58 protein-coding genes and 1 rRNA gene are annotated in these 53,620 nt (G+C 36.0%); 51 read left to right on the top strand and 8 right to left on the bottom strand.

Annotated features, from left to right (window positions below; genetic code table 11):
• The first annotated feature begins 157 nt into the window (after positions 1 to 157).
• From ACFO5Y_RS06565 to atpC, 26 genes are all read left to right on the top strand, one after another.
• Positions 158 to 688 carry a GNAT family N-acetyltransferase gene (locus tag ACFO5Y_RS06565; RefSeq protein WP_197104799.1) on the top strand — a complete coding sequence of 177 codons (531 nt, stop codon included), beginning with the start codon at positions 158 to 160 and terminating at the stop codon, positions 686 to 688.
• A gap of 76 nt (positions 689 to 764) precedes the next feature.
• Positions 765 to 2,105 (top strand): NADP-specific glutamate dehydrogenase, encoded by a 1,341-nt coding sequence (gene gdhA, locus ACFO5Y_RS06560; RefSeq protein WP_197104798.1) that lies wholly within the window; start codon positions 765 to 767, stop codon positions 2,103 to 2,105.
• A 497-nt stretch (positions 2,106 to 2,602) separates the two neighbouring features.
• A complete protein-coding gene (fabT, locus tag ACFO5Y_RS06555; protein WP_197104797.1) occupies positions 2,603 to 3,055 on the top strand; it encodes a fatty acid biosynthesis transcriptional regulator FabT in 453 nt (150 codons plus the stop codon).
• Between the two features lie 14 nt (positions 3,056 to 3,069).
• On the top strand, positions 3,070 to 4,014 hold the full coding sequence (locus ACFO5Y_RS06550) for a beta-ketoacyl-ACP synthase 3 (RefSeq protein WP_197104796.1): 945 nt from the start codon (positions 3,070 to 3,072) through the stop codon (positions 4,012 to 4,014).
• 21 nt (positions 4,015 to 4,035) lie between these two features.
• Entirely contained in the window at positions 4,036 to 4,257 is a 222-nt protein-coding gene (locus ACFO5Y_RS06545; protein WP_138404065.1) for an acyl carrier protein, read from the top strand.
• A gap of 29 nt (positions 4,258 to 4,286) precedes the next feature.
• Positions 4,287 to 5,246 (top strand): enoyl-[acyl-carrier-protein] reductase FabK, encoded by a 960-nt coding sequence (gene fabK / locus ACFO5Y_RS06540; RefSeq protein ID WP_197104795.1) that lies wholly within the window; start codon positions 4,287 to 4,289, stop codon positions 5,244 to 5,246.
• 16 nt (positions 5,247 to 5,262) lie between these two features.
• The gene (locus ACFO5Y_RS06535) at positions 5,263 to 6,213 is read left to right on the top strand and encodes an ACP S-malonyltransferase (RefSeq protein WP_197104794.1); all 951 of its coding nucleotides are present in this window, start codon (positions 5,263 to 5,265) and stop codon (positions 6,211 to 6,213) included.
• Positions 6,213 to 6,935 (top strand): 3-oxoacyl-[acyl-carrier-protein] reductase, encoded by a 723-nt coding sequence (gene fabG / locus ACFO5Y_RS06530; RefSeq protein ID WP_197104793.1) that lies wholly within the window; start codon positions 6,213 to 6,215, stop codon positions 6,933 to 6,935. Before ACFO5Y_RS06535 ends, fabG begins: the two co-directional genes overlap by 1 nt.
• Positions 6,936 to 6,945: 10 nt before the next feature.
• Positions 6,946 to 8,181, top strand: a complete 1,236-nt coding sequence (gene fabF, locus ACFO5Y_RS06525) for a beta-ketoacyl-ACP synthase II (RefSeq protein WP_197104792.1) — start codon at positions 6,946 to 6,948, stop codon at positions 8,179 to 8,181.
• 2 nt (positions 8,182 to 8,183) lie between these two features.
• Positions 8,184 to 8,660, top strand: a complete 477-nt coding sequence (accB, locus tag ACFO5Y_RS06520; protein WP_138404060.1) for an acetyl-CoA carboxylase biotin carboxyl carrier protein — start codon at positions 8,184 to 8,186, stop codon at positions 8,658 to 8,660.
• Positions 8,661 to 8,670: 10 nt separating this feature from the next.
• A complete protein-coding gene (fabZ, locus tag ACFO5Y_RS06515; protein WP_138404059.1) occupies positions 8,671 to 9,105 on the top strand; it encodes a 3-hydroxyacyl-ACP dehydratase FabZ in 435 nt (144 codons plus the stop codon).
• A gap of 1 nt (position 9,106) precedes the next feature.
• Positions 9,107 to 10,486, top strand: a complete 1,380-nt coding sequence (locus ACFO5Y_RS06510) for an acetyl-CoA carboxylase biotin carboxylase subunit (RefSeq protein WP_197104791.1) — start codon at positions 9,107 to 9,109, stop codon at positions 10,484 to 10,486.
• 11 nt (positions 10,487 to 10,497) lie between these two features.
• Positions 10,498 to 11,361: an acetyl-CoA carboxylase, carboxyltransferase subunit beta gene (gene accD / locus ACFO5Y_RS06505; protein ID WP_197104790.1), complete on the top strand. Its 864-nt coding sequence runs from the start codon at positions 10,498 to 10,500 to the stop codon at positions 11,359 to 11,361.
• A gap of 2 nt (positions 11,362 to 11,363) precedes the next feature.
• Positions 11,364 to 12,146, top strand: coding sequence for a carboxyltransferase subunit alpha (accA, locus tag ACFO5Y_RS06500; RefSeq protein ID WP_197104789.1), 783 nt, complete (start codon positions 11,364 to 11,366; stop codon positions 12,144 to 12,146).
• A gap of 564 nt (positions 12,147 to 12,710) precedes the next feature.
• Positions 12,711 to 13,820: a pyruvate dehydrogenase (acetyl-transferring) E1 component subunit alpha gene (pdhA, locus tag ACFO5Y_RS06495; RefSeq protein WP_197104788.1), complete on the top strand. Its 1,110-nt coding sequence runs from the start codon at positions 12,711 to 12,713 to the stop codon at positions 13,818 to 13,820.
• A gap of 2 nt (positions 13,821 to 13,822) precedes the next feature.
• Positions 13,823 to 14,800, top strand: a complete 978-nt coding sequence (locus ACFO5Y_RS06490; RefSeq protein WP_197104787.1) for an alpha-ketoacid dehydrogenase subunit beta — start codon at positions 13,823 to 13,825, stop codon at positions 14,798 to 14,800.
• A gap of 81 nt (positions 14,801 to 14,881) precedes the next feature.
• Positions 14,882 to 16,537, top strand: coding sequence for a 2-oxo acid dehydrogenase subunit E2 (locus ACFO5Y_RS06485; RefSeq protein ID WP_197104786.1), 1,656 nt, complete (start codon positions 14,882 to 14,884; stop codon positions 16,535 to 16,537).
• Between the two features lie 13 nt (positions 16,538 to 16,550).
• Positions 16,551 to 17,957: a dihydrolipoyl dehydrogenase gene (lpdA, locus tag ACFO5Y_RS06480; RefSeq protein ID WP_209494355.1), complete on the top strand. Its 1,407-nt coding sequence runs from the start codon at positions 16,551 to 16,553 to the stop codon at positions 17,955 to 17,957.
• 474 nt (positions 17,958 to 18,431) lie between these two features.
• Positions 18,432 to 19,148: a F0F1 ATP synthase subunit A gene (gene atpB, locus ACFO5Y_RS06475; RefSeq protein WP_197104784.1), complete on the top strand. Its 717-nt coding sequence runs from the start codon at positions 18,432 to 18,434 to the stop codon at positions 19,146 to 19,148.
• A 30-nt stretch (positions 19,149 to 19,178) separates the two neighbouring features.
• Positions 19,179 to 19,391 carry an ATP synthase F0 subunit C gene (atpE, locus tag ACFO5Y_RS06470; RefSeq protein WP_138404050.1) on the top strand — a complete coding sequence of 71 codons (213 nt, stop codon included), beginning with the start codon at positions 19,179 to 19,181 and terminating at the stop codon, positions 19,389 to 19,391.
• Between the two features lie 30 nt (positions 19,392 to 19,421).
• Entirely contained in the window at positions 19,422 to 19,934 is a 513-nt protein-coding gene (atpF, locus tag ACFO5Y_RS06465) for a F0F1 ATP synthase subunit B (protein ID WP_138404049.1), read from the top strand.
• The gene (locus ACFO5Y_RS06460) at positions 19,921 to 20,277 is read left to right on the top strand and encodes a F0F1 ATP synthase subunit delta (RefSeq protein ID WP_197104783.1); all 357 of its coding nucleotides are present in this window, start codon (positions 19,921 to 19,923) and stop codon (positions 20,275 to 20,277) included. Before atpF ends, ACFO5Y_RS06460 begins: the two co-directional genes overlap by 14 nt.
• An 11-nt stretch (positions 20,278 to 20,288) precedes the next feature.
• The gene (gene atpA / locus ACFO5Y_RS06455) at positions 20,289 to 21,800 is read left to right on the top strand and encodes a F0F1 ATP synthase subunit alpha (protein WP_197104782.1); all 1,512 of its coding nucleotides are present in this window, start codon (positions 20,289 to 20,291) and stop codon (positions 21,798 to 21,800) included.
• A gap of 15 nt (positions 21,801 to 21,815) precedes the next feature.
• A complete protein-coding gene (gene atpG / locus ACFO5Y_RS06450) occupies positions 21,816 to 22,721 on the top strand; it encodes an ATP synthase F1 subunit gamma (RefSeq protein ID WP_197104781.1) in 906 nt (301 codons plus the stop codon).
• 20 nt (positions 22,722 to 22,741) lie between these two features.
• Positions 22,742 to 24,196 (top strand): F0F1 ATP synthase subunit beta, encoded by a 1,455-nt coding sequence (atpD, locus tag ACFO5Y_RS06445; protein ID WP_138404045.1) that lies wholly within the window; start codon positions 22,742 to 22,744, stop codon positions 24,194 to 24,196.
• Between the two features lie 32 nt (positions 24,197 to 24,228).
• A complete protein-coding gene (atpC, locus tag ACFO5Y_RS06440) occupies positions 24,229 to 24,663 on the top strand; it encodes an ATP synthase F1 subunit epsilon (protein WP_197104780.1) in 435 nt (144 codons plus the stop codon).
• 48 nt (positions 24,664 to 24,711) lie between these two features.
• Here atpC and ACFO5Y_RS06435 read toward each other — a convergent pair whose 3' ends face one another.
• On the bottom strand, positions 24,712 to 25,059 hold the full coding sequence (locus ACFO5Y_RS06435) for a hypothetical protein (RefSeq protein ID WP_138404043.1): 348 nt from the start codon (positions 25,057 to 25,059) through the stop codon (positions 24,712 to 24,714).
• Positions 25,060 to 25,148: 89 nt separating this feature from the next.
• On the opposite strand from ACFO5Y_RS06435, the gene ACFO5Y_RS06430 reads away from it, so the two are divergent.
• Positions 25,149 to 25,643 (top strand): cupin domain-containing protein, encoded by a 495-nt coding sequence (locus ACFO5Y_RS06430; protein ID WP_197104779.1) that lies wholly within the window; start codon positions 25,149 to 25,151, stop codon positions 25,641 to 25,643.
• Positions 25,644 to 25,699: 56 nt separating this feature from the next.
• On the opposite strand, the gene ACFO5Y_RS06425 is transcribed toward ACFO5Y_RS06430, so the two are convergent.
• Genes ACFO5Y_RS06425 through ACFO5Y_RS06415 form a run of 3 tightly spaced genes read right to left on the bottom strand, consistent with a single transcriptional unit; the run spans position 25,700 to position 27,907 of the window.
• A complete protein-coding gene (locus tag ACFO5Y_RS06425; RefSeq protein ID WP_197104778.1) occupies positions 25,700 to 26,809 on the bottom strand; it encodes an alpha-hydroxy-acid oxidizing protein in 1,110 nt (369 codons plus the stop codon).
• A 22-nt stretch (positions 26,810 to 26,831) separates the two neighbouring features.
• Positions 26,832 to 27,536 (bottom strand): LrgB family protein, encoded by a 705-nt coding sequence (locus tag ACFO5Y_RS06420; protein ID WP_197104777.1) that lies wholly within the window; start codon positions 27,534 to 27,536, stop codon positions 26,832 to 26,834.
• The gene (locus ACFO5Y_RS06415; RefSeq protein WP_197104776.1) at positions 27,533 to 27,907 is read right to left on the bottom strand and encodes a CidA/LrgA family protein; all 375 of its coding nucleotides are present in this window, start codon (positions 27,905 to 27,907) and stop codon (positions 27,533 to 27,535) included. The genes ACFO5Y_RS06420 and ACFO5Y_RS06415 overlap by 4 nt, the downstream gene beginning before the upstream one ends.
• A 157-nt stretch (positions 27,908 to 28,064) precedes the next feature.
• Here ACFO5Y_RS06415 and ACFO5Y_RS06410 point away from each other — a divergent pair, with 157 nt between their 5' ends.
• The 15 genes from ACFO5Y_RS06410 (at position 28,065) to ACFO5Y_RS06340 (ending at position 42,545) form a co-directional block, all read left to right on the top strand.
• The gene (locus tag ACFO5Y_RS06410; protein WP_197104775.1) at positions 28,065 to 28,958 is read left to right on the top strand and encodes a LysR family transcriptional regulator; all 894 of its coding nucleotides are present in this window, start codon (positions 28,065 to 28,067) and stop codon (positions 28,956 to 28,958) included.
• 40 nt (positions 28,959 to 28,998) lie between these two features.
• Positions 28,999 to 29,313: a UPF0223 family protein gene (locus ACFO5Y_RS06405; RefSeq protein ID WP_197104774.1), complete on the top strand. Its 315-nt coding sequence runs from the start codon at positions 28,999 to 29,001 to the stop codon at positions 29,311 to 29,313.
• Positions 29,314 to 30,087, top strand: coding sequence for an inositol monophosphatase family protein (locus tag ACFO5Y_RS06400; RefSeq protein WP_197104773.1), 774 nt, complete (start codon positions 29,314 to 29,316; stop codon positions 30,085 to 30,087).
• A gap of 19 nt (positions 30,088 to 30,106) precedes the next feature.
• Positions 30,107 to 31,939, top strand: a complete 1,833-nt coding sequence (gene typA, locus ACFO5Y_RS06395; RefSeq protein ID WP_138404035.1) for a translational GTPase TypA — start codon at positions 30,107 to 30,109, stop codon at positions 31,937 to 31,939.
• Positions 31,940 to 32,042: 103 nt separating this feature from the next.
• Positions 32,043 to 32,645 carry a superoxide dismutase gene (locus ACFO5Y_RS06390; protein ID WP_197104772.1) on the top strand — a complete coding sequence of 201 codons (603 nt, stop codon included), beginning with the start codon at positions 32,043 to 32,045 and terminating at the stop codon, positions 32,643 to 32,645.
• A 228-nt stretch (positions 32,646 to 32,873) separates the two neighbouring features.
• Complete coding sequence (locus ACFO5Y_RS06385) at positions 32,874 to 34,136, top strand: FtsW/RodA/SpoVE family cell cycle protein (RefSeq protein ID WP_197104771.1); 1,263 nt, start codon at positions 32,874 to 32,876, stop codon at positions 34,134 to 34,136.
• Between the two features lies 1 nt (position 34,137).
• The gene (locus tag ACFO5Y_RS06380) at positions 34,138 to 34,494 is read left to right on the top strand and encodes a YlbG family protein (RefSeq protein WP_197104770.1); all 357 of its coding nucleotides are present in this window, start codon (positions 34,138 to 34,140) and stop codon (positions 34,492 to 34,494) included.
• 13 nt (positions 34,495 to 34,507) lie between these two features.
• On the top strand, positions 34,508 to 35,080 hold the full coding sequence (gene rsmD / locus ACFO5Y_RS06375; protein WP_197104769.1) for a 16S rRNA (guanine(966)-N(2))-methyltransferase RsmD: 573 nt from the start codon (positions 34,508 to 34,510) through the stop codon (positions 35,078 to 35,080).
• On the top strand, positions 35,073 to 35,570 hold the full coding sequence (gene coaD, locus ACFO5Y_RS06370; protein WP_231606907.1) for a pantetheine-phosphate adenylyltransferase: 498 nt from the start codon (positions 35,073 to 35,075) through the stop codon (positions 35,568 to 35,570). The genes rsmD and coaD overlap by 8 nt, the downstream gene beginning before the upstream one ends.
• A gap of 114 nt (positions 35,571 to 35,684) precedes the next feature.
• Positions 35,685 to 36,425: a helix-hairpin-helix domain-containing protein gene (locus tag ACFO5Y_RS06365; protein ID WP_197104768.1), complete on the top strand. Its 741-nt coding sequence runs from the start codon at positions 35,685 to 35,687 to the stop codon at positions 36,423 to 36,425.
• Positions 36,422 to 38,767 carry a DNA internalization-related competence protein ComEC/Rec2 gene (locus ACFO5Y_RS06360; RefSeq protein ID WP_197104767.1) on the top strand — a complete coding sequence of 782 codons (2,346 nt, stop codon included), beginning with the start codon at positions 36,422 to 36,424 and terminating at the stop codon, positions 38,765 to 38,767. The genes ACFO5Y_RS06365 and ACFO5Y_RS06360 overlap by 4 nt, the downstream gene beginning before the upstream one ends.
• A gap of 158 nt (positions 38,768 to 38,925) precedes the next feature.
• On the top strand, positions 38,926 to 39,492 hold the full coding sequence (locus ACFO5Y_RS06355; RefSeq protein ID WP_197104766.1) for a GNAT family N-acetyltransferase: 567 nt from the start codon (positions 38,926 to 38,928) through the stop codon (positions 39,490 to 39,492).
• Positions 39,493 to 39,624: 132 nt separating this feature from the next.
• Positions 39,625 to 40,512 (top strand): polysaccharide deacetylase family protein, encoded by an 888-nt coding sequence (locus ACFO5Y_RS06350; protein WP_197104765.1) that lies wholly within the window; start codon positions 39,625 to 39,627, stop codon positions 40,510 to 40,512.
• A 104-nt stretch (positions 40,513 to 40,616) separates the two neighbouring features.
• On the top strand, positions 40,617 to 41,402 hold the full coding sequence (locus ACFO5Y_RS06345) for a hypothetical protein (protein ID WP_197104764.1): 786 nt from the start codon (positions 40,617 to 40,619) through the stop codon (positions 41,400 to 41,402).
• Positions 41,403 to 42,545, top strand: coding sequence for an alpha/beta fold hydrolase (locus ACFO5Y_RS06340; protein ID WP_197104763.1), 1,143 nt, complete (start codon positions 41,403 to 41,405; stop codon positions 42,543 to 42,545).
• Positions 42,546 to 42,590: 45 nt separating this feature from the next.
• Here the strand turns inward: ACFO5Y_RS06340 and ACFO5Y_RS06335 are convergent, their stop codons facing one another.
• Positions 42,591 to 43,439, bottom strand: coding sequence for a DegV family protein (locus tag ACFO5Y_RS06335; protein WP_197104762.1), 849 nt, complete (start codon positions 43,437 to 43,439; stop codon positions 42,591 to 42,593).
• 173 nt (positions 43,440 to 43,612) lie between these two features.
• On the opposite strand from ACFO5Y_RS06335, the gene ACFO5Y_RS06330 reads away from it, so the two are divergent.
• The 5 genes from ACFO5Y_RS06330 (at position 43,613) to ACFO5Y_RS06310 (ending at position 47,789) form a co-directional block, all read left to right on the top strand.
• The gene (locus ACFO5Y_RS06330; RefSeq protein WP_197104761.1) at positions 43,613 to 44,245 is read left to right on the top strand and encodes a hypothetical protein; all 633 of its coding nucleotides are present in this window, start codon (positions 43,613 to 43,615) and stop codon (positions 44,243 to 44,245) included.
• Positions 44,246 to 44,343: 98 nt separating this feature from the next.
• Positions 44,344 to 45,732 carry a bifunctional metallophosphatase/5'-nucleotidase gene (locus ACFO5Y_RS06325; protein ID WP_197104760.1) on the top strand — a complete coding sequence of 463 codons (1,389 nt, stop codon included), beginning with the start codon at positions 44,344 to 44,346 and terminating at the stop codon, positions 45,730 to 45,732.
• Position 45,733: 1 nt separating this feature from the next.
• A complete protein-coding gene (locus ACFO5Y_RS06320) occupies positions 45,734 to 46,396 on the top strand; it encodes a YutD family protein (RefSeq protein WP_197104759.1) in 663 nt (220 codons plus the stop codon).
• Positions 46,393 to 47,166: a TIGR01457 family HAD-type hydrolase gene (locus tag ACFO5Y_RS06315; RefSeq protein ID WP_197104758.1), complete on the top strand. Its 774-nt coding sequence runs from the start codon at positions 46,393 to 46,395 to the stop codon at positions 47,164 to 47,166. Before ACFO5Y_RS06320 ends, ACFO5Y_RS06315 begins: the two co-directional genes overlap by 4 nt.
• Positions 47,166 to 47,789, top strand: coding sequence for a TIGR01906 family membrane protein (locus ACFO5Y_RS06310; RefSeq protein WP_197104757.1), 624 nt, complete (start codon positions 47,166 to 47,168; stop codon positions 47,787 to 47,789). The genes ACFO5Y_RS06315 and ACFO5Y_RS06310 overlap by 1 nt, the downstream gene beginning before the upstream one ends.
• 35 nt (positions 47,790 to 47,824) lie before the next feature.
• On the opposite strand, the gene ACFO5Y_RS06305 is transcribed toward ACFO5Y_RS06310, so the two are convergent.
• The 3 genes from ACFO5Y_RS06305 to ACFO5Y_RS06295 are packed head-to-tail and all read right to left on the bottom strand — an operon-like array spanning position 47,825 to position 49,932.
• Positions 47,825 to 48,388, bottom strand: coding sequence for a phosphatidylglycerophosphatase A family protein (locus tag ACFO5Y_RS06305; RefSeq protein WP_197104756.1), 564 nt, complete (start codon positions 48,386 to 48,388; stop codon positions 47,825 to 47,827).
• An 11-nt stretch (positions 48,389 to 48,399) separates the two neighbouring features.
• The gene (locus tag ACFO5Y_RS06300) at positions 48,400 to 49,404 is read right to left on the bottom strand and encodes an NAD(P)/FAD-dependent oxidoreductase (RefSeq protein WP_197104755.1); all 1,005 of its coding nucleotides are present in this window, start codon (positions 49,402 to 49,404) and stop codon (positions 48,400 to 48,402) included.
• A 21-nt stretch (positions 49,405 to 49,425) separates the two neighbouring features.
• Positions 49,426 to 49,932: a divergent PAP2 family protein gene (locus ACFO5Y_RS06295; protein WP_138405355.1), complete on the bottom strand. Its 507-nt coding sequence runs from the start codon at positions 49,930 to 49,932 to the stop codon at positions 49,426 to 49,428.
• Between the two features lie 194 nt (positions 49,933 to 50,126).
• On the opposite strand from ACFO5Y_RS06295, the gene ACFO5Y_RS06290 reads away from it, so the two are divergent.
• From ACFO5Y_RS06290 to ACFO5Y_RS06275, 4 genes are all read left to right on the top strand, one after another.
• Positions 50,127 to 50,714 carry a peptidylprolyl isomerase gene (locus ACFO5Y_RS06290; RefSeq protein WP_197104754.1) on the top strand — a complete coding sequence of 196 codons (588 nt, stop codon included), beginning with the start codon at positions 50,127 to 50,129 and terminating at the stop codon, positions 50,712 to 50,714.
• A gap of 29 nt (positions 50,715 to 50,743) precedes the next feature.
• Entirely contained in the window at positions 50,744 to 51,157 is a 414-nt protein-coding gene (locus ACFO5Y_RS06285) for a CvfD/Ygs/GSP13 family RNA-binding post-transcriptional regulator (RefSeq protein ID WP_197104753.1), read from the top strand.
• On the top strand, positions 51,157 to 52,500 hold the full coding sequence (locus tag ACFO5Y_RS06280; RefSeq protein WP_197104752.1) for a glucose-6-phosphate isomerase: 1,344 nt from the start codon (positions 51,157 to 51,159) through the stop codon (positions 52,498 to 52,500). The genes ACFO5Y_RS06285 and ACFO5Y_RS06280 overlap by 1 nt, the downstream gene beginning before the upstream one ends.
• Positions 52,501 to 53,465: 965 nt before the next feature.
• Positions 53,466 to 53,620: ribosomal RNA gene (locus ACFO5Y_RS06275) — 16S ribosomal RNA — on the top strand; the annotation flags it as partial.

The raw sequence follows: 53,620 nt of genomic DNA, 5'->3' as shown, positions 1-53,620 counted from the left end.
GTTGGAAATTTGATTTGAGTGTACCACAAATGGTTTATTTATTTTTCTAGCTTAATTTTACAATTCAAGAAATTTAAGATAGAACATCTATCTGAGAATAGTAACATTTTCCCGAAAGGTGTATAGTAGTAATTATCAAAAAAGGTAGGTGATCGGCATGGAATATAAACTCATAACTAGAGACGAAGAAGCAGCATTGAATTTACCGAATGAGCCGTTTGAATTATATGGCAAGTTAGTTGTTTCATTAAATAATAAACAATGGACTTATAAAGAAGAATTGTTCGAGCAAGTTGAAGAACAAACTTTTCCTAAAGAGAACTATATATATGAAGAGATTGTTGAAAAAGGATTTGCCATTGGAGCTTTTCAAGATTCAAAATGTGTCGCATTAGCAATCTTTGAAAATCACTGGAATAAGTATATGTACTTATCTGATTTAAAAGTAATGAAAGCATACCGCCGATTTGGACACGGTCAAGCATTGATTAAACAGGGTCTCATAGAAGCCCAAAGTCTAGGTTATAAAGGCGTATTCACTATTGGACAAGATAATAATTTAGGCGCTTGTAAATTTTATTTAAAACAAGGTTTTGAGATTGGTGGCTTTAACAATTACGATTATGATTTTACTCAGCAAGAGGGTAAATCGGATGTATATTTCTATTTAAATGAGATGAGAAATTAGAGAGCTTTATTAAAATATTATCATGAAAAACAAAGCTGTGTTATAATGATATATACGAAAAGAGGAGTGACACATAATGGCAAATAATTATATGACGCGTGTTTATGACAAATTATCAAAGACTTTTGAGCATGAAACAGAATTTTTACAAGCTGTAAAAGATTTTCTTGATGCAATTGAACCAGTGATTGAAAAACATCCTGAATATGAAGATTTGGCAATATTAGAACGAATTACTGAGCCAGAGAGAATTATTTCTTTTCGTGTTCCTTGGGTAGATGATCAAGGGAAAGTTCAAGTAAATCGTGGTTACCGTGTACAATTTAATTCCTTAAACGGACCTTATAAAGGTGGTATTCGCTTCCATCCATCAGTAAACCAAAGTATCATGAAGTTTCTTGCTTTCGAGCAAATCTTTAAAAATGATTTAACGGGTCTACCTATCGGTGGGGGTAAAGGTGGAGCTGATTTTGATCCTAAAGGGAAATCAGACAATGAAGTGATGAACTTTACTCAAAGTTTTATGACTGAATTACAAAAATACATTGGAGCCGATGAAGATGTGCCTGCCGGAGATATTGGTGTAGGTGCACGAGAAATTGGTTACATGTTTGGGCAATACAAACGCTTAAATGCTAAAACTCCTGGTGTATTAACTGGGAAACCCATTCCAGCTGGCGGTAGTCAAGGACGTACTGAAGCAACGGGTTACGGATTAATTTACTTTTTATTAGAGATGTTGACTGAAGTGAACGAATCAATAGAAGGTAAGAAGATTATTATTTCTGGATCTGGAAATGTAGCGTATTTTGCTGCTAAGAAAGCCATGGAACTTGGTGGTGTAGTTGTTTCATTAAGTGACTCAGATGGGGCAATTTATGTTGAAAATGGTATTGATTTAGATACTGTAAAACAAATTAAAATTGATAACCGTGGAAGAATTAAAGAATACATTGATACTCATTCAGACGCTGAGTACTTCGAAGGATCACTTTGGGACCATGATATTAAAGCTGATATTGCTTTACCATGTGCAACTCAAAATGAGATTAACGAAGAACAAGCCCAACGTTTAGTTGATAATGGAATTAAATTTGTCGCTGAAGGGGCAAATATGCCAAGCCATACAAATGCAGTAAAAGTATATAAAGAAAACAAATTATACTATGGGCCTGGTAAGGCCGCTAACGCTGGTGGGGTTGCGGTATCTGCGCTTGAGATGAGTCAAAACTCTCAAAGACTAAGATGGACAACGGAAGAAGTTGACGAGAAACTTAAAGTCATCATGAAAGATATCTTCAAACAAGCATTAGATGCAAGTAATAATTACAACTTAGATCATGACTATGCTGCCGGAGCAGATATTGCGTCATTTGAAAGTATTGCTAAATTAATGATTATGAACGGTGTCGTATAATATAGACGAATTAATAAGCTATTGGATGAATTTTTCATCTGATAGCTTATTTTTTTCTAAAATATATGTCCCTGAGAATATTTCAGGGACATATTTTGACGTTTCGTGTCCTTGAGAAAATTACAGGGACATATAATGGCGTTTCGTGTCCTTGAGAAAATTACAGGGACATATTTTGATGTTTCGTGTCCTTGAGAAAATCTCAAGAACATATTTTAGCGTTTCATGTCCCTGAAAAAATCTCAAGAACATATTTTTACATCTCCCACACTTTAAATACCCTCCAACACATCTCCTCAACAAAACAAAGGTATAATAATACTTAAAACGATTACACAATATAACAATAATGATTTGAATAATAGCCGTTACTAATAGTTTTTATCTTCTTAAAAAAACTTTAAACTTTTTTAGTTTGACAATCAAACTAATATCATTTATTATTTGACTATCAAATAGTTTGATTATTAAACGAAGTTGATGAGAGGTGATAATGAGTGGATAATGGGACCGTTACTAAAATTAACGATTATTTGGTCCAAATATTTAATGAAGTACTATTAATTGAAGAAAATTCGCTTAGACAAAGTGAGTTTTCAGATCTAACTATTAAAGAGATGCATACTATTGAAGCAATTGGTCTTGAAGGAGATTTAAGTTCATCACAAGTAGCAGAGAAATTATCTGTCACTAAAGGTACTTTGTCTGTGTCCATTCAAAATCTTGTGACAAAAGGCTATGTTGAACGGGTGCGTTTAGAAGAAGATCGTCGAGTTGTTAGACTTAAGTTGTCTAAAAAAGGAAAATTACTCTTTCGCTTGCACCGCAAATTCCATCTAGATATGGTGAGAGATACAATCGCAGGTCTAGATAAAGAAGAAGCGGAAATGTTAATAAAGGGATTAGGTAATCTACATAATTTCTTAAATGACATTAAAGAGAAATTGTAAAAAAGGAAGATGATATGAGTCGTATTATTGCTACAGGAGCGTATTTACCGGAGAAAGCTGTATCAAACACAGAATTAATCGAGGTAAATCAGTTAGACTCATCCACAGAATGGATTGAGCAACGAACTGGTATAAAACAACGTTTTTTTGCAAATGATGAAGAGACAGTGGCGAGTATCGCGACAAATGCCGTAGATAATTTACTCAGTAAACTGGATGAAGATATTCGAGATGACATAAAGTTGATTATAGTAGCAACGATGTCACAAAGAGAATATACACCTTCAACAGCCAATAAAGTGCAGTTAAATCTTAATTGTCAGAATGCCATTAGTTTTGATATTAATGCCGCATGTAGTGGATTTGTGTATGCATTGGATGTGGCTGAGAAAATGTCAAAATCATTTCCATCTGGCTACACATTAGTAATTGGTGCTGAGAAGATGAGTCAGATTTTAGATTTCAATGATCGAGGTACATCTATCTTATTCGGTGATGGCGCTGGGGCAATATTAATTGCCAATGACGGCGAAGGTTTACCTGAATATGATAGTAGCTTGTATTCTCAAGGTGATGAAAATCTATCCATCGCAGTGGCTCCAAATGAAGAAGGAAATATTACTTTGACGATGAATGGACGCGAAGTGTTCAATTTCGTTCAAAGAACGGTTCTTCCGTCATTAGATCAATTTGTAAACAAACAAGAATCTTTGGATTATATCATTAGTCATCAAGCGAACTACCGCTTTATAAAGATGATGTCCAAAAAACTAAAGATGGATTTATCAAAAATACCATCAAATATAGACCGTGTTGGGAATGTATCTGCTGGAAGTATTCCAATTCTATTAAATGAATTGGTTGAAGCAAAACAAATCAGACTAGATGGCACACAAAGTGTTGTTATGACTGGTTTTGGTGCAGGCTTAACATGGGGCGAAGTACATACAAAATTATAAAAATTATTGGAGGAAAATATTATGTTTGAAAAAATTAAAGAAATTATCGTAGATCAATTAGGTGTAGAAGAGAATGAAGTAACTTTAGAAACTAGCTTTGAAAATGATTTAGAAGCAGATAGCTTAGATATCTTCCAAGTTATCAACGAAATCGAAGATGAATTCGATATTACAATTGATACAGACCAAGACTTAAAAACAGTTGGAGATTTAGTTAGTTACGTAGAAGGATTAGACAAATAATTTTTCTCGTTAGATAAAGGAAGGTATATATGAAGACAGCCATTACAGAATTATTAAACATTGAATATCCTATTGTTCAAGGTGCAATGGCATGGGTTGCTGATGCGGATTTAGCGAGCGCAGTATCAAATGCTGGTGGATTAGGCGTTATAGGAACAGGACATGACCCTGTTGAATTAGTTCGAGAAAAAGTTGAATTAATGAAGTCAAAAACTGACAAACCATTTGCAGTGAATGTCATGCTTTTAAACGCAAATACCGAAGAGGTTGTTGATTACTTAATCGAATCTGGAATAAAAATCATCACAACAGGTGCAGGAAATCCTGCAAAATACATGCAAAGATTTCACGATGCAGGTATTAGCGTCATTCCAGTTGTAGCTTCAGTCGCTCTAGCGAAACGAATGGAGAAAATTGGAGCTGCCGCTGTTGTTGTTGAAGGGATGGAAGCTGGGGGACATATCGGTAAATTAACGAGTTTAGCTCTTTTAGCTCAAGTCACAGAAGTTGTAAAGATTCCTGTCATTGCTGCAGGAGGGTTCGGAGACGGTCGCGGATTAGCAGCAGCCTTAATGCTAGGTGCTGAGGGTATCCAAGTGGGTACTCGTTTCGTTGTTGCAGAAGAATCTAATGCTCATGATAACTTTAAGAATGCGATCCTTAAAGCAAGTGATATTGATACTGTTGTAACAGGTCAGATTACAGGACATCCAGTCCGAGTACTGAGAAACCGACTAACAAAAGAATATTTACAAGTCGAGAAAGAAATCACAAGTCTTCCAGGCCAAGACTTTTCACGCTTAGAGCAAATGGCTCAAGGTGCTCTAAGAAAGGCCGTTGTGGAAGGCGATACAGTAGGTGGATCAATGATGGCTGGCCAGATTGCCGGTTTAATTAAAGAAAGACGAACTGTTAAAGAAATTATTGAAGATTATATTCAAGTAGCGAAAGAAACATATAAGGAAAAAGCAAATTATTTTAAAGCTTAATTGGAAGGGTGATTTTATGAAATTGGCTATTATATTTAATGGTCAAGGTGCACATTATGAGGGGATGGGAATGGATTTTGTCGAAGCATTTCAAGAAGCAAAAGAAATCTTCACTCAAGCAGAAGACATCACTCAATTACCGATTCAAACGTGGAACAATTCTGATATCAATCAATTGGCTTTAACAAAAAATGCTCAACCTGCAATCGTTACAACAAGCTTAGCTATTTATGAATCGATTAAAACTAAACTCCCAGCCATACAATATATGGCTGGGTTAAGTTTAGGCGAGTATAGTTCTTTAATTGCCAGTGATGTATTAGAACTTGACGAAGGATTAAATTTAATTAAAAAGCGTGGAGATATTATGTCTGCGTACTGTGAACACATCGAAAAGGATGCAAGTTACCTTATGGCAGCTGTAATTAATATGCCCATCGATGAAATTAAGACACTTGTTGAAAGTATTCATACTGAAGAGACACCTTTATATATTGCTAATTACAACTCGCCAACTCAAATAGTTGTCGCTGGGATAAAAGAAGCAGTCACTGCTTTTAGAAAAGAAGCAAAAAGTTTAGGTTATCGGAAAGTCATCCCATTAAAAGTAGAAGGACCTTTCCATACTCCGATTATGAAAGGGATGCAAGCAGACTTCGAAGAAGTACTTGCCGACATAAACTTTCAAGCAGGAACAGTTCCAGTAATTAGTAATGTAACTGTTGAGAATCATTCAACAGATCAGATTCGTACTTTATTAAGCGACCATTTGGTTAAACCAGTGAAATGGTTCCCAACGGTTCATCGCTTAAAAGAAGAAGGAATTACACATGTTATCCAAATTGGACCAGGAAATACCTTAGCTAAATTAATGGCGAAGGATGAATTGGCTCCAGAAGTTTTTGTAGTGGATAAAGTTGACGATGTTGAAGAATTAACACAATGGTTAAGTAGTGGAGGGAAATAATGACATTAACATGTTTAATCAGCGGTAGCTCAAGAGGAATTGGTCTAGGTATCGCTAAACATTTAGCAGAAGCTGGGCATCAAGTAATTTTAAATAGTCGTAAACCATTTGCTGAGGAAGTACTTCAAGAATTTGCTGACTATGAATTGGAAGTAGGTCAAGCCATCGGAGATATTAGTGACTTTGATGGAGCGAAACAACTTGTTGAGGAAGTTCGCGAAACATATGGCAGAATCGACGTTTTAATTAATAATGCGGGTATTACAAGCGATGGATTATTCCTTCGTATGACAGAAGAAGATTTTGATAACGTGATCAATACAAACTTAAAAGGAACTTTTAACTTAACAAGATTTGTATCACCGATTATGTTAAAACAAAAATCTGGGACAATTATTAATATGTCTAGTGTTGTAGGTGTAACAGGAAATCCAGGGCAAGCAAATTATGCTGCCAGTAAAGCAGGCGTAATCGGTTTAACTAAGTCTTTAGCGAAAGAGCTAGGAAGTCGATCAATCACTGTCAATGCGATAGCGCCAGGTTATATTGAAACAGATATGACTGACGCTTTGAGTGATAAAGTTAAGAAAACAATGTTAAGTCACATTCCATTAAAACGCTTTGGTCAAGTTGAAGAGATTAGTTCTGTCGTTGATTTCTTGATTACTAACCGATATATTACCGGTCAAGTCATCGAAGTTAACGGTGGATTACATATTTAAGGAGGATTCTATGAGAAGAGTCGTAATAACAGGTCTAGGAACTGTATCACCTATTGGTAATAGTGTCGATGCATTCTGGGATAGTGTATTAACAAATAAATCAGGTATTGCACCAATTGAAGGTTTTGATGCATCTGAAACAGGCGTAACTGTTGCAGGGGAAGTTAAAGGCTTTGATGCAAGAGAAGAATTAGGAAGAAAAGATAGCCAGAGAATGGACAAATTCTCACAATTTGGTGTCGCAGCAAGTAAAGAAGCTGTTGAGATGAGTGGTTATGATATTTCAAGTAATCCATTTAATGTAGGGGTAATGGTGAGTTCAGGAATTGGTGGACTACATGCTATTCAAAACGGTATTTTAAAGATGAAAGATAAAGGTACTAAAAGAGTACCGCCTTTATTTGTTCCATTAACAATTGGTAACATGGCCGCTGGGAATATTTCAATGCAGTTTGGTGCACGTGGAATCAGTTTAGATATTGTAACAGCTTGTGCCAGTGCAACTAATGCGATAGGTGAAGCGTTTATTAAGATTCAAAATGGTTTATTAGATGCTTGTATCGCGGGTGGCGCTGAGTCAACGATTAACGAAATCGGAATCTCTGGTTTCGCGGCTTTAACTGCTTTATCTACAAATGAAGATCCAGCAAAAGCGTCTCGTCCATTTGATAAAGATCGTGATGGCTTTGTTATGGGTGAGGGTGCTGGGATTGTATTCTTAGAATCATTAGAATCAGCTCAAGCACGTAATGCAACAATTTATGGTGAAGTCGTTGGTTATGGTTCAAACTCAGATGCTTACCACATGACTGCTCCATTACCTGACGGAAGTGGTGCAGGAGAAGCGATGCTCCAAGCCATTAAGATGGCAGGTATTCAACCAGAAGACGTTGATTATATCAATGCTCACGGAACAAGTACACCAACAAATGATTCAGGTGAAACGACAGCGATTAAATATGCTTTAGGAGATCACGCACATAAAGTACCAATTTCAAGTTCTAAAGGACACTTTGGACACTTATTAGGAGCAGCTGGTGGTGTTGAATCAATTATGACGGTTAAAGCATTACAAGAAGGCTTTATCCCACCAACATTAGGCTTAGAAAATTCAGACGAAGCATGTGATCTTGACTATGTACCTGGTGAAGGACGTAAACAAGACATTCAATATGCTCTATCTAACTCGCTAGGTTTTGGTGGACATAATGCGGTACTTTGCTTTAAACGTTGGGACGGTGCGTAATTTTGAATCAAGAACAATTACTATCATTAATCGATAAATTAGATCAATCTTCATTAGCTTTCTTAAACTATGAAACAGACGATGTAAAACTCGTTCTTTCAAAAGAAATGCCTAAAGAAGCCCCGGTTTACTACGGTCAACAAGAAGAAAGTAAACCAACACCAACACCGACAGTGGAGCAAGAAACAGCTCCAACTCAGATCGATGAAACGAAACCAGTAACAAACGACATCGACGTTGAGGAAGGTGTATTAATTACATCACCAATGGTTGGGGTAGTATATTTACAACCTAACCCAGATAGCGATGCTTTCGTTAAGGTTGGTGACACTGTGTCTGAAGGAGATACAGTCGTAATTATAGAAGCAATGAAATTAATGAATGAAATTCAAGCGAACCATTCAGGAACAGTTGTAGAAATTCTTGTTGAGAATGAAACTGTTGTTGAATTTGGTCAACCAATTATGAGAATTAAGTAGGAGGAAAACAATGACACTATTAACAGCAACTCAAGTAATGGAAATTATTCCAAATCGTTACCCAATTTTCTTTATCGATGCAGTGGATGAATTAATTCCGGGTGAAAAAGTTGTCGCACGTAAGAACGTGACAATTAACGAAGAAGTATTCCAAGGACACTTCCCTGGAGAACCTGTATTCCCAGGCGTTCTAATTGTAGAATCATTAGCACAAGCCGGATCAATTCCATTATTATCATTAGAAGGATTTGACGGAAAGACAGCTTACTTAGGTGGTTTAAATAAAGTTAAATTCCGTAAAAAAGTTGTTCCTGGAGATGTATTACGTCTTGAAGTTAATATTAAAAAACTAAAAAGTAATGCAGGTATCGGAATTGGTAAAGCATACGTTGGGGATAAAGTCGTATGTGAATGTGAAATGACATTCATTATAGGGGCGAAATAAGATGTTTAAAAAAGTTCTCGTGGCAAACCGTGGAGAAATCGCGGTTAGAATTATACGTGCGCTCCGCGAGATGGATATTACTTCAGTGGCTATCTTCAGTGAAGCAGATCGGAATGCCTTGCATACTGAATTAGCGGACGAAGCCATCTGTATTGGTCCAGCAAAATCATTGGATTCTTATGCAAATCCAGTCGCTGTCATCAGTGCTGCTTTAGCAACAGGTGTGGATGCGATTCACCCCGGTTACGGTTTTTTATCAGAACGTAGTGACTTTGTGACTTTATGTGAAGATGTAGGGATTGAATTCATCGGACCGAATAGTCATATTATTGATGTCATGGGACATAAACAACATGCCAGAGATACAATGCGTAAGTCTGGTATTCCAATTACTCCCGGTAGTACTGGTTTAATTTATTCAATAGAAGAAGCCCGTGATATCGCACTTGATATTGGCTACCCATTGATGATTAAAGCTGCAGATGGTGGTGGAGGTAAAGGGATGCGCCGTGTTGAAGATGCTTCACAATTAGATTTGTTATTTAATCAAGCGCAAAATGAGACGGAAGCAATATATGGGAATAAAGATTTATATATTGAGCGTATCATTGCGCCTGCAAAACATATTGAAGTTCAATTATTAGGCGATAAATACGGAAATGTTATCCATCTAGGAGAAAGAGATTGCTCATTCCAACGTAACAATCAAAAAGTTCTAGAAATCTCACCTGCGGTCAGTCTGCCTTTAGAGGTCAGAAAAAACATATGTGAAACAGCTGTAAAAGCAGCGGAAGCCATAGGCTATCAGAACGCTGGAACCATTGAGTTTTTAGTTGATAAAGACAATAACTTCTTCTTTATGGAGATGAATACTCGTTTACAAGTTGAGCATCCCGTAACCGAAATGGTAACAGGTGTAGATATTGTAAAAGAACAAATCCGTGTAGCCATGGGTGAACCATTAACGTATAAGCAAGCTGATATTCAAGTAGAAGGCTTTGCGGTTGAAGTACGTTTGAACGCAGAGAATCCAAGAGATAATTTTAGACCTTCCGCTGGTCACATTGATCAATTAATGTTTCCTTCAGGCGGTCTAGGTTTACGAGTTGAATCGGCTCTATATCCTAATTACACATTACCACCATTCTATGATTCAATGGTTGCGAAAGTAATTACGCATTCAAATACTTTAGAAGACGCTTTGAAGATAATGGAGCGTGCTTTATATGAAGTGACTGTTGAAGGTGTTGAGACAAATATCGACTTACTTGAAGCACTTGTAAGTGATGAATATATCGATTGGGACAGAGTGCATACGAAGTGGTTAGAAACCCACTATATGCCAAAATGGTTAGAAATAGAAGAAAATACTGAAGAATAAGAGGTGATGTTTTGGCTTTATTTAGGCGAAAGAAAACAATAAGAATTAATCCAATTAGTCCCGCTGAAGTAGCCACACAAAGATCATCTATTCCAGATAATATTGCAGAAAAATGTCCACATTGTAATCGAATTATATTACAAAATCAAATTACAGAAGATTACTGTTGCCCACATTGCAGTGAACATCTACATTTTCCAGCTTATGAACGTATCCAATGGTTAGTAGATGAAGGGTCATTTAAGGAATGGGATAGCGATCTAAACGCGAAGAACCCACTAGATTTTCCAGGCTATAGTGCCAAGTTAGAAAAAGCGCAAGAAAATACTCAATTGAAAGAAGCAGTCGTCACAGGCGAAGCAAGGATTGATGGTAGAGAACTAGCAATTGGTGTGATGGATAAACGATTCGTCATGGCGAGTATGGGAACAATTGTTGGGGAGAAAATTACACGACTGTTCGAACATGCGACTGAGAATAAACTTCCAGTAGTTCTGTACATTGCTTCGGGTGGAGCTAGAATGCAAGAAGGTATCTTATCCTTAATGCAGATGGCGAAAATCTCGCAAGTGGTTTCTAAGCATCAAGATGCAGGCTTATTCTATTGTAGTGTGTTGACAAATCCGACAACGGGTGGAGTCACAGCGAGTTTTGCGATGCAAGGAGACGTAACTCTTGCTGAACCGCGAGCGATCGTAGGTTTTGCTGGGAAGCGTGTGATTGAACAAACAATCAAAAGTAAATTGACGAAAGACTTTCAACAAGCTGAATGGGTATTTGATAATGGTTTTATCGATTCAATTGTACCAAGATCAAACCAGAAACAAATCATCAGCCAATTAGTCCAAGCTCATTCATATGAAGGTGGTGTGTAATTATGAGCCAAGCATATGAAAAAGTCTTAAAAGCAAGAGATTTAAAAAGAATCTCAACGATTGATATCATTGAGAATTTAACCGATTGGTTTATTGAATTACATGGGGACCGTCATATGGAAGACGATAAATCCATTATTGGCGGTATCGGTATGTATGACGGGCAACCTATAACGATTATCGGTATTCAAAAAGGCCGTACAACCCGTGAGAACATTGAACGAAACTTTGGGTCCGTCGGACCGGGTGGTTACCGAAAAGCTATTCGCCTTGTCGAACAAGCGAATAAATTTAATCGTCCGGTATTAACCTTAATTAATACAGCTGGAGCACATGCCTCACCAGAATCAGAAGAGACAGGTATTGGGGAAGCAATTGCCCAATCACTATTAACTTTTGCGAAAGTTGGAGTACCTACCTTATCGATAATTCTAGGAGAAGGCGGAAGTGGAGGAGCGTTAGCTTTAGCATTAACAGATGAAGTGTGGATGCTTGAGAATAGTGTTTACTCCATTCTATCTCCAGAAGGCTTTGCATCTATATTATGGAAGGACGCGAAACTGGCTTCTAAAGCAGCGGACGTCATGAAACTTACGGCATCTGATTTACACGAATTAAAAGTCGTAGAAAAAATCATTCCAGAGATAAATCATGGAGTTCCTTTAAATAGAGATGTCATCTTAAAACGCACTATAAATGATATTAAAGCGAAGTTTAAAGAATTAAGTCAACTAGATGTTGATACACGATTAGCCAATCGTAATAAACGATTTAGATCTTTTTAAGCGATATAATAAATAAGTGTTAGTGAAATAGTTCACTGACACTTATTTTTTGTGGCAAAATATTTTGTTTAAGTGAAAAAATACTAAATGAATAAAATTAACTTATTACTTCTAGAAATAATAATTACTTTAGTATATTAAAAATAAACAGTTAACAATGTAGATGCAGCAAGTATTTATATGAAATTTTATGCAATAGATGACTCAAAACATTAAATAGAAACAATTTATAAAAAGAACTATAAAAAAACATTATAACAAACAAATTGGAATCATCTCATTTGATTATAATAAATGTTACAGGCGAATTTTGTACTACAACAGAATTTCCTTATTGAAACACATTTTCACTGAAAATATAACAACAAATAAAATTTTAAATTTCAATCGCCAGATTGAGAAAAGTTTCACAATTAGCTTAAAATCAAGTTTTGTAACCGATTTATAATATTTTTAATACTTGCAATTATTTAGTAAGCGTGATAAATTAGAAGCAACTGAATAGTACAGTTTATTGTGCTTTGTATTATTCTAAATTATTTTAAGAGAGGAATGTGTAATAGCATGGCAAATAAAAAAGCTCCTGCAAAAATGGAAGATCTGCTAAGAGCAGATAACTTTGATTTTAGCACAGTTCAAATATTAGATAATGATGGAAAGGTAGTTAATGAGGAATTAATGCCTGAACTTTCAGACGAAGAATTAGTAACATTTATGGAAGATATGGTTTTCTACCGCGAGTGGTATAACCGTACTCAAGCATTAAGTCGTCAAGGACGTTTAGGATTCGTAGCTCCAACAACTGGACAAGAAGCTTCTCAATTAGGAACAATTGCGGCAACAACTGAAGATGACATTATCTTCCCAGGATACCGTGATCTACCTCAATTAATGCAACATGGATTACCAAGTTACAAAGCATACTTATGGTCTAAAGGACATGTTGAAGGAAGTACTTACCCTGAAGATTTCCGCGCTTACCCACCACAAATTATTATTGGTGCACAGTATGTTCAAACTGCTGGTGCAGCTTTAGGAATCAAGAAAAATGGTCGTAAAGCCGTAGCAATGACTTGGACAGGTGACGGTGGTTCATCTCAAGGTGATGTGTATGAAGGAATGAACTTTGCCGGAGCTTACAAAGCACCAGCAATCTTCGTAATTCAAAACAACGGTTGGGCTATCTCAACTCCACGTGAATTCCAAACTGCAGCACCAACATTAGCTCAAAAAGCTGTAGCTGTAGGTATTCCAGGTATTCAAGTTGATGGTATGGATATTTTAGCGGTTTATGCTGTAACGAAAGCTGCGCGTGAATATGCGATTGCAGGAAACGGACCAGTATTAATCGAAACATTATGTTACCGTTTCGGACCTCACTCACTATCAGGTGATGATCCAAAACGTTACCAACCAGAAGGTGCTCAAGACGAATGGCGTCAACGTGACCCATTAAACCGTTACCGTAAATTCTTAACTGAAAAAGGATTATGGACAGAAGAAAAAGAAAACGAAGTAGTTGAAAACACTAAAGAAGCTGCTAAAGAAGCAATTAAACAAGCAGAATCTACTCCTAAACAAAAAGTTTCGGACTTCTTGAAAAATATGTTTGAAACTCCTGACTATGTAACACAAGAACAAATTGAATACTACGAAGCAAAGGAGAATAAATAATCATGGCTCAAATGACATTGATTCAAGCGATCACAAACGCATTAGAAATTGAACTAGGCAACGATGACCGTACTTTAGTCTTCGGTGAAGACGTAGGAGCTAACGGTGGGGTATTCCGTGCCACAGAAGGTTTACAAGAAAAATTCGGAGAGGACCGTGTGTTTAATACACCATTAGCAGAGTCTGGTATTGGTGGTTTAGCTGTTGGTTTAACATTCGAAAATTTCCGTCCAATTATGGAAATCCAATTCTTTGGTTTCGTATTCGAAGTTATGGACTCAATTGTAGGACAAGCAGCGCGTACTCGTTACCGTACAGGTGGATCACGCACTATGCCAATTACAATCCGTTCACCATTTGGTGGGGGAGTTGCGACACCAGAAATGCACGCGGACTCATTAGAAGGTCTAATTGCACAATCTCCTGGTATTAAAGTAGTTATCCCATCTAACCCATATGATGCAAAAGGATTATTAATCTCTGCAATTCGTGATAATGACCCTGTTGTTTACTTAGAACATATGAAACTTTACCGTTCATTCCGTGAGGAAGTTCCAGAAGAAGAATATACAGTTCCTTTAGGAAAAGCAAACGTTGTTAAAGAAGGTACTGACGTATCTATCATTACTTATGGTGCAATGGTTCGTGAAGCTATCTCAGCAGCGGAAGCACTTGAAAAAGACGGCGTTTCAGCTGAAATCGTTGACTTACGTACTGTTCATCCATTAGATATCGAAACAATTGTTGCTTCAGCTGAAAAGACTGGACGTGTTGTCGTTGTTCAAGAAGCACAACGTCAAGCAGGTGTTGGTGAGAAAGTAATTTCTGAAATTTCACAACGCGCAATTCTTTCATTAAAAGCTCCAATTGGATTTGTAGCAGCTCCTAATACTGTCTTCTCATTCGGTATGGCAGAAAAAGACTGGTTACCAAATGCTGATGATATCGTAGCAAAAGTAAAAGAAGCTACTGATTTCTAATTATAAATACTTAGGGTAGTTCTGCTACCCTTTGGTTATTTGTTAAACATATCTGAAAACGAGAAAGGATGTAAACACCCAATGGCATTTAAATTTAAATTACCTGAATTAGGCGAAGGTATCGTTGAAGGTGAAGTTGTATCTTGGTTAGTTGCTGAAGGCGACCAAGTTCAAGAAGACGATATTTTAGTAGAAATTCAAAATGATAAAGCAGTAGAAGAATTACCTTCTCCAGTAAGTGGAACAGTTTCAAAAATCGTTGCACAAGAAGGTGAAGTAACAACAGTTGGTCAAGTACTAATCGAAATTGACGCACCTGGTTACGAAGATGAAGCTGAAGAAGAAGCGGCTCCAGCAGCTGCACCGGCAGCTCCAGCTCAAGAAGCACCAGCAGCTCAACCAGCAGCAGGTGGATCTAACTTCATGTTCCGTTTACCTGAATTAGGTGAAGGGATTGTTGAAGGTGAAGTTGTATCTTGGCTAGTAGCTGAAGGTGATACAGTTGAAGAAGATCAAATTCTTGTAGAAATTCAAAACGATAAAGCAGTAGAAGAACTACCATCACCATATGCTGGTAAAGTAGTTAAAATCCATGCATCAGAAGGAACTGTTGCAGTCGTTGATGATATCTTAGTTGAAATTGATGCACCAGACTACGAAGGTTCAGGTGAAGATACTCAATCAACACCAGCATCACCAACAGCTGAAGCAGGCGAAGATCCAGCACAACAAACTGCGGATTCTAACGCTCAACCAGCAGCATCTACAGGTACTGCAGGCGTAAACAGCGCAACAGGACGCGTTCTAGCAATGCCTTCTGTACGTAAATTAGCACGTGACAAAGGAATTGATATCACATCAGTAACACCATCTGGTAAAGGTGGACGTGTTACAGCTGATGACGTGAATAACTTTGATCCAAATCAAACAACTGCTCAAGCTCCAGCAGCGGCAGCAGCACAAACTGAAACAGCTTCTGAAGTGAAAGCAGCTCCAGCTAAAGCAGCAGAACCAGCTTCTGTACCAGTTTCAGAACGTCAAACTCGCGAACCAATGTCAGGTATGCGTAAAGCAATCGCTCGTGCAATGGTTAACTCTAAACATACAGCACCTCATGTTACATTACATGATGAAATTGAAGTTTCTAAATTATGGGATCACCGTAAGAAATTCAAAAATGTTGCTGCAGAACGCGATACTAAATTAACATTCTTACCATATGTTGTTAAAGCTTTAGTAGCAGCTGTTAAGAAATACCCAGTATTAAACGCATCGATTGATGACTCAACTAACGAAATAGTTTTCAAAAACTACTTCAATATTGGAATCGCAACAGATACAGATCGCGGATTATACGTACCAAACATTAAAGATGCTAACGCATTAAGCATGTTTGATATTGCAGACGCAATCACTGATTTATCAGGTAAAGCTCACGAAGGTAAATTATCTGCTACTGAAATGGGAGACGGAACTGTTACAATCTCTAATATCGGTTCTGCAGGTGGTAAATGGTTCACACCAGTTATCAATTACCCAGAAGTAGCTATCTTAGGATTCGGTTCAATTGTACAACAACCTGTTGTTAATGACGAAGGTGAATTAGCAGTTGGACGTGTTGTTAAATTGTCATTAAGTTTTGACCACCGTATCGTTGACGGTGCTACAGCACAACACGCTATGAATGAAATCAAACGTTACTTAGCAGATCCAGAATTATTGTTAATGGAAGGATAAGGTGAATAAATAAATGGTAGTTGGAGATTTCGCAGTTGAATTAGATACAGTAGTTATCGGTTCAGGCCCTGGTGGATATGTTGCAGCGATTCGTGCAGCACAACTAGGCCAAAAAGTTACCATCATTGAACGTGAACATATTGGTGGGGTTTGTTTAAACGTAGGATGTATTCCTTCTAAAGCACTTATTAGTGCTGGACATGCATATCACAATGCACAAAACAGTGAAGTGTTTGGTGTAACAACTAACGAAGTTAAATTAGACTTCAAACGCACACAAGAATGGAAAGACAATGGAGTTGTTTCAAAATTAACTGGTGGCGTTGAAATGTTACTGAAAAAGAATAAAGTTGAAATCATTAAGGGAGAAGCTTTCTTACAAGATGATCATCATTTACGTGTTATTCATGAAGATGGCGCAGAAAGTTATTCATATAAAAATGCAATCATCGCCACAGGTTCTCGACCAATTGAAATCCCAGGATTCAAATTCGGTGGACGTGTTATCGATTCAACTGGTGCTTTAAACTTAACAGAAGTACCTAAAAAATTAGTTGTTATTGGTGGTGGAGTGATTGGTTCAGAATTAGGTATGGCTTATGCTAACTTAGGTTCTGAAGTAACTATCCTTGAAGGTTCACCTCAATTATTACCATCGTTTGAAAAAGACATGGTAAGAGTTGTTGAGAAAGAAATGAAAAACCGTAATATAACTGTTCATACAGGCGCAATGGCTAAAGAAGCAGTTGATAACGGAGATTCAGTTACTGTTAAATTTGAAGTTAACGGTAAAGAAGAAGAAGTAAATGCTGATTACGTATTAGTATCAGTAGGACGTCGTCCAAACACTGACGAAATGGGCTTAGATTTAGCAGGCGTTAAGATGACTGATCGTGGTTTAATCGAAGTTGATAACCAAGGTCGTACTAACTTACCTAACATCTATGCAATTGGTGATATCGTTGCTGGTGCGGCATTAGCACATAAAGCTTCATACGAAGGTAAAGTTGCAGCAGCTGCAATCAGCGGTGAAGCTGACACTGTAGACTACGTTGCAATGCCAGCAGTAGCATTTACAGATCCAGAATTAGCTTCTGTAGGTCATACTGCAAAAACAGCTAAAGATGCTGGATTATCAGTTAAAGCATCTAAATTCCCATTCGGTGGTAACGGTCGTGCAATTTCATTAGACCAAACTGAAGGATTCGTTCGTTTAGTTACAACAACAGAAGATAATATTCTTGTTGGTGCTCAAGTAGTAGGACCAAACGCTTCTGAAGTACTAACTGAATTAATTGTCGCTGTAGAAGGTGGCTTAAATGCTGAAGATTTAGCGTTGACTATTCACTCTCACCCATCATTAGGTGAAGTTGTAATGGATACTGCTGAATTAGCATTAGGACAACCAATCCACATTTAATTTAATTTTTGAGAGAGTAAGTAAAAAACTTACTCTCTCTTTTTTTGTATATTTTTATGAACTATAACAACATGTGAGTGTGTATAAAGTACAAAAGAACACTAAAAGAACTTGAAATTTTCATTTTTTATATAATAAATTTTTTTTGCTAACCCTGAATTAATCAATGTGATAGCGCAACCATTTTTTAAAATATAAAAATAATACTACAAAAAAATTAAAATAAATAATTTTAATATTTTTTTAATATAATTTAGTTAAAAAAACAAGTCGACTATAATGTAAATTATATACTAGGTCAATATATCACTACACAAATAACCTCTGGGATTACTGTTTAATTAGTGTTTGTATAAAATTAAAATACATGATACAATAAAAAATGTTGAATAAATATTTAACAACTTATTGTATTACGTGATACAAACTATAAAAAGTTTGTGCACAATATTTTTAAAGAAAGAGGGGTCGCTTTTGAGTGAGACAAAATTAGTTAATATATTCGGTATTAATGTCGGGTTTAATACATTGATTGCAATGATTGCTACTTTGATTATTGTATTTATTCTATCTGTATTTTTCACACGTAAGCTGAGGGTTGAAAATCCTGGAAAGACACAAACTGTCTTTGAGTATTTAATATCATTTATTAATGGGATTGTTGAGGAATCATTTGGTAATCAAAGTCAACCTGTCTATGTCATGTTAGCTTTGACGTTATTTCTATTCGTTTTCGTATCAAATGTGCTTGGTTTACCATTTTTAGTGGAAGCACATGAGATTTCGTATTGGAAAAGTCCGACAGCTGATCCAATCGTCTGTATTGCATTAGCTCTTACAATGAATTTCATTTCGCATATTCTAGGGATCAAGAAATTTGGTTTTGGTGGATATTTCAAAAAGAATTACGCTACACCAAATGTAGCCGTACTTCCAATTAAAGCCGCAGATGAAATTATTTCAATTGCTACTTTGTCATTAAGGTTATTTGGGAATATCTTTGCAGGTGAGATACTACTCGCATTAATCGCTCAATTAGGTAACAGTTTCGGTTTAGTTACTTGGTTAGCTGGGATACCATTACAAATGGTATGGCAAGGATTTTCATTATTCATTGGGGCATTACAAGCATATATCTTTGTAACGTTATCAATGGTTTATTTATCACATAAAGTTGTTACTGAACATTAAAATTTTAAAATATAAAGGAGACATATAATTATGAACGGAATTGGTGCTGCTATAGCGATTGCATTCGCTGCTTTAGGGTCTGCAATCGGGAACGGTATGGTTATTTCAAAAGCAATTGAGTCAATGGCTCGTCAACCAGAGATGGAAAGTAAAATTAGAGGGACAATGTTTATCGGTGTGGGTATGATTGAGGCTATCCCAATTATGGCTGCCGTTATTGCATTCATGTTATTATTCTTGTAAGAATTAACTACGAAAAATGGAGGGAATTAAATGCTTGAATCAATACTTCAAACAGGAGTAGGTCATTTTTTAATGACAATTGTATCCTTCGCTATTCTCCTATTTATCGTTTCTAAATTTGCTTGGGATCCCATATCAAAGATTTTACAAGAACGTGAAGAAATGATTGATAGTAATATTAACGATGCTAAATCAGCCAAAGAAGATGCTGAAGCAACTAAAGATGAAGCAAGGGAAATGTTAACTAACGCAAGAACTGAAGCCAATAAATTAGTACAAGATACAAAATGGCAAGTTTCAAAGATGAAAGCTGATCAAATCGATCGAGCGAAAGAAGAGATAGAAGAAATGCGTACACAAGCAGAATTATCTATCCAACGCGAACGTAGACAAATGCTTGAATCGATGGAAGATCAAATTGGTAAACTATCTATTGAAATTGCTGAACAAGTATTAAGACGTGAAGTGAATTCAGAAGATCACCAACAATTAATATCAGAATTAGTATTAGAAATGGATGCGAGTATAAATGAAAGTAGATAATGTAAATAATTCTCTCAATGAAGAACAATTATTACAACAACTTGCTTCATCTTCTATCAATAAAAAACGAATCATAGAAGCAAATGAGCAAGATGATTATCGTTCGAATGAAAAAGCGAGAATAACCAGTGCGCAACAATTAACTGATGATGAAAGAAAAACAGTCATTGATGCGGTGAGTCATGTCATTCCTTTCGACAATGATAAAGTCGATTTCCGTGTGGATCCATCGATGATTGCAGGAATCAGAGTACAAAGTACAACTTACTTTTACGATAACAGTTTAAAACGTAAATTAAATGATTTAAATGGTTATCTACACAAACAAATAAATATAAAATAGAGGTGAAATAATTGGAAACTGAAAAATTAACTACGCGTTTACGTCAACAAATTCAACAATTTGATGCATCGCATCGCCTCGAAGAGATTGGAATCATTTCTTTCATTGGGGATGGTATTGCCAGAGTAAATGGATTAGATAATGCCATGAACGGCGAGATGATTGAATTCGCTAACGGTACTATTGGTATGGTCCAAAACTTAGAAAAAGATGATATCGGTGTTATTATCCTTGGAGAATATGTTGATATTGATGAAGGTGATTTAGTTCGTCGGACGAATCGAGTGATGCAGGTTCCAGTAGGAGAAGCCCTATTAGGAAGAGTTGTCAATCCACTTGGAGAACCCTTAGATGGGAATGGACAAATTATCACTAAGAAAAACCGTCCGATTGGAGCAGAAGCACCAGCAATTATGGATAGAGAAAGTGTTGCTGAGCCAATGCAAACTGGGATTAAATCCATTGATACATTAGTTCCAGTTGGACGAGGACAACGTGAATTAATTATCGGAGACAGAAAGACTGGTAAGACAACTTTAGCGGTAGATACAATTATTAATCAAAAAGATGAAGATGTTATTTGTATTTATGTAGCGATTGGTCAAAAAGAATCTACTGTCAAAAACTTAGTGACAACATTGGAACACCACGGAGCAATGGATCATACGATTGTTGTTTCTGCAAGTGCTTCATCAATGTCAAGTTTATTATATTTAGCTCCATATGCTGCTACAGCTATGGGTGAAGAATTTATGTATAACGGCCGTCACGTATTAATTATTTATGATGATTTATCAAAACAAGCAGCAGCTTATCGTGAGATGAGTTTATTACTTAAACGACCACCAGGACGTGAAGCATATCCCGGTGATGTATTCTACTTACACTCAAGCTTATTAGAACGTTCAGCTAAATTGAATAAAGAAATGGGTGGCGGTTCAATGACTGCTTTACCGATTGTAGAAACACTTGCTGGAGATATATCCGCATATATTCCGACAAACGTTATTTCGATTACTGATGGACAGATTTTCTTAGATCAAAATCTATTCTTCTCTGGTGTAAGACCTGCGATTGATGCTGGATTATCAGTATCTCGTGTAGGGGGATCAGCACAATTGAAAGCAATGAAGAAAGTAGCAGGGACACTTCGCTTAAACTTAGCAAGTTACCGAGAACTCGAGGCATTCTCTCAATTCGGAGCAGACTTAGATGAGTCCACTCAAAGAAGATTAGATCAAGGTAAATTAACGGTTGAAGTATTAAAACAACCGGCACATTCACCAATACCCGTAGCGAATCAAGTTATTATGTTATTCGCATTAACTCACGGATATTTAGAAAATATCCCTGTTGATCAAGTGAAATATTATGAAGAGCAATTATACGATTATATCGAGACAACTCATTCAGATGTCTTGAAAGAAATTGTAGATACGGGTGATTTGCCGGATCAAGAAAGCTTAGACAATTTATTAAGTAACTTTGGAGAAATGTTCCGAACAATGCAAACAGTAGATTAATCGAGGTGATATATATTGGCATTAGAAGAAATTAGAAGACAAATTGATTCAATCAATAAGACATCTCAAATTACTAAAGCGATGAGTTTAGTTTCTACGACAAAGTACAACCGAATTGTTAACATATCAAGTAATTATGAAATATATGCAACAAAAATTAGACAAACGGTTGCGAACTTAATGCGCCAAGTGGGTGATATAAGTAATGCTGGTTATGTAACGAATAGTGACTTAACTAGTATCGTCGATTTTCATGATTTACTAATTAATCGACCCGTTAAGAAATCAGGTTACTTAGTGATTACATCAGATAAAGGATTGGCTGGGGGTTACAATTCAACGATATTGAAAGAATTTAAAGCATTATTGGACGAAAGAAATCAAGGTGCAGAAGATATCGTTGTGATGGCTGTCGGTGAACCTATTATGAAATTATGTCGAAAAGAAAATTTTCATGTTGCACACGAGTTGCATCATTTACCTGACTTTCCGACATTTACACAAGTTCAAAGTTTAATCCAAAAATGTGTTGAGTTATTTAAAAACGAGACTTTCGATGAATTATATCTAGTTTATAATCACTCAATTAACGCATTACAGAATGAATTTCGTTGTGAGCAATTATTACCTTTGTCAGATCTTCCAACTGAAGAAAAAGCAGATGTTGACTACGCTATTGAACCTGATGTTCCAGATGTGTTAGATATACTGCTTTCTCAATATGCAGAAAGTATGATTTATGGAACAATCTTAGATGCAAAAACAGCAGAGCAAGCAAGTCGTATGCAAGCAATGACTCAAGCAACGGATAATGCAAGTGATTTAATTAAGAATTTACAATATGTCTATAATCAACAAAGACAAAAACGCGTAACGAATGAAATCATCGAGATTACGAGTGGTGCGAATGCACAAAATTAAAGGAAAGAAGGCAAGATAACATGAGAATTGGAAAAGTAGAACAAGTTATCGGCCCAGTCGTCGATGTTCGATTTCCTAAAGACGATGGTGTCCCTCATATTCAGAATGCTTTAGTGATTATTCCAAATGTCACTGAAGAAACTGTAACCGAAGAGGATTTAAATCGTGATGATGTAACAGTCGTCGAAGTATCATTGGACTTAGGTGAAGGAACTGTTAGAACAATTGCTATGAATGCGACTGAAGGATTAAGTCGTGATATGGTAGTGGTTGATACAGGTTCAACTATCCAAGTTCCTGTTGGAAAAGAAGTTTTAGGACGAGTATTTAATGTGCTTGGTCAGACAATCGATCGCCGTGGTCCATTAGAAACTGGCTATGAGCTGAAAAGTATTTATAATGATGCTCCGAAGTATGAAGATTTAGAAAGTAACTTTGAAGTGTTAGAAACTGGGATTAAAGTTATCGATTTACTTGCACCTTATTTACGAGGTGGGAAAGTCGGACTCTTTGGTGGTGCTGGGGTCGGTAAGACAGTACTTATTCAAGAATTAATCCACAATATCGCACAAGAACGGGACGGGATCTCCGTCTTTGCTGGTGTTGGAGAACGTTCTCGTGAAGGGAATGACTTAATTCAAGAGATGGCTGAGAGTGGTGTTGATAAGAATACTGCCTTAGTGTTTGGTCAAATGAATGAGCCACCTGGAGCCAGAATGAGAACTGTATTAACTGGTTTAACGATGGCAGAATATTTCAGAGATACAATGAAACAAGATGTACTACTATTCGTTGATAATATTTATCGTTTCACTCAAGCGGGTTCTGAGGTATCTGCACTATTAGGACGTATGCCGTCTGCTGTAGGTTACCAACCGACATTAGCAAGTGAAATGGGTGCAATGCAAGAACGTATTGCTTCTACAGTTGATGGTGCGATTACATCGATTCAAGCTGTATATGTGCCAGCGGATGACTATACTGACCCGGCGCCAGCAACTACGTTCGCCCATCTGGATTCAACAACAAACTTAGACCGTAAGTTAACGTCACAAGGTATTTATCCAGCGGTGAACCCATTAGAATCAACATCGATTGCTTTATCTGAAGATATCGTTGGGAATAGACATTATCATATCGCCACACAAGTTCAACAAACATTGCAAAGATATAATGAATTGCAAGATATTATCGCAATTCTTGGTATTGAAGAATTAAGTGATGAAGAGAAAGTGACAGTGACACGTGCACGTCGTATTCAATTATTCTTATCACAAAACTTCCATGTGGCTGAACAGTTTACTGGCGTTCCAGGTTCATTTGTAACCGTTGAGGAAACGTTAGATGGCTTTGAAGGTATCTTAGAAGGTAAATATGACTCTCTACCTGAAGAAGCGTTTAGAAACGTGGGTGCGATTAATCAAGTGATTGATAAAGCAGAAGAATTAGGTATTGATGTTTCCCAATATAAATAAATAATCCGATTCAGGAAGTGAGGTAAGTAACATTGGCTAAAAAACACGAACTATTACAAGTTAATATTTATGCTCCTGAAGGATTAATTTATACTCACTACTCACGAGGTGTTGTAGTGAAGACAACAGACGGAGAGATGACGATACTTCCCAATCATATTCCAGTGATCACTTCGTTAACTGTTGGTTCAATTAAAGTGAGCCGACGTGAGGAATCGATGGCGGATAACTATATTGCGATTAATGGTGGTATTCTCGAAATGCATGATAATGTCGTTGAAATTACTGCGACGTATGCGATTCGTTCTAGAGATATTGACGAAGGAAAAGCACTTATTGAGAAGCAACAAGCCGAGGCAGAATTAGAAACCGCCTTATCAAATAATGATACGGTTGCTCACCGTCGTGCTCGAATTGCTTTAAGTCGAGCAATTAATAAGATTAACGTTAGAGCAAAAAATTTTTAAAAATATCCAGAACCTACTTTTTTAAGTAAGGTCTGGATATTTTTTTGTTTATTTTATTAATTTATGAAGGGGTTTATAAATTTGATTAAGTGTTTGATATAAATCAAAATCTTCTGTATCCTTTGAAAGGGTTTGTGACAGATTCTTAATTGTCGCGATGTATTTAGAGGCTAAAGTAGTAATTTTTGCTTTATCAGCGCCTTTAAGCTGCTGTGCTTCTTTCATAATAATGTCCTTTAAAAGTGATAAATTACGGCGTGCATCTGGTCTTTTCTTATCATCAAGTAAAGTCATGCCATCATCAGCTAAACGTCTTAAATCGCGAATGTGTTGCGTTAATTCCGTATCATTTGAGTCTTGGAGTAATGCTTCGCTTGTCATCTCATTAATATCCATTGTATCATGCTCCTTTTCTTCATTGATACATTCATTGTAACAAGATATACTAAAAAGAACGATTATTCTAACTTGAGAAGGAGTAAATTATGCAGAAAAAACAAACATGGATTGATTACTATAATATGGAAGCCCATCCTGAAGGTGGCTTTTTTCATCAAGTATTAAAGTCAGACGAAACATTTGAAAGAGAGAGTCAATCTCCGACGGCACTCTATACAAGTATTTACTTTCTATTAACCGATTCAAATCCGTCTAGATTTCATCGGTTAACGTCTGATGAGATTTGGTACTATCATTACGGAAATCCATTAACAATTCATATGATTACCCCAGAAGGGGAGTATCAACAAGTATCTTTAGGGACGGACATCGAGAAGGGGCAAGTGCTTCAAGCGGTCGTACCCAAAAACACAATCTTCGGATCGACGGTTGAGGAGAAAGACGGTTATTCGCTTGTAGGTTGTATGGTGAGCCCAGGCTTTAAATTTGAAGACTTTGAATTATTTGAACGACAAGTACTACTAGAACAATACCCCGAACATAAAGAAATTATTACTCGCTTAACTAGAGAAGAAAAATAATTAGAAAAAATAAGCCACACTAGATTTAATTTTCTAGTGTGGCCTTTATCATGTGATTATTTTAAATCTTTTAAGCGAGCATTTTTAACGTCAGTGATTGTTTGTGTTCCTGCAAGTTGCATGACACGTTTTAAATCGTTTTCGAAGTATTCGAATACGCTCTTAACGCCTTTCCATCCACCTAAAGCTAAACTGAATAATACTGGACGACCGATAGCAACGATATCCGCACCACTTGCTAGTGCTTTGAAGATGTGCTCTCCACGACGGATTCCACTATCGAATACGATTGGCACACGACCAGCAACTACTTCAGCGATTTCTTCTAAGACTTCGAACGAAGCAGGAGCGCCATCTAATTGACGACCACCATGGTTAGAAACCCAGATTCCATCCACACCAACAGCGATTGCTGCCATAGCGTCTTCAGGTGTTTGTACACCTTTTAAGAATACTGGTAGACCAGAGTATTGTTTAATGAATTGGATATCTTTTAAATCGATTTTTTGTTTAGATTGTCCATAAATATTGTTTAGAGACATGTTTTCCCCTGAACCAGTTAAGTAACGAGAAACAATTGGCATACCGAATGGGTATACGAATTCGTTACGAGTATCGCGGTCACGGTTACCACTTACAGTAGCATCTGCAGTTAGGATGATTGCTGAAGCACCATCTGCTTTAGCTTCGTCTAAGATGTTTTTGTTTAAATCATCATCTTTACTCATGTAAATTTGGAACCAACGTGGGTTACCAGCTAAGCCTTCTTCAATCTCTTCGAATGAAGCACCTGAATAAGCACTGATTGACATAATTGTTCCGCCAAATTCGCTAATCCCTTTAGCTGTTCCAGCTTCTTTAGATTCGTGAGCTAGACCATGAGCAGCGATTGGAGCCATAATGAATGGTACTTTTAAGTCATGGCCAAAGATTTTTGTTTGTGTATCAGGGAATTCAACGTCAGCTGCCATACGAGGTAAGATTCCTTTTTGGTTAAATGCTGAAACGTTACGACGTAATGTAAACTCATCACCAGATCCACCAGCCATGTAATCAAATCCGCCATGAGGAACGATTTCTTTAGCAAAGTCCTCTAATTCAATTGCATTGATAATATTTAAATCTTTTACCTCTTGAGGTGCATTATATTTGTTTTCTTCAGTCATGTTTATATTCTCCTTTTCTTAATTAAAATAATAATTGTAAAATTTGTGCACCAATTGGTGCGATAACAACAACAACAATACCCGTAACTACAATTGCTAAACCAGACATTGCTCCTTGGACTTCTCCAACTTCAATAGCTTTTGACGTTCCCATTGCATGAGCACTTGAACCAAAAGCAATTCCTTGAGCAACCGGGTTAGTAATATTGGCTACTCTGAATAGAGTAGGTCCAATTAAAGCCCCCACAACACCAGTGAATACCACGACGGCAACAGTTAACGGTACTAAGCCGCCAACAGATTCAGATATACCAATTGCAATCGCAGTCGTTACCGGTTTAGGTAAGAATGTCGCTGCTAATGGATAGTCGAATCTGAACAACAAGCTAAATAGAATGATCAATACAGTATGGAATGCCACACCGGATACAATCCCTGTTAAGATTGCTGGGTAATTCTCTTTTAAGTACTTGAAGTTTTTCTCAAGCTTGATTGCTAAGGCAACCGTAGCTGGAGTAACCCAGATACTAATATATCTTCCTCCTTCATTATAAGTTTCATATGACACATTTGTAAGAAGTAACAAAATGATGACACATATGATAGCGAATACTAAAGGATTAAAAAGTGGAAATTTAATCCGCTTATAAAGAATACTTCCAAGTAAATAAAAGCCAATAGAAACCATAAAACCAAAAAATGGTGTTGCAACTAAAGTACTTATCATTTTTTAGCCCCCTTATTCTGACGTTTGTCGATCAGTTTTTGAACAACTGTACCGACACACCACATCATTAATGCAGTCGTAACAAATAAAATTATTAGTAGCTGCCACCAAACGTTCCCGCCCAGTACTTCGAACTGAGTCATTAATCCCACCCCAGCTGGGACAAATAAGAAAGCCATGTTATCAGTTAGCCAAGTTCCAACGTCTTCTACTTTTTCAATCGGTAAAATATTGAAATGCAGAGCTAAGAACAATACGACCATTCCGATAACACTACCAGGAATTGCAACAAACGGCGAAATGACTAGCGACAATAATTCTCCAATATATGAGAATAAGAGTAGCCAAAATAACTGTTTTAACTTATCCATGTATGTCATCCTTTTCAATTATGATATAATCAATATGGAGCAAAATCCATAAGATATGAAAGCGTTTCATAGGAATATAATACCATATTGATATAAAAAGAAATAATACCAATTTATTATTAACTATAAATAAAATTTATGAAGTGAGGAATAATATATGAATATTAGAGATTTAAAATACTTTATTCATTTAGCAGAAAGTTTGAGCTTTACTAAGACTGCCGAAGCATTCTATGTATCGCAACCATCTATCTCTATAGCGTTAAAGAGATTGGAGGAGAATTTTGAAACAACACTCATCCAACGTAATCGTGCTGTTCAAAATGTTCAATTAACTGAATCCGGAGAAATCTTATACAGATCTGCCCATGAGATATTACAAACACTAGAGCGCACGAAGCAAGAAATAATTAATTCGCAAGCAGAGACAGTATCGTTTGGCTTCCTACCAACGATTGGCGGTTTTTACTTACCGAAGATTCTTCCAGATTTAGCTGAATACAGTATGTTACTTAACTTTATCGAAGAAGAGAGTTCTGAAGTGATGTTTGAAATGATTCGAAATAATCAAGTTTCATCAGCAATTATTTCAAGTGAAAAACCTATTTTTGAGGAAAAATGGTTAACTCAAGTTCCTATGGAAGAACATGACTTTGCGATTTATGTAAATAAAAATCATAAATTAGCAGACCGTAAGAGTCTTTCAGTAGAAGAACTTGAAGAGTTAGACTTCATTACGTTAGGTAATGGGTATACGCATAATACAATTATGAATCATTGGATAAGTGATAATGGCCTGAAATTGAAGAAAGTTCGTTATTCGAATGAAATTCAAACAATTAATTCAATGATTGATTCAGGAATTTATGCTGGTTTCATGACAGATATTATTATCAGAAACCAAGACCACTTAATTAAGGTTCCTGTCGAAGATGCACCAAAAGTGTATACAAGCTTAATTATCAATAACGAAACACCGGTAACAGCGATTCAGAAGAAATTTAATGATGAAGTGTTAGCGATTGTAAATAAACTATATACAGAGGACTAAAGTTTATTTTCAGCAATTAAATATAGCAAGGAGATTCTATTTGAAAAACTATCAATATCCAATCGACCCAGATTGGTCAAATGAAGACATCGTTCATGTCATCACTTTTCTTAATGCAGTTGAATCAACGTATGAACAAGGTATTCACTTTGAAAAATTCCAAAAAGCTTATAACCAATTCAAAGAAGTGGTTCCAAGTAAGAGTCAAGAAAAGCAAATGGGGAAAAAATTCGAAGACATAAGTGGGTATTCAATATACAGAGCGGTTCAATTGATGCGAACAAAATTAAAAGAAGAGAATTTAAATAAAAAAGCTCAAATTATGAATTTAACTACGGAACAAAGGAGAAAATAAGTGGACTATCAATTACATCATCGTATCTTAGTTTGGATGGAACAAGCAGCAGAGACATTAAAATATTCTTTAGAGCGTGAGTTACAAGTTGAAGAGAAGAAAAGTCCGAGTGATTTAGTCACTGAGATGGATAAAGCAACGGAGCAATTCTTTATTAACAAAATCCGTGAATATTATCCAACACACCAAATTATTGGTGAAGAAGGACAAGGGGATATTGTTGATGATACGAAAGGCACTGTTTGGGTTATTGATCCCATTGACGGCACTTTAAATTTTGTTAAAGCTAAAAATCATTTTGGAATTATGATTGGTATTTTTGAAGATGGTTTACCAGTTGCTGGTTATATTTATGATGTAATGAATAGTGATTTATACTATGGTATCGTGGGTGTAGACGTTTACTTAAATAATCATCCACTCGAACCACTAAAAATATCTCAATTAAATGAATCTTTAGTGCTCGGAAATGTAGAATCTTTCTCCAACAACGTGTATAATATGAAAGCCTTACTAAATGTTTCACTCGGCGCAAGATCCTATGGATCAGCTGCGATAGAAATCATTGGCTTAATTAGAGGCGAGGCAGCACTGTATTTCTCAGCAGGTTTACGACCATGGGATTTTGCTGCTGGCTATGCTATATGCGAGTCAATGGGATATAAAGTAACAACAATTGATGGAAGTCGACCAGATATATTAACCCGGTCACCAATATTATTTGCACATCCGAATGTGCATCAAGAGGCATTAGAATTGCTAAGTCATAAATAGATAAGGATTGAATAAAATAATGGAATTACGTAATGATATAAGAAACATCGCAATAATCGCTCACGTTGACCACGGTAAAACATCGTTGGTTAATGAACTGTTAATACAATCGGACACTTTAGATGGACATACACAACTTGACGATCGTGCGATGGACAACAATGATATTGAAAGAGAACGTGGAATCACAATCTTAGCTAAAAATACAGCGGTAGATTATAAAGGGACTCGCGTAAATATCATGGATACACCAGGACACGCGGACTTCGGTGGAGAAGTAGAGCGTATTATGAAGATGGTCGACGGTGTTGTATTAGTTGTCGATGCCTATGAAGGAACTATGCCACAAACACGTTTCGTATTAAAACGTGCTTTAGATGAAGGATTAGTTCCAGTTGTTGTTGTAAATAAAATTGATAAACCATCAGCAAGACCTGAAGAAGTCGTGGATGAAGTTTTAGAATTATTCATCGAGCTAGGTGCCGATGATGATCAAATTGAATTCCCAGTTGTATATGCTTCTGCATTAAACGGAACTTCAAGTACATCAAGTGATCCAGCAGATCAAGATGATAATATGGATGCTATCTTTGATGCAGTATTAGAACACGTCCCTGCACCTGCAGATAATCGTGACGAGCCTCTACAATTCCAAGTGTCAATGTTAGATTATAGTGATTACGTTGGACGTATCGGTATTGGTCGAGTGTTCCAAGGAACAATCAAAGTAGGAGATAGCGTGACATTAATGAAGACAGATGGAAGCACTAAAAACTTCCGTGTATCAAAAATGTTCGGTTTCTTCGGCTTAAACAGAGTTGAAATTAACGAAGCCATTGGTGGAGATTTAATCGCTTTATCAGGTATGGATGATATCTTCGTTGGGGAAACAGTATCAAGTAGTACTGATCCAATTGCAATGCCACTATTACATGTGGATGAGCCAACATTACAAATGAAGTTCTTAACGAACAACTCACCATTTGCAGGTAGAGAAGGTAAATATGTCACAGCGCGTAATCTAGAAGATAGATTATCACGTGAACTACAAACCGACGTTTCTTTAAACGTAGAACCTACAGATTCACCTGATGCCTTTACTGTATCAGGACGTGGGGAACTACATTTATCAATCTTAATTGAGAATATGAGACGTGAAGGATACGAATTCCAAGTATCAAGACCAGAAGTTATTATTCGTGAGATTGACGGTGTAGCAAGTGAGCCATTTGAAAGATTACAAATTGATACTCCTGAAGAATATATGGGATCAATTATTGAAGCTTTAGGTACAAGAAAAGCTGAAATGGCTGATATGATTAACCCAGGTAACGGACAAGTTCGTCTGATCTTCTTAGTTCCAGCGCGTGGATTAATTGGATTCGCAACAGAATTTATGTCATTAACACGTGGTTACGGAATTATGAACCATACTTTTGATGAGTATAGACCAGCTGTAGGTGGATCAATTGGTCGTCGTCGTAACGGTGCCTTAGTATCGTTAGACTCAGGTCAAGCGACAACTTACAGTATTATGAACATCGAAGAACGTGGACAAATCTTCATCACTCCAGGAACGGAAGTTTATGGAGGAATGATTATCGGTGAACATAACCGTGAGAATGACTTAACAGTTAACATCACTAAAGCGAAACAACAAACAAACGTACGTTCAGCGAATAAAGACCAAACAAATGTTATTAAACAACCTAAAGTTTTAACATTAGAAGAGTCAATACAATTTATGGACGAAGATGAGTACTGTGAAATAACACCAGAAAGTATTCGTTTACGTAAACAAATCTTAGATAAAAGTGCTCGTGAAAAAGCATCTAAAAAAGATAAAAAATAATATTTCTCAAAACGCTCACTTTCTGTGAGCGTTTTATTTTGTTATTCATTACTAGCATGATATTATGGATATATCATAAGAAATATATAGGAGGAATTTAATTATGGCTTTTACTTTACCACATTTACCATATGCAAGTGATGCTTTAGAACCAGTTATCGATAAGGAAACAATGGAAATCCATCACGGCAAACACCACAATGGATATGTAACGAAATTAAATGATGCATTGGAAGGAACTGAGTTTGCTGATAAAGCAATCGAAGATGTTGTTGCAAACTTAAACGATATTCCAGAAGAAAAACGTACAGCTGTACGTAATAACGGTGGAGGACACTTAAACCACTCATTATTCTGGGAATCATTACAAGCACCTTCAGATAATAATGAGGTTCCTGCTGAATTAGCTAAAAAATTAGAAGATGCATTCGGATCAGTAGATGCATTTAAAGAAAAATTTGAAGCTGCAGGTGCAGGTCAATTTGGATCTGGTTGGGCATGGCTAGTTGATAACAACGGAACATTAGAAGTTGTTGGAACTCCAAACCAAGATAACCCCATTACAGATGGTAAGAAACCATTATTAGGTGTAGATGTATGGGAACATGCTTACTACTTAAACTACCAAAACCGTCGTCCAGAATACTTATCAGCTTTCTGGAAAGTTGTTAACTGGTCGAAAGTTGCAGAACGTTTAAACGCATAATCTAAACTTTAAATGGATAGTGTCAGTGAGAGAAGTCTCAGTGACACTATTTTTTTGCTAGTAAGTTAGAATTTTAATAGCAAGTGAGTCATTTGACTATTCAATAAATTGTCATTTTTAATTAAGCGATACATGTTATAATAGCTTATATGAAAAACCTTACACTTTTCAATACACTTTTTGAAGTGGTATACTGAGTGTAATTATCTATGCATGAGGAGGCGTTTGATGGCAAACAATGAGGAACATCATGATGCTTCAAAAAGTATGAGGCTTAAAAAGTCATTAAAAGGTTTTTTTTCTAAAAAAGAGATGACAAAGAATTTTAGATTGATTGACAAATCTATCGTATTAATTACAACTTTATTAGTGGTGATTGGTTTGATTTCAGTCTTTAGTGCGACAATGTATGGTAATCCAATTAGCGCGATCACAACACAAAGTCTTTCGGTGGTCATTGGTGTTACCATCATCGGTATAATGCTCGTCGTACCTTTTGAATTGTTTAAAAATATCAGGCTCATTCTATTAATGATGACCATTTTAATTGTATTATTGGGATATACTTTAGCTACTCAAGAAAGTGTTTGGGGGGCAACCAGTTGGTTTCTTGTACTCGGAGTTAGTTTTCAGCCAAGTGAGTTCGTTAAAGTCATTGGGATTCTAGTGATTAGTTGGCTAATCAAGTACTATGATAGGGAAGTTATCCTTACAAAACGTAAATTGCCTAACTGGATAAACGTGAATAATGCAGCCATAGCATCATTAGTAATTTCTTGGTTTCTGATTTTATTACAACCCGATTTAGGAATGTTGATTATCCTAACTGCAACTCTTGGACTTATCTTCCTGTTAACTAAAGGGTCTTTAAAGTGGAATGTTATCGCCTATAGTGTTGTATTTGTCGGTTATTTATTACTGACGATCATTGGACGGCAATTTGGAGATTGGTTAGTTTCGAAAGATTTCCATATGTTTGAACGGATTGCATCATTCATTGATCCATTCAGATATTCATCCGATTCAGGTTACCAGATTATCCAAGGCCTAATGGCATTTAGTCGGGGCGGTTGGTTTGGAATGGGATTAGGCGAAGGTGTATCGAAGCAAGGGGCTTTACCGGTCATTGAATCCGATTATATATTGGCAAATATCGCTGAAGAACTTGGCTTAATTGGTGTGTTAGTCGTGGTAGGCTTATTATTTAGCCTCATCGTAATCATTTACCAACGCGCTGCAGCAAGTACAGAGTTATACCGCAAATCAGTTCTAATAGGTGTTGCATCTTTACTTCTCGTACAAACTGTGATTAACATCGGAGGGGTCGTGAGTATACTGCCATTAACTGGGGTCACGTTACCATTTATAAGTTATGGGGGGACAAGTATGATTGCAATGCTAAGTGCGATTGGACTGGCTTTAAGAATGATTGTTGAAGAAGGTAAAGAACCAAATATCAACTTAGTTTATTCTAAACAGAAAGGGGAGTAATATGGAATTTAATATGATTGAAAGACAAGCGCTTATTATTTGGCTATATTCAACAAAGCAGATTAAAGAATTAAGAAAGCATGGCTACATTCATTACTATAGTCGTAAGATGAAGTACGCGATCATGTACGTGAATAAAAAAGATGCAGAAAAAGTTGAGAGAATAGTGAATGACTATTATTTCGTCAGAGAAGTCGAGTACTCATATCGAGACGACATTGACATGACATTTGCAAATGCGATTGAACACTCATCAGACAATTCTTTATCTGGTCCTTTTTCTGTACAGGATGAAGAAGAATCATTAATCGAGTCAATTGCAGAATCACTTCGCAACAAAAAAATGAATAATGGATAATTGGTGGTAGTATATGCGAGTAATATCAGGAAATTATGGAAGTAGACGACTAAAAGCAGTCCCAGGTCAAAATACACGCCCAACAACAGATAAAATTAAAGAAAGCATGTTTAATTTAATTGGTGGGTACTTTGACGGTGGTATTTGTTTAGATTTATATGCGGGAAGTGGGGCTTTAGCCATCGAAGCTGTTTCTAGAGGCATGGATTCTGCCGTTCTTTGTGAAAAACACAGACCAGCCATCGAAACAATCAACGAAAACCTTAAGATGACTAAAGAGGAAGAACGATTCACTTTATTAAAGGGTGACAATCATAAGAGTTTACGAAATTACGCAAGCAGTCAAATGACTGAGCCATTTAAACTACTCTTTCTAGATCCTTCATATCATAAACAACAAATTGAAAAAGATATTCAATGGCTCTGGGAATTAGAGATGATTAATAACCAAACGACAATTGTCTGCGAAACAGATTCAGATGTAATCCTTCCAGATAGGATTGAAGGTTATGAGTTAGTAAAAGTAAAAGATTATGGTGCAACCCGCATTCATATTTACGAAGGTGAGGAGAATAGTGTTGAGTAATAAACCAAAGATTGGTATCTTTGCTGGAACGTTTGACCCCTTAACAAAAGGGCATTTAAATTTAATCGAACGTAGTAGTAAATTGTTCGATGAAGTCATTGTCGTTATCGCAATCAATACAAATAAGAAAACATTATTTACGGTTGATGAGCGCATTAAATTAGTAGAAGACAGCGTGAAGCATATTGATAACGTGACTGTAGATACTTTAAAGGATGGGCTAATTGCTCATTATTACGAAGAAAAACAAGCGACTGCACTTATTAGAGGTTTGCGTAACACAACGGATGTGGATTACGAGTACGCCATCGCTTCTGCGAATGCGCGTCAAGTGGAAGGCCTAGAGACGATGATATTATATGCAGCCGATCAATATCGTTACTTAAGTTCGACAATTATTAAAGAAATCGCCTTTTTCGATGGGGACATTAGTGACATGGTTCCACCAAATGTTGAAGAAGCCATGCATGAAAAAATTAATTCTAAGTAAATAGTCACATTAATTAGGTCACTAAAAAAATAATTTGGTCGATTTTCATTTTAAAAAATGAAAATCGGCTTTTTTTTTGTATATATATATAGACAAATTTTTAGGAGGAATAATATGAATTTTCAAAATGTGACCTTTAAGACAATCGTGACTCATATTCAACAGAATATTTTTAAGATATTAATACTGACGGTGTTAGTTATCGTCTTATTATCCGCCATCTTACCAAACCGACAATCGTCAACCGATTATGTCAAACTGTTCGAAAGTGGATCAACTCAATCGGAGGAATCCACCCAAGAGCCAGAAGTTAATACAGATTTAGCAGCAATACCGGGGATAGAACAACAGACAGATGAACAGGCTGAAGACAATGAACAACTAGTGGTTTATGTCGATATTAAAGGAGCGGTAGCCAAACCAGATATGTACGCCTTGCCTATAGGTAGTAGAGTTTATGATGTGATAGAAATGGCAGGAGGCTTAACGGAAGAAGCCGCCACTGAAACGTTAAACCAAGCGAAACTACTTGAAGATCAGATGTTGTTGTACATTTATAGCTATTCAGATTTGGAACAGGCAGAGGCGACACCGAATTTAGGAATGGTTGAACCACTTTATACTGAAGGACCTGATTCATTTAATGACAATGTATCTGGTGTTGTAAATATAAATTCAGCCACTGTAGATGAGTTGATGACTCTCCCGAATATTGGACCAAAAAAGGCTGCCGCAATCATTCAATTTAGAGAAGAGAATGGAAGCTTTAGTGTTGTAGAAGATATTATGGCTGTTTCAGGTATAGGTGAGAAGACATTCGAGAACCTAAAAGACCTCATTACGGTTTCGCCATGATTAATAAGTATTTACAAAACATTCAATATGAATGGCCATTTATTTTTCTATTTATTTATGTCGTTTTACAGGCTTTTTATAACTTTAACCTTTGGCTGATATTACCTGTTATCGTCATTGCCTTAAGAATAATCACTTTGAGTAATCTGAAGACATTGATAACCGTTTCTGTCATGACTGTTTTTGTTATTGGATATGCTAGGTTTCAAGCAACTCTGTTTCAAAATCTCGAGCATTTACCCATAGAGTCGCAAGAAATGCGAGCCATTTTATATACGAATCCTTTTGATGTAAAAAGTGATGAGGAATCAGTCCGTGGTGAGGGTAAGGTTCAAGTCGTTCATCAATCTGAGAAAATCGAATTAAAAGTAAACTTTATTCAGTGGTTAGAAGATGACGACCCTCAATTTCAAAGCTTACGTGAAGAATCAACTGTTTGGTACGTTGAAGGAAAGTTTGAAAAGCTGGATGAAGCAAGAAACTTTGATGTATTCGATTATAAAGCTTACTTAGCTAGCCAAAACATCGCCTGGGAATTTGAAATTACTAATATATATCAATTAAAACCGGACACATCATTTGTTGGCAAATTAGATACATTCAGGTATACGTTATTGGAACCCTTTATTAAGCTAAACCATCATGAGTGGATTGCGATTTATAATAAGCTACTTTTCAATATTGACTCTGATACTTACCGGCATTACAAAGATAACTTTACTGCTTTAGGCGTTGCACACTTTTTTGCGATATCTGGTTTTCATATATATTTCATTAGACGCTTACTAAACAATGTATTGCTCAGGTTAGGCATGCCGATTGAGTATGCAAAGATGTTAATTACGGTTTTGTTATGGCTTTACACGTGGTTAGTCGGTTGGCCGATTGGGGTCATCCGTGTCTTATCCATGAGTAGCTTAAGTTCTTTAAAAACAAAGTATCATTTACCTATCGCTTCTTTAGATAGCCTTGCCATCGTGGGGATTTTATTCATTTGTTTTAACCCATTAAATGTCTTGTCACTAGGCTATACTTTAAGTTTTGTGATGACTTTTGTTGTCATGAGTTATAACCAAGCCTCTCCAAGTAAACATAGTGCCATTCAAAGTATAGAAATGACTTTTGCCTGCTTGTTATTGTCCTGGCCAATTATAATGCAGACATCTTTTGAATGGAATGTGATTCAAATATTAGTAGTTATTTTGTTTACAGTCGTTTTTAATCATCTGATTATGCCGCTCGTCTTTTTAACGACTTTATGGATTGTATTTTCTTTACCGGGGTTAGAAACATTGAGTGCATGGTTAGATAGAGGTGTCATCTTCTTTAATGAACTGTTAAGTCAATCTGACGTATTTCATTCCTTTAATTTGATTGTCGGGAAACAGGCGCCAGTAATTTTTTATTTACTTATACTTGTCGCGTTATTTTTTATTGCTTGCATTCATGTTCGCCCATTTTTAAGTTATGGTGTCTTCTTGTTGATGTATTTAATTATTTTGTTTGGGGTACCATATTTGGACCCAACGGTTAAATTAACGATGATTGATGTGGGGCAAGGGGATGCGATGTTATTTCAATTAGGTCATCAACAAGGGAATTGGTTAATTGATACCGGTGGTAAGCGATTGTGGGAGCCGGTGGAAGGGTCGAATATCGACCATAGTTATGCAGAGTGGAATTTAATCCCCGCTTTAAAAGCCCTAGGTGTGAATCAATTAGATGGAGTCATTATTACCCATCCCGATATTGATCACATTGGGAACTTACAAGCTTTGTCTCAAGCGATCAATATTCAAGAATTATGGGTAAGTAATTATACTTTGGAGAGTGATATTTGGGAAGAGATTTCAGCTGAAGTTAAAGTGAATACTGTTGTGAGTTTAGACATGGGTCAAAGCTATAAGCATCCAACCGTTCCACTGACATTGTATAGCCCAGCGCTCTCTGATATTAAATATTCGCAAAGTGAATCCAATGACTCTTCATTGATTACCCAAATTGATATAGAAGGACTCGCGGTATTATCTTTAGGGGATGTGACTAAGCGAATAGAAACAAAAATCTTAGCCACCTATCCAGAAATCCGAGCGGATATTTTAAAAGTAGCGCATCACGGGAGTGACACAAGTACTTCTGAAGAATTATTGACACATACTCAACCATCTCTCTCCTTTATTTCTGCTGGGTTAGATAATCAATACGGTCATCCCCATACCGAGGTGACGGATTTGCTTAATCAGTACAGCATCCCTTATTTAAGTACTGAAAAAGTCGGTGCTGTTCAACTAACATATCACCCATTAAAGGGTTATCAAATACGGACAGTTATTAAGAAATAAGGGGGGATTTCAATGCAAACAAAGACCGTCATATCACCGTTTTAAGAGGGGCCGGAAATTTAAATAAACTTTACAATAAAAGTGACAAAAAGTGATTGCTTATTTTGAATTATTAGCTATAATTATTTTGTTTTGAAAAAGTATACAAGGAGGTTTATATGAAATTTCAGTCACAACAATTAACAATTCGTCCCGCACAGGTCGACGATGCGAAGCAAATACAACAAATTTACACACCCTATATATTAAATACAGTCTTTAACTTAGAGGAAACAGTAGGGACCCTTTCGTATTATGAACAATTGATTATCGAAGCTCAAAGTCATCTACCTTTTTTAGTAGCAGAATACGAAGGAGCCGTCGTTGGTTTTGTTTATGTGAGTGAAATTTCATTTATGCTGAATCTAGTTAATACGTGTGCGTTAAGTATTTATGTAGCTGAAGATGCCCCGATTCGCGGTGTCGGTCAATCACTATTCACAGCTTTAGAAAGAACATTAACTGCTCTAGGTATGACTCAAATCATTGCGAATATTGTAGCAACGAATGAACGAAGCATTCGCTTCCATGAAAAGAACGGCTTCCAATTGCTTAGTACGTTCCCTCAGGCAGGCTACAAATTCGGCCAATGGCATGATGTTAAATGGTTTGGTAAAAAACTAACTGCAGAGCCATTGCAATCAGAAGCCTTGCCAACAGAGAGTTTATCATTCTCTGTGTATTAAAATTACCTAGATTGTTTATAATATCTGCTTTTAAACTTATAAAAGTTATTGTAAAATGGGATTATATGACATAAATATCGTTGATATTGCGTTTATAAAATAATGATACAACTAACAGGAGGAAGTATGTCGATGCAGAAGGTCTTTTTAAAGGTACTATTAGGTACAGTATTGCTTGGTAATATGCCAACACATTCTTGGGTACAGGCTGAAGAGATTCCCGAAGATATTCCACAAATTGAGATTACAGAAGAAGCGGTGCCAACAGATTATAATATCGTTAAATCTGATAATGTCCGTGCAGCTTGGACAGATTATGGGAACTATGCTCAACCTAATGAAGAAGGATATGCCTACTATATTCATGCAGATCCAGATATTTCGTCAGAAATCTTCCCATTAGATGAAAATTCATCTGAAGATGTTTTATTATTTACTTTTGATGATGCGCCTCAAGAACCAGATAGCTATGCTATTGAGATGGCTCAAGTAATGAAAGAAAAAGATGTTAACGCCATTTTCCTAGTTAACGGTATGTATTTAGAGTCGGAGTGGGGCAGAGAGATTACCAAACAAGTGCATGATATGGGCTTTGAAATTGGAAACCATACACATACTCACCCTAATTTACGCGAATTAACATATGAAGAACAATACAATGAGATTGTTGCAACAAATCAAATGGTTGAAGAGATTACTGGCGCACCTGTTCGTTGGTTTAGACCACCTTTCGGTTTGTTTAATATGGATACTATCTTAATTTGTAATGAGTTAGGTTTACAATTAATGACATGGTCATTTGGTTATGATTGGATGGATGAGTATTTATCTGGTCCAGAATTAGCAGCCGTATCCTTAGATAATATGTATATCCGTCCTGGGGCAAACATTTTAATGCATGACCGTTCGTGGACGTTAGAAGCTTTACCAACAATGATTGATGGTTACCGTGAGTTGGGCTATCATATCGTTGACCCGTATTTGATTCAGCACCAAGAGAATAGTACGGAACCTTTATAAGTAGGACTAAAAGATTTAAATTAGATGTTAATCTAGTTTAAATCTTTTTTGTTTTACTTACGGTTCTGATATTATAGGTGTTAGTTGAATGATAGGAGAGAATCATGACAAATAAATTTCCAAAGAGTTTTTACTTTAAATTGAGTTTTATTATATTTTTTGTATTATTAGGTTATTATCATAACCACAATTTTATACAAGCGACTTTGAATGATGAATCGTTAAGTGCAAACGAATCATTTAATCTCATTGTGAGAGAGGTAATGAAATTACCCAACAACGTTGAAAATGACGAAGGTATTTCTGAATATATTTCAGAATACGCCCAACCAGGAAATCAAGTTCCTTATCAAATCCATGAAGAGATCCTACTAGATGATAATTATGCGATTGCTAAACAATCTGCCGATCAATTTAATGCAGCGTTAGATAATCGTGCATTGAATGATGCATTTTTAAGACAAATGAATCACATGAGGGTTACAAAAGGTTGGGAGAAAATTCAATTTGGGGAACATCTTGAAGAAGGCGTCTTAAGACGAGTGGAAGAGATGGGGGAGTATCATTATTTAAGCTCAATAACGGCTGATGGGGCTGATTTTAGAGCACATTTTCCAAATGTTTCGGATGCAGAGTACCGCTTAGGCGAGAATTTATATGAACTCTATATATCCGCAGGGGATGTTCATCTGACAACTTGGGAGAATGAAAAGATATTAGCCGATTATTTATTCGATGTGTATGCTGATGCAGTGTCATTATCTAATTACGATATTTATCAAAGCCAATATGTTTCGATTTACGCATCACCGACAGATTATAGTGTCGATGAAGTACCATATGTAAGACTAGTTGTTTCATTAGTTTTAGATACTGAAGGAGGAATTTAATTGAAGAAGAGTTTTACATCTACTTTATTGAAAGGTCTTTTTAAAGGAACTTTAGGTTTACTTGCTTATGATTTTGCTTATCGACTAAAACATACGCGCAAACAAAGTTACCAAGCAGAAGTTAATTTAACAGAATTAGATATGCCATTACAACAAAACTTAGCTTGGATTGACGAAGAACATTATGAACGAGAGATGAACATTATCGCTCGTCCATATATTGAGCAATTTGAACATGCCGGTGAAATACCGGTGGGAGATGTTGCTTTATCATATTTATTTTATTTAAAAAATAGCAGTCGTCCGACAGTTTTTATTGTTCATGGTTTTAATGAGTATAAAGAGAAGTATTATGAAGTCGTGTATTATTTATTGCAGCTCGATTATAATGTGCTTATTTATGATGCGAGGGGGCATGGCTCTTCAAGAGTAGAAACTCGTAATTCTTTAATTGATATTCAACATTTTGATTACTATATTGAAGATTTAAAAGAAGTGATTGAAAGTATTAAAGAGACCTATGAATTGAACGAGCACTTTTATTTATTTGCTCATTCAATGGGTGGGGCAGTTAGTACAGGATTAATAAAGAAATATCCGAATCTAATTAAAGCAGCGGTACTTTCCTCACCAATGTTTAGTGTCGATACATATCCATATCCTAGATCTTTAGCTCATGCAGTAGCGAGTGGAGCTGGCTTATTGAACTTAGGGCATAAGCCGATTCCCGCTCAAGGGAGCAATGAAATTATTGAAGCATCGACAAATGCATCTAAATATATTCCGAATCCAGACTTAACACATAGTCAGCAAAGAGAGAAGTATGCCTTTGATATGCGTTTGGAATCTGTAGCCCATCCAACTTCTGGGGGAACGTATAATTGGTTGGCGACATCATTAGAGCAGGTGAATAAGACAGTGGATGAATCTGTATTAAAGAATATTGAAACACCATTATTAGTATTTCGTTCAATAGAAGATAAAGTCGTTCGAGGAGATGGCATTTTTACTGCAGCTACCTACTTACCTCAAGTTGAGCTTATAGCGGTAGACAATGCTGGGCACTGTCTTTACCAAGAACAAGATGAGATAACTAAACCATACTTTAGCTTAATTAGTTATTTTTTAAATCAATATAGTTAAAATAAAAAAACAGCAATAATTTTTTAATTGTCGCTGTTTTTTATATTAATTTGTTTCGAAACCAACGATCATACCGTTATGCTCTGCATAATAACTACATAGTGCACTCGTTACACGCGTAGTAATCTTAGCATTAGGATATTCTTTTAGGATTTCTTCTTCAAAAGCTTTGGCAATATCCGGGTTAAGTACGTGAGACGCTTCAATTTCTCCACCGTTATAGCCTTTAGATTTTAGTTCATTAATTAAAGTTTTTAAAGCTCTCTTTTGACCTTTTGATTTATGAGCGAGTTGAATCGTCCCTTCTGGAGTACGATTACCAATTAAGCGAATACCTAATAAACCAATCATTTGCCCTAAAATCTTAGACACACGACCATTATTAACTAAGTTATCTACAGATTCTAGTAAGAATGCGATATCTAGATTTTCATGGTAAGCATTCAATTCTTTTACAATGTCATCAAATTCAGCATCAGTTTCCGCTAATTCAAAAGCTTTTTTAGCCAATAAGTCCATTTCTGAACCAGCTGAGCGACTGTCAAAGATATGAATGTTTGCGTCAGGATTTCTCTCTAATGCAATGTCTTTTCCTAAAGAAGCACTATTGTAACTACCTGAAATTTGAGAAGAGATCGTAAAGCAGATAACGTTCTCAGCACCTTCGAATCGATTCGCATAGACTTCTGGAGAAGGACACGCACTTGATGTTTTTTGTTTTGTATCTTTTAGTTCTGACAAGAAGTTCGCAATATCTAGGTCTGCACTATCTACAAATACCTCATTACCGACATTTATCATTAATGGAACGACTTCCAAAGCGACGTTTTGATTTGTTGTTTCTATTTCACGAATTGACGACCCTGAGTCGACAACTATTTTCCATTTTTTCACATTAATCACCTCATGTATGCATTATAATAAGTATATAGTAACTATCTTGTCATTTCAATTCTAAGCGATGAAGACAAGCATTATTGACGAAAAATTATGTATCAATTGTAAAAGAGGCGATAAATAGGTACAATAATAATAACGATTACAAATAGTATGAAAGGGTGTGTCAAATGTTCTTAGGTAAAATTAATCAATCCAATGCACTAACACTGTTTAGTTTGTTCTTTGGTGCGGTCGGTGTTGGGTTTTCAATGATTGGAGAATCTCAATATACAATTATCTCATTGATTATCGCTTCGGTCGGTTATATCTTTAGTTACCGTTTCACAGCGATGTTTGAGCGAGAAGATGCTCAAATTTCCTTTGATTTGGAATTTGATGTCTTAAGTAAATCCGTTGTTTATGCATTGCTACCAGCGTCATTATTAATTTCTTTATCTTTAGGATCGGTATTATCGGTCATCGTCGCAGCATTATATATTTTAGCTGTTATCATTCGACTTGCGCATTTTAACCAAGCGATTGAATTTCAAGGAGAACAATTCGATGGGAAGACACAAGGTCTACCTTTAGAAGCAAGTGCGATTTTCATTCCGATTATTTCACTGTTAGGTTATGTGATACCAATGAATATATTCCAATATGTACTAGCTGTTGCTTATATTATTATTGGTGCAAGTTTTGTAGTTAAGTATCCTATTCCAAAACTACCGGAAAAATGGTTAGTTTATGTTTTAATATTGGCTCTTGTTTTAGTTGTAGCCTTTATTTTCTTAGGAACTTTGACGCCCGTCTTAGCTTAGTTTAGGATATTTCCGAACTTCCATTCCCTAGGGATTGAAGTTCGGTCTTTTTTTGTATTATAATCTATAAGGAATGTATAATGAAAGAGGTGTACACATTGCGTCTAAAAATACTACATACCAATGACTTACACGGACATTTAGGTCATTGGCCCTTAATATCGAAGTTTATAGAAGAGAACCAGTCCTTGGCATCAGTTAAAGGTGAGGCACTTCTTACCATTGATGTGGGTGATGCTATGGACTCCGTACACCCTTTGGTTGAAGCAACATATGGGAAGGTCATCGTTGATTTGTTCAATGAAGCTAATTATGATGTCGTTACACTTGGGAATAACGAGGGTTTAAACTTTTCCAAAGAACGCTTAAGCGACTTGTATGATCGAGCAGATTATTCCGTAACGATAGCGAATTTATTTGATAAAGATACGAAAGAAGTTCCTTCGTACGCTGAAAATATCGTATACAAAGAGATTGACGATATGAAAGTCGCTTTTATTGGGTTAACAGCGCCATATGAAACCTATCACTTAAACGGATATACCATTGAGAATCCAATTGATAGCTTACAAGATACCCTTCAACTTATAAATCAAGAAGACACGGATTTAATTATTTTGCTATCACATCTAGGTCTAGAAACTGATCGCTATATTGCGAATCTTTTTCCAGAAATCCAATTAATCATTGGAGCACATACCCATCATGTTCTTATTGAAGGTGAGTGGGAGAATCAAAGCTTTCTTTGCGCAGCTGGAAAATACGGAAATTTTGTCGGCTCAATCGACTTGTATTTTGACCAAGCAACAGATACTTGGCAGATGTCTGCAGAAGTTCTCTCCATTCATCAATTGAGTCAAAGATATAATCTACCCAAAGAATCGGACTATTATAAGCAAGAAGGAACAAAACAACTTGAAGAACGTTGGGTTGCTGACATCCCTGAAACTTTTCAAGCACTTCAAACAACGGGAGGCAATTCCTTTATTCAAATGGCACTCAATGCGATTACTGAAGCAACCGGGGTAGAGAATGCTGTATTAAGTTCCGGTTTATTTCTAAGTGATTTACCTAGGGGACTCATTACTGAACATCACCTACATGAAGCACTACCTCATCCAATGCATTTAGCCATAGTGGAAATGAGTGGGGTGCATTTAAAGGAAATGTTAGCTGAGATGAGCCAACAAGCGGATGATTTAAGATACAAATTAATCAATGGGCTTGGTTTCCGTGGTAAGATATTTGGAGAACTTATTTTTAAAGGCATTGCTTATGATGAGCTGAAGCTTCAGTGGGAAGTGAATGGAGAAGCAATCATTGATGACAGACATTATCAGTTTGTGACGGTGGATCATATTTGGTTCTTACCATTTTTCCCAACGATAAGTGATTATGGGGATCCAAAGTTAATTTTCCCAGATTTTTTAAGACATACCGTTCGAAATTATTTAGAAAAAACATACCCAATAGAAGGAGGCAAGTGATTTGAGTAATAAAAAAACCATGACAAATCAACTTGAATCTATATTAGATGACATTATTCAAGGTGAAGAAGTCGAAGATAAACAAATTTATGTTATCGATGAAGAAACAATTCAAATTAGCACACAAGAATACCGCTTGTTAGAGAATTACCGAGAAGGGTTTGAACAAGAAGCCTTTACGAATCGTTATCAACCATTCTTTGAAAAGTTTGATTTTATTGTTGGAGACTGGGGGCATGACCAGTTACGTCTAAGAGGATTTTATCAGTTAGGAAGACGCAAAGTGCCACGCGATCAACAAATTGATTTCTTAGATGACTATATTAAAGAGTATTGTAATTTTGGTGCGGCTTACTTTGTCTTAGGTAAGGCTGAAGCTGTAGAGAAGTATAATCAATTAGAGAAACGCGAAACCAAACATAAGAAAGTTTCGAGAAAACCGAAAAAGCAAAGACCTAAAACACCTCATGTAACTACAACGACGGACAAAGAAAAAGCCGAAGATACTAGCTTTAAGCCTAAAAATACCGGTCGTAAAAAAACCTTTAAAAAGAATCAAACTAAAGGTGAAGTAAACAAACCAAAAAAAGTCACTGAGAAAGTCAGTGAAAAAGTGGCTAATGATAAAAAATTCGTAATTAAGAAGGTGACAAACAAGAAATGACAAAGTATGAAGGTTATTTAGTCGATTTAGATGGGACGACCTATCGTGGGAAAGAACGAATTCCAGAAGCTGAGGTATTTATTCGTCATTTACTTAATGAGGGGTTCCCTTTTAAATTAGTGACAAATAATGCAACAAAGACGGTTGAGGAAATCGTTCATAATTTAAATTCTTACTACGATATTCCAATTGATTCTTCTCATGTTTATACTTCAATTATTGCTTTAGGGGATTATATTGAATTACATCATCCAGGAGCAAATGTTTATGTGTTAGGCGAAGCAGCTTTAAAAGAGCAAATGCTTGAGAGAAATTTTACAGTTGATACGAATAAGCCGATTGATGTTGTTGTCCAAGGCTTAAAACGTGATGTTACTTACGACCAGTTAACTGTCGCTGTTCAAGCAATTCTTGCTGGAGCTGAATACGTGGTGACAAATACGGACCGATTAATACCAACTGAAACTGGAATGAATCCAAGTTCGGGTGCTATTACTGCCTTTATACAATTTGCGACGAGAAAAGAACCGATTATTATCGGTAAGCCTAATAATCCAATTATGGAAGGGGCACTTAAGCAACTTGGGATTGATAAAAGCAAGGTTTTAATGATTGGAGATAACTACGATACAGATATTATGGCTGGAATGAATATGGATATGGATACGTTGTTAGTTTTAACAGGTGTCACTGTAAGAGAAGACTTAGAAATGATTCAAAAGCAACCAACTTATATCATTGAATCACTTTCAGAATGGAAGCATGCATAATGGATATACTAAAACGAATAGTAAGCAGTCTTGTCATCCTTTTATTTGCTATCTGCTCATCAATTACAGCTGTCATCTTTATATCACCTTTTTTATACAGATTATGTATTGGTTGGTTTAATTTAACAGATATCTCAGGTTTAACCCAAGCACAATTGCTTGAAAATTATGATACTATGTTAAGTTACTTAGTGAATCCAACAGTCCATGATTTAAATATGCCTTACTTTAGTATGTCAGAAGGTGGGGCACAGCACTTTGAAGAAGTGAAGGTATTATTCTTTATTAATTTTGTCATCTTAACAATTTTATTCTTATTAACGATCTGGGCCATTTCATACATTAAGAAACGGAATTGGCAATTAGTTATGGCACCACATTTTACGTTTAAATTAGCCTTTCCATTGATTTTATTATTTTTCATTGTCGTAGCATTTGATCAAGTATTTATACTTTTTCATCAATTGTTATTTAATAATGATTTATGGCTGTTCAATCCCTTGGAAGATCCGGTTATAACTGTATTACCTCAGGAATTTTTCATGATATTATTTATTCTTGCTTTATTAGTTTATGAATTAATTATCTTAGCTATTCGAAAAATTGTATATTGGAATAAATAAAAAAAGTGATGTGCCCTCGGGCTCATCACTTTTTCTTAATTTTCATGTGAATCTTCATAAGACTCTTCAGGAGTAGTATTAAAATTCACCTCATCTGTTTGTGGTTGAGAATGGGCGATTCGACTTGCAGCTGCTGCAGCAAGTGCTCCGACGATATCATCAATGAACGTATTGCAATGTTCATCTTTACTATCGTTTAACTCACCTATAATACCAGGTTTTAATTTATCAACATAACCAAAGTTGGTTAGACCAATTGAACCATAAACATTAACGATAGATAAGACTAATACTTCGTCAATGCCATATAATCCTTCGTCTCGCATCAGTAAATCATTTAAGACAGGTGAGAACTGTTGTCTCTCCGCTGCGATATCAATTTCAATACCTGTGATGACTGCATTTTGAACTTCACGTTTCTTCATCACCGCAATAATATTTTCTAAACAATAGTCTAAAGTTAAATCATCAATGTAGTCTTTTTGTAAATCATAGACAATTTCTGCAATTGACTCTAATTTAACGCCACGCTCTTTTAATAAGTAGTGAGCTTGATCTTCTAGACGACTTTGTTTAATAAATTGTTCATTTTTTGTCATAGTATCTCTCCTTAGAATAAATCTGAGCTGTGAATTGGTGGGTTAACGTTTGTTGGATCAATTTTTAATAGGGCATCATTCACTGCTTGGGGTGCCTCACCAAAGCCTGTCGCAATAATTCTTACTTTGCCTTCATAGTTGGCAATATCACCAACAGCATAGATGCCGGGTATATTCGTTTCGTATTGAGCATTGACTTCAATTGTATTTCGATTGAGATTGAATCCCCAATTTCTAATTTCGCCAATACTTGATGTAAAACCGTAACTGACAATAAGGTTATCCACATCCAAAGTAATTATCTCATCTGATTTTGCTTTCTTCAAATTAATTGATTGAATGCGACTATCGTCACCTTGGACGGATTCTGGGATATAAGGCGTTAATAATTCAACGGATGAACTATCTAATTGTTTCACGCTACTTTCAACAGCTCGGAATTTATCACGACGATGAATTAAATAAACTTTATTTGCTAGCGGTTCTAAGGCTAATGCCCAATCAACCGCAGAATCGCCACCACCACAGATTGCTACCGTTCTTCCGGTAAATTGTTCGATGTTATTAACGTAGTAATGTAGATTACTGTCTTCGTATTTCTCAATTTCTGGTAATTTTAATTTTCTAGGAGAAAAGGCACCATTACCTATCGCTAAAATAATGGTACGTGAATAATGAATCTGTTCACTGGTAATAATTTCAAAATATTCAACGCCATCCTCAGTCATCTTTTTATTTACATTTAAAACTTCTTCTCCCAATTGAATTGAAATATCAAAGCGAGAAATTTGTTGAATAAGGTTTCTTTCTAATTCATCGCCTTTAATTGCAGGGTAACCGGGAATATCATAAATATTCTTCTCAGCATAAAGATGGGCAGGTTGTCCACCTAAGGACTCTAGACTTTCAATAATCTTCGTTTTCGCATTTCGTAAACCTGCGTAAAACGCTGTAAATAAACCGACGGGCCCTCCGCCAACAATTGTTATATCAAACAAGGACTCTTCAAAACTCAAAGTATCACACTTTCTATAATATTATAATAAAACTAAACGTAGAAAAATGGCAACAAAACCACCAGTTAAAGTACCAACAATGACTTCACTCGGTTTATGGCCAAGATAACGGTTAATAATCATTCTTTCATAATCATCAATATCGTAACTTAAAATCAAAGGATTATCCTCAACTTCATCATAGCTTATGTCATCAGATATATAATCGATCTCAGCTAAATGTTTTCGGGCTAATATATCTAAGACAATACCTTGTTCACCACTTTGTCGACGGACACCCATCGAATCGAACATAATAATGACTGCAAATACTGTCGATATGGCTACATATGGTGAATTAAAACCATATTCTAAAATCAAAGCCGTCGTTAAACTACTAACTGCAGCCGAGTGAGAACTGGGCATACCACCTGTAGAAGTGATTAAATTTAATTTTGCACTTTTTCGATTGGTTAAATAAGCTATAGGATATTTAATCAGCTGTGCAAATAATATTGAAACCAATGACGCAATTAAAGGGAAATTCATAAATAAACCAACCTTCTTATTTTTTTAATATAAATTAAACTAGATGCCTAAGTATCTTTTGAAATATAATCTTTTATAACTCTCCTTCAATAATATCAAAAATTATTTGATATAACTATTAAAACATTTGTTAAACATAACAAAGTGGATTAGTATATAATGTATATAGAAAATATAAGGAGGAGTGAATTATTTTGACAAAATTTCCACAATTAAACACAGAAGAACTAAATGTTGATATTACATTACATACGAACAAGGGTGATATTGATTTAGCTCTATTCCCGGAGGTAGCTCCAAAGACAGTAGAAAACTTTAAAGAATTATCTAAAAAAGGGTATTACGACGGAATTATCTTCCACCGTATTATTAAAGACTTCATGATTCAAGGTGGAGACCCAACAGGAACAGGTATGGGTGGAGAGAGTATCTATGGAGATGCTTTCGAAGATGAATTTTCTGCTGAAGTATTTAACTTATATGGTGCTTTATCAATGGCTAATGCTGGACCAAACACAAATGGAAGTCAATTTTTCATCGTTACAGCTCCAAATGTACCAGCACAAATGCTAGGACAATTAAAAGAAGCTGGATTCCCAGAAGAAATTATTGAAGCTTATGAATCAAAAGGTGGAACACCTTGGTTAGACCACCGTCATACTGTATTTGGACATGTAGTTAATGGTATGGACGTAGTCTTAGACATTCAAGCTCAAGAAACTGGTGCCCAAGACAAGCCCGTAGAAGATGTTGTTATTACGAGCGTTACTGTTAATGAGTAGCCTACTATAAAGTAAAGGGTGGATATACATTGACAAAAGAATTTAGAATTGGGGATGTAATCCAAGGAGAAGTAACCGGTATTCAGAATTATGGTGTCTTTGTTAAATTATCGGATACAGAACAAGGATTAGTGCATATATCAGAATGTAAACACGGTTATGTATCAGAGTTAGATGATTTTATTAATATTGGCGACAAAGTTAAAGTCAAGATTATTGATATTGATGAATATACTCGGAAAATTAGTTTGTCTTTTAGAGCGTTGCAACATCTAAACACACCATCGTTTCCTTCAAAATCAAAGAAGTATCCTAAAAGATACTTACCTAAGATTGGATTCAAGACATTAGGGCGCAATATGCCTAAAATTATTGAAGATGGTTTAAGACAAATCGAAGAAGATCAAACTAATATTCTAGGAAAAAATGAGGAGAGATATTAATGACAAATTTAAAATTTGATTATACAAAAGCTTTATCATTCTTTAAAGAACATGAATTAACTCAGATTAAACCATATATTGAATTGGCTCATAATCAACTTCATGATAAAACGGGTACAGGAAATGACTTCTTGGACTGGATCGATTGGCCAGAAACATACGACAAAGATGAGTATGCACGCATCAAAGCAGCTTCAGAAAAAATTAAAGCAGATTCAGATATTCTTATTGTAATTGGTATTGGTGGATCATACTTAGGAGCGAAAGCAGCAATCGAATTCCTAAACGATTCATTCTACAATATTAAAGCAGGGCAAAAAGGAACACCTCAAGTTATCTTTGCTGGTAATAGTATTAGTTCGACTTATTTACATGATCTAGTTGATTTAGTAGGAGACCGTGACTTCTCGGTTAATATTATTTCTAAATCAGGTACTACAACTGAACCTTCAATCGCATTCCGTGTATTTAAAGAATTATTAGATAAGAAATACGGTCACGAAGAAGCAGTTAAACGCATCTATGCAACAACAGATAAAGAGAGAGGCGCTCTAAAATCAGAAGCAAATGCTGAAGGATATGAAACATTTGTTATTCCTGACGGTATTGGAGGACGCTTTACTGTATTAACTGCTGTAGGTCTATTACCGATTGCAGTCGCAGGTGGAGATATTGATGCTTTAATGGAAGGTGCACGCGAAGCAATGGAAGAGTACAGTAATCCAGATGTTATGGAGAACAGTGCTTACCAATACGCAGCAATTCGTAACTTCTTCTATAAAAAAGGAAAAGATATTGAAATTCTGGCTAACTATGAACCAGGTATGCAATACTTCTCTGAATGGTGGAAACAATTATTTGGTGAATCTGAAGGTAAAGACCAAAAAGGCATTTACCCAGCAAGTGCAAACTTCTCAACAGATTTACACTCTATTGGACAAACAATCCAAGATGGACAAAGAAATATCTTTGAAACGGTATTAAAAGTTGAAACACCAAGACATGATATCGATATTCCAAAAGCTGAGGAAGATCTAGATGGTTTAGGTTACTTAGAAGGAAAAACAATTGACTTTGTTAACACTAAGGCGTTTGAAGGAACGTTATTAGCTCATACGGACGGTAATGTACCGAACCTATTAGTAACAATTCCAGCTATGGATGAAAAATCTTTAGGACACTTAATCTACTTCTTTGAAAAAGCGGTAGGAATCTCAGGATACTTAAATGGCGTTAATCCATTTGATCAACCAGGAGTAGAAGACTACAAACGTAATATGTTTGCTTTATTAGGTAAACCAGGATTCGAAGACCTAGCTAAAGAGTTAAACGAACGACTATAACCTTAGAATAAATATATAGAAACAAATAGGATTGAAGGCTACTTTAAGTTGCCTTCAATCCTTTTTGTGTTTTAAGTGACATTATATAGAAGGAAACGGATTGTGTAATAATTAAAATATCTCTATATAATGGAAAAAACATAAAGCGAAACAATAATAAAGCAAAACTAAATAATAAAGCAAAACTAAATAATAAAATAAAAGAAATTACAAAAATATATTGACTACTACCACAAGTTAGTGGTATATTATTTCTTGCCGTCACAGGACGTTGTAACAATGTCTGGCGATAACTTAGTAAGTTTACATAGAATTTACATAAAGTTTACAAAAAACGAAAAAAGTATTGACGAAATGATTCGTCGATGATACTATAACATAAGTTGCTACTACAGCATGTGTAGCGCTTACAACTTTTGAAGCGAGTTATAAATTTGTTTCAAAAAATGCTTTACAGAATGTGCAAAGCATGATAGGATATAAAAGTTGTCATTTGCGACAACCTTTAAACGAGGCAACGCTGATAAAAAAGTGAAAAATATTGTTGACACAATATAGCCCGCATGATAAGATATGTAAGTCGTCAAATAGCGACAACATCACAACGAAGTGTTAAATGAATTTAAAAAATATTTAAAATCTTCAAATAAGTTGTTGACTTCGAGTCACAACCGTGATATTCTATAAAAGTTGTTAAAACAAACGACATCACTTCGAAATGAAGTTGAGAAAATACTTTTAAAAAAAGTGTTGACATCCACTTCACGAACGTGATATACTATAAAAGTTGTTGTTCAACAAAGCGACAACGAAAGCTCATTGAAAACTGAACAAAGATAAACACACCAAATGTGTAAGGGGATCTGTTCTACGGAACAGAACAACCAAACAATTTCGCTGGACGACCACCAGTTTAAAAAAGGTCAACAAAGCTAGAATAGTAATGAGCAAAAGCTCAAACAATCAATTATGAGAGTTTGATCCTGGCTCAGGACGAACGCTGGCGGCGTGCCTAATACATGCAAGTCGAACGCACTGACAGAGAACTTATTCTCTTGACGTGAGTGGCGCACGGGTGAGTAACACGTGGGAAACCTACCCTTCAGCGGGGGATAACCAT

The organism is Ruoffia tabacinasalis (assembly GCF_042652985.1).
GTDB classification, from domain to species: Bacteria; Bacillota; Bacilli; order Lactobacillales; family Aerococcaceae; genus Ruoffia; species Ruoffia tabacinasalis.
The sequence above is the reverse complement of the archived record's forward strand: the minus strand, read 5'-3'. Positions and strand labels throughout refer to the sequence as shown.

Bases quoted from the DNA above. Each gene is read 5' to 3' on its own strand.
- ACFO5Y_RS06360 (WP_197104767.1), top strand. From the start codon at position 36,422: ATGATTAATAAGTATTTACAAAACATTCAATATGAATGGCCATTTATT.
- gdhA (WP_197104798.1), top strand. From the start codon at position 765: ATGGCAAATAATTATATGACGCGTGTTTATGACAAATTATCAAAGACT.
- atpE (WP_138404050.1), top strand. From the start codon at position 19,179: ATGAACGGAATTGGTGCTGCTATAGCGATTGCATTCGCTGCTTTAGGG.
- ACFO5Y_RS06430 (WP_197104779.1), top strand. From the start codon at position 25,149: ATGCAGAAAAAACAAACATGGATTGATTACTATAATATGGAAGCCCAT.
- ACFO5Y_RS06545 (WP_138404065.1), top strand. From the start codon at position 4,036: ATGTTTGAAAAAATTAAAGAAATTATCGTAGATCAATTAGGTGTAGAA.
- ACFO5Y_RS06410 (WP_197104775.1), top strand. From the start codon at position 28,065: ATGAATATTAGAGATTTAAAATACTTTATTCATTTAGCAGAAAGTTTG.
- rsmD (WP_197104769.1), top strand. From the start codon at position 34,508: ATGCGAGTAATATCAGGAAATTATGGAAGTAGACGACTAAAAGCAGTC.
- atpD (WP_138404045.1), top strand. From the start codon at position 22,742: ATGAGAATTGGAAAAGTAGAACAAGTTATCGGCCCAGTCGTCGATGTT.
- fabF (WP_197104792.1), top strand. From the start codon at position 6,946: ATGAGAAGAGTCGTAATAACAGGTCTAGGAACTGTATCACCTATTGGT.
- ACFO5Y_RS06305 (WP_197104756.1), bottom strand. From the start codon at position 48,388: ATGACAAAAAATGAACAATTTATTAAACAAAGTCGTCTAGAAGATCAA.
- ACFO5Y_RS06330 (WP_197104761.1), top strand. From the start codon at position 43,613: ATGTTCTTAGGTAAAATTAATCAATCCAATGCACTAACACTGTTTAGT.
- fabK (WP_197104795.1), top strand. From the start codon at position 4,287: ATGAAGACAGCCATTACAGAATTATTAAACATTGAATATCCTATTGTT.
- ACFO5Y_RS06490 (WP_197104787.1), top strand. From the start codon at position 13,823: ATGGCTCAAATGACATTGATTCAAGCGATCACAAACGCATTAGAAATT.
- ACFO5Y_RS06295 (WP_138405355.1), bottom strand. From the start codon at position 49,932: ATGAATTTCCCTTTAATTGCGTCATTGGTTTCAATATTATTTGCACAG.
- fabZ (WP_138404059.1), top strand. From the start codon at position 8,671: ATGACACTATTAACAGCAACTCAAGTAATGGAAATTATTCCAAATCGT.
- ACFO5Y_RS06425 (WP_197104778.1), bottom strand. From the start codon at position 26,809: ATGACTGAAGAAAACAAATATAATGCACCTCAAGAGGTAAAAGATTTA.
- ACFO5Y_RS06415 (WP_197104776.1), bottom strand. From the start codon at position 27,907: ATGGATAAGTTAAAACAGTTATTTTGGCTACTCTTATTCTCATATATT.
- atpF (WP_138404049.1), top strand. From the start codon at position 19,422: ATGCTTGAATCAATACTTCAAACAGGAGTAGGTCATTTTTTAATGACA.
- ACFO5Y_RS06565 (WP_197104799.1), top strand. From the start codon at position 158: ATGGAATATAAACTCATAACTAGAGACGAAGAAGCAGCATTGAATTTA.
- accA (WP_197104789.1), top strand. From the start codon at position 11,364: ATGAGCCAAGCATATGAAAAAGTCTTAAAAGCAAGAGATTTAAAAAGA.
- ACFO5Y_RS06390 (WP_197104772.1), top strand. From the start codon at position 32,043: ATGGCTTTTACTTTACCACATTTACCATATGCAAGTGATGCTTTAGAA.
- ACFO5Y_RS06435 (WP_138404043.1), bottom strand. From the start codon at position 25,059: ATGGATATTAATGAGATGACAAGCGAAGCATTACTCCAAGACTCAAAT.
- ACFO5Y_RS06420 (WP_197104777.1), bottom strand. From the start codon at position 27,536: ATGATAAGTACTTTAGTTGCAACACCATTTTTTGGTTTTATGGTTTCT.
- ACFO5Y_RS06380 (WP_197104770.1), top strand. From the start codon at position 34,138: ATGGAATTTAATATGATTGAAAGACAAGCGCTTATTATTTGGCTATAT.
- typA (WP_138404035.1), top strand. From the start codon at position 30,107: ATGGAATTACGTAATGATATAAGAAACATCGCAATAATCGCTCACGTT.
- lpdA (WP_209494355.1), top strand. From the start codon at position 16,551: ATGGTAGTTGGAGATTTCGCAGTTGAATTAGATACAGTAGTTATCGGT.
- ACFO5Y_RS06355 (WP_197104766.1), top strand. From the start codon at position 38,926: ATGAAATTTCAGTCACAACAATTAACAATTCGTCCCGCACAGGTCGAC.
- ACFO5Y_RS06510 (WP_197104791.1), top strand. From the start codon at position 9,107: ATGTTTAAAAAAGTTCTCGTGGCAAACCGTGGAGAAATCGCGGTTAGA.
- ACFO5Y_RS06485 (WP_197104786.1), top strand. From the start codon at position 14,882: ATGGCATTTAAATTTAAATTACCTGAATTAGGCGAAGGTATCGTTGAA.
- ACFO5Y_RS06345 (WP_197104764.1), top strand. From the start codon at position 40,617: ATGACAAATAAATTTCCAAAGAGTTTTTACTTTAAATTGAGTTTTATT.
- fabG (WP_197104793.1), top strand. From the start codon at position 6,213: ATGACATTAACATGTTTAATCAGCGGTAGCTCAAGAGGAATTGGTCTA.
- ACFO5Y_RS06550 (WP_197104796.1), top strand. From the start codon at position 3,070: ATGAGTCGTATTATTGCTACAGGAGCGTATTTACCGGAGAAAGCTGTA.
- ACFO5Y_RS06280 (WP_197104752.1), top strand. From the start codon at position 51,157: ATGACAAATTTAAAATTTGATTATACAAAAGCTTTATCATTCTTTAAA.
- pdhA (WP_197104788.1), top strand. From the start codon at position 12,711: ATGGCAAATAAAAAAGCTCCTGCAAAAATGGAAGATCTGCTAAGAGCA.
- ACFO5Y_RS06535 (WP_197104794.1), top strand. From the start codon at position 5,263: ATGAAATTGGCTATTATATTTAATGGTCAAGGTGCACATTATGAGGGG.
- ACFO5Y_RS06350 (WP_197104765.1), top strand. From the start codon at position 39,625: ATGCAGAAGGTCTTTTTAAAGGTACTATTAGGTACAGTATTGCTTGGT.
- ACFO5Y_RS06365 (WP_197104768.1), top strand. From the start codon at position 35,685: ATGAATTTTCAAAATGTGACCTTTAAGACAATCGTGACTCATATTCAA.
- ACFO5Y_RS06385 (WP_197104771.1), top strand. From the start codon at position 32,874: ATGGCAAACAATGAGGAACATCATGATGCTTCAAAAAGTATGAGGCTT.
- ACFO5Y_RS06310 (WP_197104757.1), top strand. From the start codon at position 47,166: ATGGATATACTAAAACGAATAGTAAGCAGTCTTGTCATCCTTTTATTT.
- ACFO5Y_RS06460 (WP_197104783.1), top strand. From the start codon at position 19,921: ATGAAAGTAGATAATGTAAATAATTCTCTCAATGAAGAACAATTATTA.
- ACFO5Y_RS06315 (WP_197104758.1), top strand. From the start codon at position 46,393: ATGACAAAGTATGAAGGTTATTTAGTCGATTTAGATGGGACGACCTAT.